This is a genomic window from Vibrio chagasii (assembly GCF_024347355.1).
In the GTDB taxonomy this organism is placed as follows: Bacteria; Pseudomonadota; Gammaproteobacteria; order Enterobacterales; family Vibrionaceae; genus Vibrio; species Vibrio chagasii.
The window spans coordinates 1,614,225-1,671,895 of sequence record NZ_AP025466.1; the positions used below are offsets into that span (position 1 = coordinate 1,614,225).

The following is a 57,671-nucleotide window of genomic DNA, read 5'->3' on the forward strand; positions in this document are numbered from 1 at the left end:
TGTATCCATTGTTGCTGATTTTCTTGATTGGAAAGCAACACCAATGAAAAAGTTGGCGAAGGGGAAGGTTTACAAATTCAAAACTCGCCTGCCTAAAGATGGCGAGTTTCAATTCCGCTACCTTGTTGACGACCAGCAATGGGTAAACGATGCTAATGCCGATCGTTACATCCCAAATGAGTTTGGTGAAGACAACTGTTTAGTGTCGACGGTGAGTGCTTAATCGCTCATTTTTGATATTAGTATTTTTACCAAACGTTGGTTGGTAGAGTCGCCGAAGTGCACTAGGCTATTCGCTGGAACCATCAACGAATTCGCTCCGGTTATTAATTAATCGAAACGGAATAACGTAAATCAATATAAAGCAGAAGCTAGCCGTTTCTGCTTTTTTATTTTCAAATTTAGCGGTTAATTTTATTTTAAGATAAGCACGGTTTCAGTCACGGCAACTCAATGACTTAGCGATACTGAGCAAGATTCGCGTCATATTATGACAATGCATTGATGATTTATGCGTTTGAAAAGCATATCCTATGCCTTTATGTCGTAGAAAGACCTGTTTACCGTGTATTCAAAAATATTTTCCTCTCCGTTTGCTGAGCTTTCACCTGTAAAAAAAGTTGCGATTTTAGGACTGCCACTTATTGCAGCAATTGGTGTTGCTTTGCAATCGTCACAATCGAATCTGACCAAAACGGTCGATTTAAATTTACCTGATTCAACTGTGATTGAGTCTATCTTGTCATCTTCTCCTGTTGTGGTTATTGAACCACCAACGTTTGAGTATCAAATTCAAACTGGTGACAACTTAAGTAGCATTTTCACTCAGCTTGGTTTCTCTTACAAATCGATGATGAGTGTGATGGAAACCGACTTAAACTTCCTTGCACTCGACACGCTTCGCCCTGGTAATACGTTACGTTTTTGGCGTGATGAAGCGACTGGCGATCTTTCCAAAATGGAACTTCAATTCAGCGTTGCCGACAAGGTGGTTTATCGTCTGCTTGAAGATGGCTCTTATGAATTTGAAGACATCTCGATTCCTGGTGAGTGGAAGCAAAAACCTTTAGTGGGTGACATTCAAGGCAGCTTCTCTGTTTCGGCAAACAAACTTGGCTTGAATAGCCTTGAGATCGACCACATTGTTACGCTGCTAAAAGATAAACTGAACTTTAGTCGTGATCTGCGTGCTGGCGACCAGTTTGAAGTGCTGCAAAAAGCGCAGTTTGTTGATGGTGTTGCCACAGGTAAGCGCGAGATTGAAGCGATTAAGATCATCAACAAGAACCGTGTTGTGTCTGCGTATCTGCATACCGATGGTCAATACTACGATGCCAATGGCGATAGCTTGCAACGAGCTTTCCAACGTTATCCTGTAAGTAGCAGCTGGCGCCAAAGTTCTCAGTTTAATCCTAAACGTTTACACCCTGTGACTGGCCGAATTTCACCACATAATGGTACTGACTTTGCCACACCGATTGGTACGCCCGTTCAGGCAACGGGTGATGGCAAAGTGATCATGACACGTAAACACCCTTATGCGGGTAACTACGTAGTGATCCAACATGGAAGCACTTATAAAACGCGTTACCTGCACTTGAGCAAGATTCTGGTTCGTAAAGGTCAAACAGTATCTCGTGGCCAACGTATTGGTTTATCAGGTAAAACAGGGCGTGTGACGGGCGCACATCTGCATTACGAATTGATTGAGCGCGGTCGTCCAGTCGATGCGATGAAGGCGAACATTCCAATGGCAGATTCTGTGCCTAAAAAGGAAAAATCAACGTTTGTCGCTGCTCGTGATGAAGCGGATGCCTTGTTACAAAAAGCGTTAGAAGCGCAATCAAGCAAGAGCTAATGAATGACGTTTAGTCGTTATCAATAAGCTTTGAAGAACAAGTTATTGAAGCAGCCGCGATACTTAGCTCAATATTTAATTATTGAGTTCAATATCGCGGCTTTTTTGCGCTCAAGAGTTTGCCCTTCTCTGGAGGTGGAACACCTTTAAGCGAGGGTTTCGGAGTGGGTCACGTAACTAACAATCGCTTCCGGTCTCATTGGTGGCGAATAGAAATACCCTTGAATTTTGTCGCACCCCATTGCGTGCAGCTTTTCTAACTGCTCATGTTTCTCTACTCCTTCAGCTACCAACGATACATCAAGCCGTTGGGCTAATTGGATTATCAACCAAACGACGCTCTCTGAAGTCGAATTCGTGAGTAAGTTTCGAATGAAGGTCGCATCAATTTTAATGCAATCGATAGGGTAGCTGTGTATGTAATTCAGACTGGAATAGCCAGTACCGAAATCGTCTAATGCAATAGTGAAACCTTGCTCTCTAAGATAGTTGAGGGCAGCTTTAGTCTCTTGAGTGTGCGACAGCAGCACGGTTTCGGTTAATTCGATAACAAACTCATCGGCGCGAAAATGATGCTGCTCAATGGTACGAGTAAGGTAAGATATGTAACGCTTGGTATCGGTTAGCTCATGAGCCGAACAGTTTATACCAAGTTTGATTTTGTAGCCTAAGCCTTGTTCTAACGTCTCCTTAGCACGACACACTAGTTCGATGATGCGCTCACCCAGTTCAACAATTAGCCCTGACTCTTCTGCCACTTGGATGAACTCCACAGGTGATATGTCACCATGTTGAGCGGTTTTCCAGCGAGTTAGCATCTCAAAGTATTCCCATCGCGTTTCTTTTTGACCAACAATCGGCTGGGCAACCACGTACATCCCATTTCCGTTGGGTACTAGATTATTTGAAATAGGGTTTTCAAGCTCATTTCGTAGAGCTGCGATCAGTTCTGTTTTTCTTTGGTAACGGAATCTAAGGTGTGTGTCATAGCACTGGATATGCGTATCAGGGCTCTGCTTACATTCTTTTAACGCCAAGCTGGTGTTGAAGATTATCTGTTCGACATCTTTGGTATCTCCTGCAGAGCGAGCCATTCCAATACTGACTTCGAAATCGATTTTGATATCAATGTTCGAGTAGCCTTGTTTTATCTTCGCCAATATCTGCTCACAGACCGCGATAGGGTCGGAATGGTAGGTGATGAAAGCAAATTCGTTGCCTGCGGTGCGGAACGTAAGGTTATTTTCCGGTAAGGTTCTGCGTAAGGTCTCTGCCACATATTGCAGCACTTTGTCACCAACATAGTTGCCGTACACGTCATTAATCGCCTTGAAGCTATTAATGTCGAGCAGAGCAACGGAGAAGGGCGTCACGCTCTGTTGAGTGATGGACTCTAAGGTGTCTGACAAGCAGCTCCGGTTGAGTAAGCCAGTTAAGCTGTCGTGTGATACTTCATAACTGAGTTGATTGACCAGTTGTTCAGAACGGTCGTTAAACCACATCTCTCTAAGTGTATGAATAATGATGTCGGCGAACAGTTGATGATGTTTGATCACTTCTTTTTGCTGAGCCGGGCTAAGTGGTGAGGTAAACGTAGAAAACAGTACCCCCATCACTTCACCGCTTTGAGTTCGTGTCGGGATTGCGATGGAGTTCTGTGAGGTGATCTCTTGTCGAAACGCTGATGTTGGCAGAGACTGAATAACGTATTGAGCAAACGAGCAGTCAGGGTGCCTCTGGTTTACGGCTTGTTGGTAAATCTGACCGTGACGAGCGTTTATCTTGTCGTGCAATACATGGTCTGAATGCGCAATCACGAGAGGAACGATTTGGTCAGGGAAGTATTTCTTCTCAATGATACTGGTGTATTGAGTATCAAACGTTTGGTGTAAGGTGAGCACAGCAGACTCAAGAAGGTCCACACCTTCAAGCTTTAACAAGCGGCCAATGCGCTCTGTATCTATTATGCTGTTCTGTGTATGTTGAGTCATAGTCACCATCCATAGTTAACCAGAATCACCGCGTACAATTGTGATATGCGTCTTGTTTATTATTGACCTCGCTGCATATTTTTTCAAATTTATTTGTGACTAATTTCACAAAATCTGAGAGCTACGCTCCTTATTGAGCCTATCTTTGAGGTGGTCTAAAAACAGTTTGGTTCGCGTATGCGAGTAATCAAGCTTAGGGTAGTAAGCGTAAACCATCACCTCATCTGCTGTGATATTTGGCAATACTGGAACTAATGTCCCTTGTTTCAGATCTTCTTTAATCATCGCTTTGATGGTCAACAACACTCCCATGCCTCTCTTTGCTGCATGGAATAGAGCTTCAGGGTTGGTTGTCGCAAAGTTTCCATTCAATGTGATTCGTTGTCCTTTCGTTAGCGTAACCTCACGAGTAGGACGCTCCCCCCAAATTAGCGAATTGTGTTGTTCCAAATCTTGTTCACAGCTTGGGTAGCCGTGTTTCGCCAAGTAACGCGGAGCGGCATAGAAACCGGCTTTGTGCTCGAACAAAGGTGTCTTTTTAAAGCTTAACGAGTTGAGTTGTTCAAGTTCGCGACTTATCACCAGATCTAAGCCAAGTTCAGGCAATTGTCCCGAGGTTGTGGTGATGAGCTGCACTTTAATATCCGGGTACTTTTCTAGGAAGTCGTCCATATGCTGGACCAAAAATTTAGAGCCAACTGCGATAGTCGCCCCAATTTTTAATAGGCCAGCAGGGGTTTGGTTAACCGAGCGAGTCTCATCAATGATCGACTGCCAGTTATCGAGCTGATCTTTGGCTCGTTGGTAAAAGAGTGCGCCTGCTTCGGTTTGGCTAATCGAGCGAGTCGTCCGTTTTAGCAGCTGAGTCCCGATACGCTCTTCAAGCCAGTTTACTCTTTTACTGATTGCTGAGCTGGTGGTATTGAGCTTGCGGGCAGCACCGTTAAAACTGCCTTCTTCCACCACTTTGACATAACTTTTTACGTTAAGTATCCAATCCATATTCTTTCCCGTTGGGACTTAATCAAATTCCAATTTGGTTAATTATCAATTGTTGGCTCTGAATGTAAACTCATCTTTGAACAAATAACAAACGAAAAGGAAATTTTTTGAGCCAATCGACCTTTAAAAAAACACCATTACTGTTGGCAATGATGATCATTGCTACTGGGCAAGTGGGTGTCAGTATTTACCTGCCATCACTGCCGCTGATTGCTGCTGACTTAAGTGTCACTCAAGTTGATGTACAGCTGCTCGTCACACTATTTTTAGTGGGCTTTGGTTTATCTCAACTATTTTACGGACCGATGTCTGATGCAGTTGGACGAAGACCTATCTTCTTGTTAGGTCAGGGTGTTTATTTGATTGGTACTGTTGTTTGTGTGGTCTTTTCTGACAACATGACAGCACTAGAAGTAGGCCGTTTGTTACAAGGCCTAGGGGCAGGTAGTGCCTCGGTGCTCGGGCGTAGCGTCCTCCGCGATAGTTATGATGGCGCTCAGCTTACTAAAGCGTTGTCTTATATTTCGATTACCGCTTCAATCATGCCGATCATAGCGCCTGTGTTCGGTGGCTGGATATCATTTCACCTTGGCTGGGAAGCGGTGTTCCTGTTTGTTTTGCTCTATCTACTCGCGATATTCACTCTGGGCTACTTTGTTCTTCACGAGACGCTCCCATATAGCAAGAGTCGTTTCCAGGTAAGCCAAGTCGTCAAGAACTACGGAAGTTTGATAACGAATCGACAAGTGTTGAGTAGTGCCAGTTACAACTGGATGAGCTATATGGCAAGTTTGGTGTCGTTATCTTTGTTCCCATTCTTAATGCAGGAGCAATTGGGGCTGACAGCTGCGGAATACGGCTCATTAATGATTGTGCCTTCGGCGGGCTTGCTGATTGGCAGTGTGGCATTGAATATTCTGAATCGTCGCTTTAGTACGCCTCAATTAATGAGCTTTGCAATCTTGATCATTTTGGCGTCTGGGGCTTGGTTGCTGACACATGAATTAAACATCTTTAACTTAGTATGGGCGTTTACTTGGCTGACCATTGCACAGGGCATCTCATTCCCCCTTTCTATTAGTATGTTGTTGGAACCACATAAGAAACAAGCGGGTGCGGTATCTGCATTATCTGGGTCTATTCAAATGTGCTTAGCGGGTTTGTTAGGCGGGTACTTGGTTGAGAGTTGGGTAACGAATCATCTACAACTTGGTGTGTTTTACCTGGTGATCGGCGCGGGTATGGGCTCGGTGTTATGGTCTTCAATACGAATGAAAAAGAAGCTTAGCGATACCGAAGTCGAATACAGTTAGTTTCCTGTGTTGATGTTTGTGTATACGACCTTTAAGACGTTGTATTTGGATAGATGGTTTTCTACAATACCGGCGTCCATTTAATAGGTAATAAAAAATGCAGCAAAATGAATTTGAAGTACTGGTAAAAGCTATCTGCGCACTAGATGGCCTGCCACAGGCACTTGAGCTATTGAAATCCAATGAGGATACTGAAGTCGCTGAGGCTGCCGCATCACTGACTGGCCAATTTGCGCTAGCTGAAGTGGAAGGCGAAAAGCGCATTTACCACGTGACGCTTCAAGAAAATGAACAAGGCGAAGAGCAAGAGTACATCGAGCATGTGATGAACGAAGGCGATGACTTGATCAAATTTGCCGCTTGGTTCTTTGAAACAATGTTCGAACTAAAGCAAAAAGAGACTTATCAAATTGCTGGTAAAACTTACCGACAGCCGAAGCGTAGCTAACAAGTGTAAGTAATGGTTGTAGCTTGAAAAGCCGATGCTATTAAGCGAAACATGTTAAAAAGCAGCCCAAGTGGCTGCTTTTTTGTGAATTTTCCAAGCCACTTCTTGAACCAAAAAAGGTGTTCTGAAATAAAGTTCTCAACTTGCAATAAAGTGTGATTTAGATCTTGTTTTTGGGCATTTTCAGTGTAGAATCCGCGCACAAGAAAGTTGATTATGTGCGGAGATAAGCATGAACTACGAACTAGGCCACGCATACCTTGGTCAAATGGCAGCAAAAAACATGATGCACGAAGCAATGTACGGTAAGTCAAAGCCGAAAAAAGCATCATTCATCAAGCGAATGATGAAGAAAATGGCTAAGTAACCATTTTCCAAAACGGAATTTTTAAAAGGCCTTAAACTCGTTGAAGTTTAAGGCCTTTTTCGTATGCGCGATAGGTGATTTTATCGCTTTGTTCTATTGTGGATGGACACAAAAAACATTAATGGGGGGACTGAAGCTCTTTAAGGAAGATTAGCCTGTTGATTGGTTAGATAAGTCGACGACGTTATTTGGAATGCTGTCTAAACCGTTTTCCTTCATCCAAACTTCCAAGTTATCAGCTCCGCCGATGTACTTACCATCAAGCCAGATCTGAGGTACGGTCACTGGCGTTTTTTCACCAATATGTGCCTTTACCTCTGGAATCATTCGATACAGAGCTGCACTGTCTTTAACCACATCATGGTAGGTATACTCGACACCCGCTTCATCCAACATTTTCTTTGCTTTTACGCAGTATGGGCAGGTCGCTTTGCCGTAAACAATATTGCCTTTTAGGCTGTCTCGTTTCGTCCACTCTTGGATTACCGATTGTACGAGTACGCCACGGTTAAGCGCTTCACCTTGGCTGACTACCTTACCTTCCACAACTAAGATAGGAGCGTGCCAAGCCCCAAGTTTTAGAGGCTCCCACCAGTGAGACAACCAATCTTTCACTTCTAGTTCGACATCGACATCTGCCAGTTCATTCTCAAAGGTGTCCTTCAGAATGTCTTTGGTAAGGGTACATTCTCCACATGGGATGTTTACTTTAAATGGACCCCAGCTGCCTGCCCAACGGTACAGTGTAATCTTGATTGGTTTCTTCATGGTTACGACCTCGCTTCAAATTCTCTAATCAATATAGAACGGACAGCAGAACTATTTATTTCAAACCTTCTAAATTTTCTTCTCTTTAGCTGGTTTTTTTGTTTCCCAGTGAGTGATGAAGGCGACAGAGGCAATAATGATTGCCGCACCTAACCATAGACGACCAGGCGGCACCCAACTGAATACCAGCCATCCAGCCAGTACATTTAGAGGTAATTTTGCATGATCAAAGGGTTGGACAAAGGATGCATCAGCCACTGAGTAGGCTTTTACAATGGCCCATTGTGCGAGGGCGGTTAACACGCCAATTACAGCCAGAATACCCCAAATGGTAGTGCCACTTGGTGTTTGCCAGTCAGGCACGGCTAACATGATGTTGAACGGTGTAATCAACAGCAGTAGATAAACCACCATGGTTGATGGGCTATCTTGTGATGACAGTTTCTTCACCATCAGCGAGTAGCACGCCCAGAAAAATGCAGCGCCAACAGGTAATAAGGTTGCCCAACTAAAGTCTTCAGCCCATGGCTCTAGAATGATCATTGCACCAATGAAGCCCGCTAATGTTGCTCCCCAGCGTGCAGCACCAACTTTTTCTTTTAAGAACAGTCCCGAGCCTATCGTCGCAAACAACGGAGAGGTCATCAGCAGAGCGATACCTTGCCAAATCGGCACAGGGTAAGCGAGCGCCCATATCCAAAGCTGGATACCAATAACTGACAAAAAGACACGAAACACGTGCAGTTTGAGGTTGTCGGTTTGGAGTGCACGGCGAATGCCTAGTGTTTTCAAGTAAGGAAGAATGGCTAATAAAGCGATGGCGTATTGAATAACGGCAACGGTAGTAGAAGTCAGTCCGAAATGAATGCTAGCAATTTGAGTCAGGCTGTTAATTACGGCAAAGGCTAAGCCTGCGGTAAGCATCCAGCTAGCGCCTTGGATCGGATGGTGTTGTGACATGATGTTTCTAATTATTTGATGTGGTTTGCCTATGATACGGATTTAGCACCACTTAACCAGAAAAAGCATTGATGAAGTTGGTCAGAATATTCGAATATGAAAAAAGGTTGAGCAATTGCCCAACCTTTTTAGTGTCTACCTAAAGTAAATTTAGATTAGAAGTCGTAGCGAACACCTAGGCGAAGCGTATCTTCACCTTCAGTTGTTAGTCCTGTAGTTACGTCTTTCACTTCATCTAAGCCATTGATGTAGTAAGAAAGGTATGTACGGAAGTTGCTGTTTAGTTTGTAGTAACCAACAAGCTCGATACCATCCACAGAGTCGGCTGTAGAACCGTTTGCCGCTTCATTTTCTTGGTATGTGTATACTGCTGCAGCAGAAAACTGCTTAGTGATTTTATATTGTGCTGCGAATTCCATTGCAGTGAAGGACTCAGCGATAGGGCCAACGGCTTTATCGTTTAAGTCACCCGTTGAGTAAGTTGCTGCTAGGTAAAGGTTATCTAGTGAATATGCTAGGCCAGCAAGGATTTGGTTTGCGCTTCCTTTACCCGCACCTAGATCCTGACCAGAGTATGCAAGACCAAGGTCTAGACCGATTGGCAATGAATAAACACCAGAGATGCCGTAACCATCAGTGTCTTTTTCACTATTTGCTTGGTAAGTTGCTTCTAACTGAAGGGCATCAAAGCCACCGCGGTATGCAAATACGCTATCTTCTTTATCTGAAGCTGCATCGATTACTTGCTGAACACCTGAGAACTCGGTGATATCTGTAAAGTCAGATACAATGACTGAAGCCATGTCTTGGCGGCCTACTGAAACTGCTTGTCCATCGAAATCCACACCAGCGTACATGTAACGGTTATCAAACTTGCTATCGCCAGTGCTTTGCTCTGCTTCGTAGAAACCGAATGCAGTAACCGTATCGGTAAGTTCTGTTTTACCGCCAAGGTTTAAACGGAAACGAGTTTTATCTTCCATTGTACCTTCAACTTCAGCACCACCTGAACCAATGAAGTCACCACGGAATTCCGCACGACCACCAATCTTAAGCTCAGTACCGTCAGAGCTGTAAACGGTAGCTGCTAGAGATGAACCTGAAACTAGTGCTGCTACCACTGCAGAAGCTAGAACTGCCTTTTTCATAATCACTTACCTTGTATTTTAAAGTCCGTGAGCGAAGTGCTCTCCGTTTCGATATGAAGCTAATTTAGAGCAGCTAAATTAAGCTTTCATTTCTATAAAATTACATTTCAGTGAATAGGGAACTTTTTTAAGTGTTGATTTTATTGCACTTTTGTTTTAACTGGTTGAGTGATTAGTGAATAGTTATCCAAATAGAGTAATTGGAGAGTGGTAACTGGGGCGGTCTCAATCTGAAAGATAAATTGAGGAAGTGGGAAGGGAGAGCAAACGAGTAGCGTCTCTTTGGCTGATTAACTGCTTGTACTGGTTACGATATCCTCTATGATGCAAAAACTGGCAACAGAATAGATTTTGTTCAAAAGCATGGAGAAGTTGGATGAGAACAGAGTACTTAGGCGATGTTTTACAAGGTAGGCAGGTTGTTGGCTCTTTGAATGTTGAGGACTTGCCGATTGGAGAGCATCAGTTTTGGTTTCAAGTCACTAGCGATGGATTAGGACAACCAAAAAATATGCCGGTCTCTGTTTTTAAAGGTAGCCAAGATGGACCTAAGTTGATGATCACCGCTGGTATCCATGGTGATGAACTCAATGGTGTGCTGGCTGCACAGCAAATTATCCGAGACTTAGTGGGGAAAGAGCTAAAAGGAACCGTGACTGTTGTACCAACGGTGAATCTGTCAGGTTTACTAAATCATAGCCGAGACTTTATCTCTTCGGACCCGGGTTCTTGCCCTGCGAACCTTAATCGACTTTTTCCCGGAGACCCACATGGCTTAGCAGCCGAGCGCTTTGTTGCTTCTTTATGGGAGCGCTTACTCAAGCACAATGCTACTTTTGCCGTCGACTTACATACCCAGACTCGTGGTGCGGTATACCCGCTATATGTATTTTCGGATTACAGAATTGATCAATGTTTAGAAATGGCAAGACTGATGCGACCGGACTGCGTGCTCAATGATCCTGGCGATCCCGGCATTCTTGAAACGGTTTGGAATCGAAGTGGAATCCCAAGTATTACGGTCGAAGTAGGGATGGGTAAATTCACTCAGCCCGATATGATTCAAAGAGCTGTAAACGGCGTTTTTAATATGCTCTCTTACTATGACATGTTTGAATCTGATCTAGCATCTGACCTCGTAAACAAGCAACTACCCAGAATGGATTGGGTAGAAGGCAACAACGTGGTGTCGATTCGTGCTGATATTGGTGGATTTGTCCTTCCTCAAGTTGAACTTCTACAAAGTGTAGAAAAGGAAGACTTGTTGGCTGTTCAATATGATGCGTTTGGTAATGAGTGTCGCCGCTATCATGCGCCATCAGCAGGGCGCGTTCTCAGTTACAACGTGGATGCGTTGAGGGAGCCTGGTGCGCTTGTCTGTCGTTTATTGAGTTAAGTTCTATCGAGTTTCACCTTTAAGCACTTGCTCTATCACCGTTGAAACACCTAAAAAAAGACCGAGCCAAGCTCGGTCAAAGGACAGTTGTCGCGAGTTAACACGTCTTCGCACTCTTCGACAGAACTGCTTTTAGGCTAACGAGAATAGATTAAGAATCCATTGCGAGACGGTGACACTTAGAGTGTTTTTCTATTTCAAAATGATGACCTTACAGTCATGACCTCTAACCGCTACGATCAAATGCTTATAAACAAAAAAGCCTACTGTGAGTTAAACAAGTAGGCTTTTGGGGCTTTTAATGAGTGGCTTTATCTTTACTTATTAGCGTGATTAAAAAGCCTCATCCACAATTTCTTTTAAGCGATCGTAAGGAACATACCCTGGTAAGATTTGCCCATTCATCATCAATGTTGGTGTGCCTGTTAAACCAAGTGCACTAAACGTTTGGTGGTTGGTTAGCAGTGTTTGGCTTTGATCAGGTGTAGTTTCTAATTGTGCTTCAGTTCCCGTTTTTTCCGCGACAGCTTGCAGTGATGACTTGGTGTGGATACCACTTTTCGCCATCAATAGTCGATCAACTTCCGGGAAAGCTTCTGGCTTATCCTTCCAAACTTTCATCGCATATAACGCCGCATTGGTATTAAGACCGCTCACTTGTTGCTGCTTGAACGACAGGTAAACATTGATGACCTTGATATCACTGTCTTCTGAAGCTAATTGAACTAAGCCTTTTTCTAAACGCTTACAGAATGGGCAGTTGTAGTCGGTGAAGTTAATGATCACCGACTTACCATCCGGGTTTCCAGTAATTGGATGGGCATCGTTGTTATACAGCCAATCATGGCTTTCTGCTTGGGCTTTCTTTGCCTGTGCTTGCCCTGCAACATACTGCTCTAAACTGGTGTGTAGGCCCGAAATTGTAGAAGGGTTCTCTTTGAGGAATTGGTTAATCTCTTCAAGTTGCTGTGTTTGTTCTTTGCTTAGTTCTGCGAAAGCGCTTGTGCTCATTAGTGAGCCTAAAATCAGTGTGCTAATCAGAAGTTTTTTCATGTTAATAATCTCAAATTCTTGTAATGGCGAGCGCGTATTGGGTTGCGCTCGCGCTCATGTTCTTTCGTTGGTTTAAATTGACCCAATGGCCTGTTTTACAGATAAGTTATGCAAAGTAAGTTCTTAGCCAAAGTCCGATTGGAGAAGTCACACCTGTTGCGATACTGCTTATCTTTCCATCTTTGATGATGACAATACTTGGTGTGACATTGATGCCCCAACTTCTGCTGATCGAACCAGAAAGATCATTAATCACAGGGAAATCATACTTTTTCGCATCAATGAAACGTTGTACTCGTTCATCAGGTCCGGAGGACAAAGCAACAGAGACGACTTGATGTGAATCGCTGAAGCTATTCACGGTCGGGCTCACCAGTTTGCAAGCACCACACCAGGTAGCCCAAAAGTAGACAATCACTGGTTTGCCATTTTTACTGAGCTCAATGACGTCAATATCCTCACCTTGGATCGATTGACCCACGATTGGAATTGCATCTCCTTGAGGCATGTTTCTGCTGTGATAAAGATCCATGGCAAAAGAGACAACGCCTACGATCAAGATCATTGAGACGAGCTCTTTTCCCCACTTCTTAAGACGGCTCTGCTTTTTCACTTCGTGCTTTGCATCGCCACTTTCCGTTGTGCCAGCTGTATCTTTAGCGTTGGGAGTTTTCATTGATTACCTCGCTGCGTCGATAGCTTGAACAACCGTGTCGCTGTCTAAAATCACGGGTAGAGGGATGCCTTTTTTGTAGCTAGGGCCGTAAACGATGTTAAATGGAACACCGAATCGCCCATTGCTTTGCAGGTATTGGGTGACACTTTCGCTTGGTGTTGTCCAATCGCCCTTCATTAAAACAATGTCTTCTTGCTGTAGGTGGCTGTACACAGGGTCTTGGAGAATCACACCGATCTTGTTTGCTTTACAGGTGATACACCACTCTGCTGTCACATCGACAAAGACCGTTTTACCTTCCTCAACTAACTGAGGAATTTGTTTAGCATCTAATTTCTGCCAAGGTAGGTCATCGACAATCGGGGTCGCCCAGTTATCAGCTGTCACGCTACCAATGATGAGCGCAGCACCAAACGTTAGAGTCGTGGTCGCCATGATAGGAATCAGTACCTTTCTGCCTAGTTTCACGCCAATCCAAATCAATACTGAAACAACAATAAACAGAGACAGCAGGATGGTCGGGAACTTACCGATGAATGGGGTCAGTAAGCTTGTTAACCATAAACTGGTGATGAACATCATTAAGCCAAATACCAACTTAACTTTGAACATCCACGCGCCCGGTTTCGGCAGCAATTTGGTTAGGCTTGGAAACAGCGCGAAGATTAGCCAAGGCGCACTCATACCAATGCCAAGTGCAATGAAGATAGCCCATAGTTCTTGGTAGCTTGCCCCAAGTGCATAAGCTACGGCGGTACCAAGGAATGGCGCGCTGCACGGTGTTGCTAAGAGTGTGGCAAACATACCTTGAACGAAGTGACCCGAATGTGAATCGTCGCCTTTGGTCGCCATCCAGGTGTTTAAATCTGAAGGTAGTCGGAACTCAAATAAACCCAATAGGTTAATTGAGAACAGCAAGGTGATGATCAGCATGAACCCAATAAACCAAACGTTCTGGAATTGGATTCCCCAGCCAATCGCATTGCCCCCCACTTTTAGAAGTGTCATACCAAGCGCTAGCAGTGCGAATGAAGTAATCACACCAGCAGCAGAAGCCAGGAACGAAAGTCGGATATGACGATTTGATGCACCTTGGTTTTGAATGATGCTGTTTAGTTTCATCCCCAATACAGGTAAAACACACGGCATAATATTCAAGATCAAGCCACCAATTAAGGCAAAACCGATCATCGCGATAAAGCCGTTACTGCTCTCTTGATAAGCTATCGGATCTGAGCATACTTGCGCAGTCATCTCCTCGGCAAAGTTCGTGTCCGAGACTGTAACACTTACCGTGCGATCGGTTAGATCGACTTCGCCAATCCAGTTACTCACGTCAAATACCGCAGTCATTGTATTGTCGGTAATATGAACGGTAGGCTGAGAGAAGAAGTCATCGATTACCTCTTCGCCGTCAATCAGTACCATAGGTTTATCCCAGCCATCTTTACTCGTCAGCTGAGTTACCAATTGTTGTTTGCTTTTGTCCCAGTACAGGCCATTCACAGAAGCTCGATTAGCTTCGCGTGGAGACTGACTCATGCCTTGGTTGAACAAGAACATGGCTTGCTCATCAAGTTGTAAAGAGTGAGGATCGATCGGCAGTTCAATGTCGTAGTCGGTTAAGACACAGATATTGGTACAAGACGGAAACGTGAGTGACGCCCTGAATACTGCTTGTTGCGTGTTGTCTTTCAATGTCAGCGTGATCGGAAAACTCACATGATGCTTGTAGCCTAGCGTCATAACATCGAGTTGTTCGTAATACTTAGGAATCGGCCAATGCCACTCCACTGATTCGATGTTGGTGGAGCCAGACCAGTCCCAGCTTGGCGGGATGCCTCCTTCACCAGGGCTACGCCAATAGGTTTTCCAGTCTCCATCGAGCACGACATCGAGTACGGTCTGAATTTGAGAACCGTCATCGGATTGTTCTCCTGTCGACATCATTCGCATCTTTACAGGCGGGTGCTCAGGCACACTCAGCCAGCCGGTCGTTTGTGCCAGAGCTGTGAATGACGTCATTACCAGTAGGGCAGTGACTATAGTTTTCGCGCATGTACGCATGCAGAATGCCAAACAATCGGCAAACTTAGTTAGAAGTGTGTTGTACACAAATGTATCTCCAAAAAATAAATAAAAGGGTGTAATGGCCCGGTTATTTATTCTCTAAATATACAGTGCTTTAAGTGTAAGCGGTGCTTTGTTGGTCGAGCAGAGGGATGATTGTCTCTGGATAATCTCGATATGTGAGGTGGAAGGCTGAATGCTACAGCGATCAGAAGAATAAAAGGGATCAGCCAGCCAGTTTTAGGTGTCGCGAAGGTGAGCATTTTAGAGCTCAGGTCACAGGCACTCGAAGTTGGCGCAGACAGTGATTTAGATGCTTTTGATCCGAATACGCTGGAATAAAGCTCAGACATTTTTTCAGACGAAGCCATAGAGGCTTGCGGATCACTGCTTTCAGTACCAAGACGCGTTGATTGACTAATAGAATAGTTGGGAAACGTAACTTTATTTGCAGACAGCGTACTCGCCAGACAAGTTATGATAACCAGTCCGGTAAGGAAAAGCGCCCAAAGCGATTGCTTTTGTTGGCGGTTTTGGTGAGATAAAAAGAATCTAGGTGTGCTTAGCAAATCAATCAGTAATAGAGTCAGTTAGTATTGGATCTTGGTCTTTAAATTGACGAACTATTTTTAATCACAGAGTTATCAAACAGCTCATTTCACGGCGGCTAGCTCAGATAACTTTGCTTTGTGCTACAAGTCATAAAACTGTCAAAGCCCAAAGGTGTATCATCACCAAACCTAGACGTTAAGGCACCGCGATTTGAGTTAAGTTCATAAGAATCTGATCTTTTTTAATATTTCTTTTTACGGTGCCGCTAATAAACGTTTGCGATGATTTCGGGTACAAAAAAGCCCAATCATTCACCTGGAATCTGATTGGGCTTGTTCAATTCTTATCTGTGGCTGCAGAAGCTTAGTATTCTAACTTCCTGCTTAGCCGTTTTAGTGACAGCGGCGTGGGCCGTTACGCACTAGGTCTTTGCCGTTTTCAAAGACTTCGTCAGTAATCCAACGAGCAAGTAGAACCTGGTGGCTGCTATTGAATACAGCAACAAAGTGACGACCGTCAGAGTTATTGGTCGCCATACCAACGCCTTCAACACCTTCTAGGCCTAAACCGCCAGATTCTACTGAAATTAGGAATTGTTCTAGTTCTTCAAGCGTTTTAATTACATCAAGTTCGTTGTTCATTTTTTCATTCTCTTGCTGTAACCAATACCGGGTAATAAGGCGTGTTAAAGCATGCGCCTAAAGCCGATCTCAGTCGTTATTCTTTGTTGGATGCGTACTCTACAGATCATGGAGAGCGATTGGAACTCTCAAATATTAGATACGGGCTGATATTTTGCGAAGTTTTAACACAACATACGTTTAAATGCTTGTTATCCATCTTCTTTTTACTACTATTTATAGGGTCAATTTAGACAGTAATAGGAATTAATATGATGAAGGTTTGGCGTTGTCTATTGTTAATGTTGACGTTTGTCGCATTCGGAAGTTTCGCGCAAAGTGTCGATAAGATAGCACAAGTACAAGATCAGCTTATGCTCGATCTGGCAACATTAGAAACGGCGCATGATGCTGAGAAACCCTTTCTTGAAGATATTTTGAGACGCAAGAACCAAGGGCTACGTGAGGAGATATTTACACAACTCTCTTCAGACAAGAAAGAAGGGCTAGATGCCGTTCTGGCTCAGCAGGTAGAACTTTTACAGAAATTACTGACATTGAACGAAGATAAAATCGTTTCAATGAGTAAAGAAAATCGTTCGGCTGAAGGCGATGTTAAGAAGCGTCTTGAATTACGTATTCAGAAACGAATCGGGATGATGGACACCTACTACCAGCAGCTTGCGAAAACATTAGCATGGTCAAAAGAGCGTGGTGTCGATGTTACTGCATCGGAAGATACGCTGAAAAAGGCGTTAGTGTCTCGTTCTAAATACCTAACGAATGCGATTCTCTACACAGATACGCAGCGACAAGATTTAGAAGCACGCTTGTCGTTTGTTAATGAAGAAGAGAAAGCGACTATCAAGAAGGAGCTTGAGCGCTTCAGTGAGCGTACGAGCGTGATGGTTGCTAGCTTAGAAGAGACAATTTCTCTGATGGAGCCGTTTGGTGTCGACGTAACCTCATACAAGCGAGTGTTGTTGGCGACAACGGGAGACATTAACGCTGATGTGCTAGACGTTGATGTTGCATTGGAGCTTTTAGATGGCTGGCTTCGTTCATTTAGTGCGTGGGCGTTTGAGAATACGCCATCATTCATTGTTAAGCTGGCTTTGTTTTTAGGTATTTTGTATGTAACTCGTCTACTGTCGAACGTTGCGCGCAAAACCGTTCGTAAGAGTGTGTCGCATTCTAAAATGGACTTCAGTGTATTGATGCAGGATTTCTTTGTGTCAATTGCATCGAAAGCCGTCGTGTTTATCGGTTTGCTTATCGCGCTGTCGCAAATCGGGATAGAGCTAGCACCATTGCTAACCGGTTTCGGTGTCGCTGGTGTAATCATTGGTTTCGCATTGCAAGATACGCTATCTAACTTTGCTTCTGGTTTGATGATCTTGATCTACCGCCCATACGATGTGGGCGACATGGTGAAAGTGGCGGGTGTTCAAGGTACAGTAAAAGACATGAGCCTTGTATCAACCACAGTACAGACTATCGATAACCAGCGCTTGGTGATTCCAAATAATAAAATTTGGGGGGATGTGATCAACAACATTACAGCAGAGCGTGTTCGACGTGTCGATATGGTATTTGGCATTGGTTATTCTGATGATATTGATAAGGCGAAAGCCGTATTAAATGAAATCATTGTTGCGCATCCTCTCGTGCTAAAAAAACCAGAGCACATGATCAAACTGCACACCTTGAACACATCTTCTGTAGATTTCGTAGTAAGGCCGTGGGTTAAGACCGACGATTACTGGGATGTATATTGGGATGTGACGGAAACCGTGAAGAAACGCTTCGACGAAGAAGGCATCACTATTCCGTTCCCTCAACGTGATGTGCATATATACAACCACGAAGAGAGCTAATCGCTCATTGATTAACGTGGTAATTAAATGGACGCTGAATAGGCGTCCATTTTTTGTTGGTGTATCTTATTTTCATTCTTTTATCTCGCTTCACCCAACTGAGAATTACGTTATCATGGGGCTGGCTCAGTCTGGATAGTTGAAATCGAATGGATGATTCACAGCAAAACCCTAACACAAAAAAAACAACAGTAAGAAAAGCGCGACGAATCGAAAGCGTCATGAACTCTGCGATGTGGCATTTAACTCAGAGGGATATGACTGAAAGCGAGTTGACTGCGAAACTGAAAGTGAAAACGGACAATCAAGATTGGATCGACGAAACCTTGAGGAACCTGAAAGGTTATGGTTATCTAAAGTCTGATCAGGATTTTGCAGAGCAATTTGTCGAGCAAGCTTTCTTTGGCGAATTTGGATCGCGATACATCATTGAAAAGTTGAAGAAGAAAGGGCTAACCGACTCGGTCATTTCGGATGCGATTCATAAGGTATCTGCTGATAAAAACATCGATGAACAAATGATATTGATCGATCGAATCAATCATTACTATTCAGGCTTTACCATGAGCCGTGAAAAGCTTGTAGCGACACTGCAAAAACGTGGCTTCAGCTATCAACAAGTCAAAATCGCGATCGATCATCATCCGCAAGCTCATGAGCTTAAGAGTAATATTCAGATCAAGGCCGAGAAAGCTGATTTGGAGAAAGAAGTGTTGAAATACGCACGAAAAGGGAAGGGTTTGACTGCCATTCAGCAAGAGCTGAAACAACGACAAATCGATACCAGCGAGCTATCTGCGTTAATCGATCGATTAATCAACGAAGAGCAGCTGGACTTCTACTCATCTTGTTTAGAACAGCTGCAGAAAAAGTCTTACGATCTTAACGACCACAAAGAGCGCTCTAAGGCTTATGCCATGCTAAGTCGTAAAGGTTTTTCATCTGATGAGATAAAGTTCGCGTTAAGTGAAGGCAACGAGTAACTGATGAGTAGCGGAACCAAGATAAACAAATCTATCGAGTCGCGTCTCTATTTTCAGTAATACCTAAGCCGTTACGCAAAGCAAATTGAACCAGTTCATTGTGATTATTCAGGTTCATTAATCCAAGAATTCGGTACTTATGTGATTCGATGGTACGTGGGCTTAAGTGCAATTTATCGGCACACTCCTTGGCAGTGTACCCTTGAGCGATAAGTGATAGCACCTTGGTTTGCTTCTTCGATAACAACAACAGCTTATCACTATCGTCTTCCCACAAGTTCTCACTTTGATTCAACGTTCTAGCTAATGTTGAATGCTGCCAATAACAAAGCCACATCTCACACACAAGCTTCAGACGCTTAATGTCTTCTAAGCCCAATGTGGTTTTATTGTCGTGGAAGTTAGTGAAAGAGAGTGCGCCCCAACGTTGGTTAAACAGTTGCAAAGGGATAATACAGTGCCACTTGCCACCTTGTTTATATATTCGGCGTAGCACATCGTTTTGAATTTTAGCGAGCTGTTCTTCTGAAAACTCTAAGTAAGTTTCTTGCGTTTTGAGGAGCTTCAAATACTCGAGATGGTTGCAGCCTAAAAAGTCTTGTTTATCGATAGGTGGAATATGTGACTTAGATACCGAGATTGTTTTCCCATCTTCGAGCAGAACCATAGAGTTTGGGTACAGGGTTAATCTGTCAATATCAAACCAGTCTAGAACGTCAAAGCTTGCAGTGGACCAAGTTGCAGTAAAATCTTTTGGATCACTATTGATCAAAGTTTCAGACTGATTCATCAACAATTGCTCAAAGCTCGGCTAGAGACGTTCACATTTTATCCTTATCAAAAGTTAGGTTATTCATTCACGCGGTGAAGATATTCGTTAAAACGCTCGAGAGCAAGTGAACATTAAAAGATCGTTAAGGTGTTCTTAGCTCGATTTTTTTAGAACACATTATTCTATGTATTTTAGCGAAAAGCAGTAAATTTGCTGCATTAATTGAACGCTGTTTTTAAGAGAATCGGACGTTTTAAACCATTGAGAAAGTTGTGACAGCGTTAAGAACATTTCTGACCGTATCCCTATCAATATTGCCTTTTCACAGTGCTGTAGCATCTCCAATGTTCGTCTATGCACAATCTCCCATTCACTCGAATGTGCTCTCTACACAGCTTCGTTCTGCTGAACCAAATAGGACTGGTACGATAGAGTTTAAGTCCTCTTATACGCAGGCCAGTATATGGGCACATACACAAGCTTATTCCTTAGATTATTATCAAAATCAGTCGAATATTGCTGTTCAATGGCAAGCGTCTCCGATTTGGAAAACTGAACTCGATTATCGTGTTGTCACAGCAAAAGATAACGGTTTAGATAGTTTTGTTATGGGATTTCATGATCTGTTTGGTGTTGGACAGAATGGCCGTGATGAGGTTGCAGAAGACCAGTTCACTATCGATTTTCATAATGCCGGTGTTCATGTGTCAGATTTCGAAGGTGACGACCTAACCAATGCAGTTACTTTCTACAATGAGTTACTACTGTATTCTCGAGGGCCGATGTCACTGTCGGCTGGTGGTTCACTGTTTTACAACAATGTTAGAAGTGGGCAGTTTGCGAGAACCAGTTTCGAGCAGGGTGTCCAACTCAACTACAGCTATATCACTCCAAGGCACAGTTTCTTTTCTACCATTGGCCTTGTGCATCGAAACAGCGATGGTCACTTAGTTAGTGATGAGAGGCTAGCACTTGAAAACGTGAGTGCTAGCTGGGCTGTTGGGTATGAATATCGATGGAATCAGCGCCATAGCTTGGTCCTTGAATCGCTCAACTACCAAGGCTGGTCGACCAATGATCCAGATTTCCCGGAGCCATCAAATGAGGTGGTTGTGGGGTATCGCTATCGTTTGTACCGCCTTGCTTTAGAAGCCTTGATGATTGAGAACATTCGTAACATGGATAACAGTACTGATATCGGTTTCACGCTTGGCTTACGTTTCTCAATATAAAAGCGATATCAACATATCATTATTTAATTAAATTCATCTTGGCTATAAAATTTCAGTAATTTCACGGTATATCAATAACTGTAATTTTTGAACAATAGCGCCACTCCAAAAGGCCGGACTAACAAGGCCGAATCAATATATAGGTAGTGGTAATCATGAAAAAAACATTAGTAGCACTTGCGATTGCAAGCATTTCAACTTCAGCGTTTGCTGTAAGCACAAGCAGCCAAAATAGCCAGAATGAAGAGATGTTTGCTTTTGATTCTATGCACAAAGATCAATTCTCAGTAGCAGGTTCTTTCGGTGTTGGTGGTTACTACGACACAGGCTCAAAAGCATTTTACGATGACTGGGCGACTGGTCTAACACTGGCGGTAAGCTACCGTAACAACCGTTTTGTTGGTTACTTCGAAACTGACATGATGCTGAACTACACAACTGACAATAACGTTGCAGCGAACGACGCAGCAACATCTGGTTGGGTGAATGGCATTGATACAGGCCCAGCGACAGACGTTGATAAAGCGTGGTTAGGTTTCGACACTGGTTACGGTATCGCTTCATTCGGTTGGGAAAACGATACGGCACTAGATAAAGTTGACGGAGCTGGTGATAACACTTACGAGTTTGGTGCTTCTGCTGGCGACGCTTCTGATGCATTCAACGTCGTTAAGTTCCAAGGCGCAACTAACGGTATTGCTTACGCAATCTCTTACTTTGAGACTGGTGATGACCATAACGACGCAGATAAAGGCGTTAACGGTTACATCGGTATCGAGCAAGAAGTATTTAGCGTATACGCGGGTTACGAAGCTCGTGACGATGAGAAAGATTACGAAGTATACACAGTAACTGGCAGCATGAAGTTAGGTTCAATGAAGCTAGGTCTTAACTCTTGGATCGATCAAAACGATGAGATGAAGAATACAGGTTTCTACTTCTCTGGCGGTTACACATTGTCTGATGACCTAACGATTGCAGCCGGTTACGCTTTCAATACCAACGAAGAAGATAACCTATCAGATGTAGATTCTTCGTACATCAACGTTGCAGCTATGTACCGTATTGCTGATAACGCAGACATGGGTATTGATATTAAACAAGATATCGAAGGTGCACGCTCAATTGGTAACACGCAATACGACGAAGAAACACACGTATTCGCAGCTGCTTACTACTACTTCTAAGAGTAGTGTCGAGGCTTAGGCGCGCTTGAGAGCCTAAGACTTTAAAACTCGAATATTGAGACTGAACGTCATGGTGTAATTACTGCCCGGTCTTTGCACCATATTCTCTTCTTTGCGCAGCTTAAGCATCCACTGTTCGACATGTGGTATGCCACTCAAGCGTTACGAGTGGATTATTATCTGGAGAAACAAAATGGTTAAGAGCATATCTGGCAAGGGTGTCATTTATGGCAATGAGACTCTGTTTACGTGCAAACCTAATCGAAATGGATTGTTCGAATTGGCACGTAAACATGGAAGAGCTGCTGGTACTCGTCCACAAGACTCACAAAACAAAGTCTACGCAGAATCTTTAGATGAAGCATGGGACTTACTGAAAACTGAAAAGTTTTATATTGTTTTGACTGGACAAGTATATGGCATTCATAGAAAGTCTTTGAGAAGCGTTGAATCGGTTGATATTGAATTTGATACCGAAACACGCTCGGCGTGCGCTACGGCGTAATGCCAATATTGAAAAGAAAAAGGACGATTAATATCGTCCTTTTTTACTTTTATCGTTTAATCCACGAGTGATAGTGAACGTTGGTTATCGTCCGTATTTTTCAATAATAAAACGCTCAAAATCATCACACATTTGTTCATTCGACTCTTCATTATTCGCTAATTCAGTTGCGCCGTCGACGATCGATATTTTCGCATTTAAATCTGCGACTTGTGCACGTTCACGAGAAGCCAGTTGTTTGATCTTTTTCTCTTCAATTGCCCATGCTTGATCAGGTGTTAAGTTGCACTCGTCAGCAAGGTATTTGGCATTGAAGCCCTCACCAGTCAGACTCTCTATTGTTCCATTGTGATTTACGCTATTGCCTTTATACCAATAGTGCTTAGCCAATAAAGGGCCGATCTCAGGGTTGTCTGTTAAGTAACCGAACTTGTCAGTGAAGTAAGCTCGCGTTTGATACACCGCCATGTGAGCCAGCAGGTAACCTTGGTATGCGCAAGAGGCTTCGTCTGATAACAGGTGCGGGATCGCCATTAATGGACGTGGGCTGCAATCCAAACCGAGTATGCTTTTTTCGCTACGACGAGCGAGTTCTGTGATCTTCTCAGGCGTAAGATCTTCATCAGCCATCTCATACAGCGCTCGTTCAAAGTAAGGCACCACAAGAATACTGCGCTCTTGGTAGGCTCTGAATGGCTGCTTGCTATTAATCATTGCTTTGATGAGCTCATCAGGCACTGGTTGGCCATCTGCATCGACCGCATACTGTTTTAGCCAATCGGCGTCATTCAACAAGCTGTCACAGAACATGGATTGCGTTTCCGCGTAAGCCATTGAGGTCGGTGCAAACTCTTGAGAGAAGCACGGCGCGTTCATTTTCACGTTAGCAAAGTGGGCTGCATGCCCACCTTCGTGAAACAGTGTGTTGATCCCATCATAGCCACTGCCGACTTGATCGGGCTTAGCATTACTCGTGAAGTTGACTTGAGCTGGCACCCAAGTGTCTTGGTCATAGAAAGAAGGAATAGGCCCGTGACAGAAACCATTAGGGTATTTACCTTTGCGATCTAGCAAATCTAACTTCAAGGTGGCTTGAGAGTATTCGATATTCAGGCGGCCAAAAGACTCAATCCAGCGTCTCAATGACTTTGAGAAAGGGACGTAAGGGTCGAGGTCATTCATCACGTCACCGGCAAAAGAGTAGGTGAAGTTATGGCCTTCGAGGGCGCTTTGACCCTTTTGTGCAGCTAAGTTGGTGAGACTTTTTTGGTGACTATCTCGGGTACGTGCCTCAAAGTCGTCCAAAATCGTAAACAGTTGCTCTGTGGTCATCTGCTCAGTTTTTACGACGGAATAATCGAAAAATGTTTTGAACCCCAGAGACTGGGCAAACTTATTACGTTTTTTGATAAGTTCAATAAAGCCGTTCACGAGGAGCCATTGTTCTAAACCTAGCAAGGCTTGGTGTGCTGAATGTCTAACTTGCTCACTACTGTTACTTCTCACAGCTGAACCTAGGACAGGAAGCGAGCCTTCTGTTTCTTGTCCCACTTCATTTACGTAAGTCATCACGTGGTTTTGCTTTTTCTCAAACAGTTCAGCTTCAAACTTGATGAGGTCTGCTTTTAGCGCTTGAGAATTCTGCGATTCAATAGCATGCGATTTGAACGTGGCTAACCAACCATTGAGCCCGGTTAAGGTGCTCTCTTTTTCTTGAAGGTCTTGAATTTGGTCAATGGTACTTAGTTGGGCTTCGATAGCCTTTATCTGCTCAGCAGAGCTTAGAAATTCGGTCCACTGAGTTTGAGCGAGGGTTGAGCCATCATGATCGTCACTGATGCCCATGTAAGTATCCCAAAAGAAGTCTTCTTTCGTTTTGTGAGTAGTAAGATACTTGTGATTCAGTTGGTTGAGATAGTTCGTTGCCGTCATGACATTCCTTGAAAATTAATCATTAATTTCAGTAATATAACACATCTATTAAGTGGTATTTGTGATGTCTGATTGAAGGTTTGCCGATTAGTGTTTGTTCAGCCTAGTCTTGCTTTTTAGCTTAAATCATAGTCTCAACAGGTTGTAGGTTGATTGGTTACGTATAATGAGTCACGTCTAGTGATTTGAATAAGCAACATTAATGAAAAGTCTTTCTGCCCTCACCATACTATTAGCTCTCAATATATTGTCTTTCTCTGTATACGCGAGTGAAAGCTGGTGGCTGCGAACCGTGTTTAATACGAGTCCCTCTCAGCCTAGTTCCCAGCACTATATTAACGACATAGATTTAATGGATTGTGGCGAAATCGAAGGCACTCATTTGTGCAGTGACCTAACGCAGTATTACGATCTTGATGTGTATGTAGAGTTAGACTTAAGAGAATCAAGTGTTGAAGCCGTTCGTTTCACCCTGCCATATTCCAAATTAAGTTATACCAAACTTCAAGCTTACCTACGCCAAGATGGTTTTGCGCTCAGTTCAATTCGTATTGGGGAAGATGAGTTCGATGTTGTGAGCCAACTTGAGCAGGCAGAAAGGGAAGGAGTAAGTGCTGACATCGTGGACAAGCGGTTGATCGAGTTTATGAATGGTTCGCACAACTCTTTGGAGCAAATAAGCCGGTGGAATGTCCCTAATGTTGAATCACCTTGGGTTGAGCTCATCAATGACGGTGCGAGTCTGACCGTGGAACTTAATCGCTTTTAATCACTCAAATTTATAGAAAGTGTTATTTTTCATTCGAGTAAACCACCTTTTTCGTAGAACGCCTGAGAGCCAGACAGCAAGCTATTATTGATTTGAGTGTTGGTTTTTCTGTTGCTCTCACAGTTTTAGCAAGCGTTTACCTTTGCCATTTGTTAAACGTTGAGCCCTCGGTAAAACGAGCATAGGATACGCTCAGTATTGATAAAGGAGACAACCCATGGTTGCAAAAGTAACGATAGCGCCACAAGGCCCAGAAGTATCTGAGCTGGTGCAAGGATACTGGCGTACAGCAGAGTGGGGCATGACCCCGAAACAACGTCTAGCTTTCCTTAAGCAACACATAGATCTTGGTATCACAACGGTGGATCATGCAGACATCTATGGTAACTACCAATGTGAAAAGTTGTTTGGTGAGGCACTCGCACTAGAGCCAGGCCTTCGTGACGAGATTCAAATTGTCACCAAGTGCGATATCAACCTGTGTGGTGACCACACTCCTGAGCGTAAGATCAATCACTACGACACCAGCGCACAGCATATCTACCAATCAGTAAATAACTCATTAGAGCGTCTAGGCGTTCACGATATCGATGTGCTGCTGATTCACCGTCCTGATGTATTGATGGATGCTGATGAAGTGGCGGAAGCGTTCGCTGAGCTGCACAAAGTCGGTAAAGTTAAACACTTTGGTGTTTCTAATTTTTCGCCACGACAGTTCGAGCTACTGCAATCTCGACTGGGCAAACCTTTGGTGACTAACCAAGTTGAAATCAACCCATTTAATTTCGACGTTGCCCATGATGGCACGCTTGATCAGCTGCAAATGAACCGCACTCGTCCAATGGCGTGGTCTTGCCTAGGTGGCGGTAGCATCTTCAGTGGTGATTCTGCACAAGCGGTTCGCGTTCGTGAAGAGCTTGAGGCGATTCGTTTAGAAGTGGGTGCTGATAGCATTGATCAAGTCATCTACGCGTGGGTACGTCGTTTACCGTCTAATCCTATTGCGATTATTGGCTCTGGTAAGATTGAACGCGTTAAGACAGCTGTTGATACACTGAAAATTGAACTGACTCGCGAGCAATGGTATCGCGTGTGGGTGGCTTCTAAAGGTCACGGTGTGCCATAGAAAGTAATTCATATAGAAGCGAAAGCCAGCTAAGAAAGCTGGCTTTTTTGTGTTCGCATAACCTATTTCTTCAAAACTGTGATTAAGGTGGAATAATTTTCAAAAACACTCATAATGCACTCTGTTTTTCACCAGTTGGATAATTCCATTGAGCACTTCAAAATTCTCTTCAATCGCCCTTAAACCTGAGCTTCTGCATACGTTGGATTCTCTTGGTTATACTGAAATGACGCCGATCCAAGCGTTAAGTCTTCCTACTATCCTAAATGGCAAGGACGTTATCGGTCAGGGTAAAACGGGTTCAGGTAAAACAGCTGCTTTTGGTTTAGGCGTGCTACAAAACCTGCGCGTTAAGCGTTTCCGTGTTCAGTCTTTAGTGTTATGTCCGACTCGTGAACTGGCAGACCAAGTAGCAAAAGAGATTCGCACTCTTGCTCGTGGCATTCACAATATTAAAGTGCTGACACTGTGTGGTGGTATGCCAATGGGGCCACAAATTGGCTCACTAGAGCATGGCGCACACATTTTAGTCGGTACTCCTGGTCGTATTCTTGATCACTTGGAGAAAGGCCGCATTGACCTATCTGAGCTGAACACGCTGGTATTAGATGAAGCGGATCGCATGCTAGAGATGGGCTTTCAAGACGCGTTGGATGCAGTTATCGATGCAGCACCAAAAGATCGTCAGACTCTTCTGTTTAGTGCAACCTTCCCTAAACAAATTAAATCAGTTGCTGACCGCATCATGCGTAACCCAGAAATGGTGAAAGTTGAATCGACGCACGATCACTCGAGCATTCAGCAGCACTTCTACAAGCTTGAAGGTTCTGAGGCTCGTGACGATGCTCTAGAGTTGTTGTTACTTCATCATCAACCAGAATCAGCGGTTGTGTTCTGTAACACGAAGAAAGAAGTACAGAACGTGACTGACGAACTAAGCCACCGCGGCTTTAGCGTTATCGAGCTGCATGGTGATATGGAGCAGCGTGAACGTGACCAAGCTTTGGTCCAGTTCTCAAACAAAACCATCTCGATTCTAGTGGCGACAGATGTTGCGGCTCGTGGTCTAGATGTTGATAACCTAGATGCAGTATTCAACTTCGAGTTATCTCGCGACCCTGAAGTTCACGTACACCGAATTGGTCGTACAGGTCGTGCTGGTAGCAAAGGCGTCGCTATTAGTTTCTTTAGCGAAAAAGAGATGTACCGTGTTGCTCAAATTGATGAGTACATGGACATGCCGATTGAGCCATCTGAGTTACCGGCAAAACCAATTGCTAAGCCTTACTACTCAAACATGGTAACCATCCAGATTGATGGTGGTAAGAAAGCTAAACTTCGTGCGGGTGATATTCTTGGTGCATTGACTGGTCAAGGTGGTATCGATGGTAAATCAGTAGGTAAGATCAACTTGTTTGCAATGCGTGCTTACGTTGCTGTAGAACGCTCTGTCGCTAAAAAAGCACTGAACAAGATCGAATCAGGTAAAATGAAGGGTCGTCAATTCCGCGCCCGAATTCTGAAGTAATTCGAGATTCTAGCCCTTTACTGTCACGTTAAGCGCGGTGCAGTAAAGGGTCTTTCAAAATGGGTTGGTCTATTGACCCATTATATAAAACGATTAACTAGCTCTCTATTCATCAGGTCTTATCGAATAAAGGTCATTAAGATGTTTCCCTTCGTTAAGATACCAAGTCATCGCTTCTTGTCGGTTGCTTGCTAATATTGTGATGGTGGTTACTTTCCCATCGTCAAAATAGCAAAGCTCGTATTCTAACGCGCTGGTATTTTCAGGAATTGCGGCCATAAGCTTCCCTCACAAATACTGTTCATTCGATACTCATTTAAAGTGTGCAGCTATTTCCAACTTGCATTTCAAATAAGCAAAAAAGCCGAATAATATCACTGCTAACAATAGGTTTTATTTTAATCATTTGTCGAAATGGCTTATTTGGCAAGGCTAAGTCTCAATTTATCTGAAAGTTTTACGAGAACTTGCTTTTATAGCTAATGTTATAAGATCAAGAGTAAATCTATCTTGTCGTTTGGGTTTACTGATTAGTAATAGGCTGTGAGAGGGTGTAATGAGAAAATGCCGTTGGTTACTTCTATTGGTCTGTTTCCTATTTGTTGGGTGTGGAACTAAATTCGCTTATAACAACATCAGTTGGTTTGCGGTGAGTTACATAGAAGACTTTGTTTCTCTATCCAATAGCCAAGAGTCTGAGTTAGAGGCTCGTTTAGACTCTCTTCAAGCATGGCACAAAGAAACTCAGCTGCCGCTTTACATTGAACAGCTACAAATGCTGCAAAATATGCGTCGTTCAGAGTTGAACTCCGCTTTTATTGTTGAGCAAAGTGAACAAATAAAGAGTCACATTCGAACCATCGTTAATAAATTCTCTCCTGACATTTACGCGTTAAGTATGCAGCTTAACCCTAAGCAGGATAGAGAGTTCTTAAGCAACTTTAGAAAAAAGCAGCAAGAGTTTTACGAAGAGAGATTGTCTTTGAATGATGATGATTCTAGAGAGCGATATCGCGAGCGAATAGAGGAAAGACTTGAGCGATGGTTAGGATCGGTATCAAAAGAACAACAACAGATCATTGTGGCTTGGTCTCAAGAGTGGATAAATACCAATAATAGCTGGCGAGAGTATCAAAATAATACTTATCAAGATCTCACTCTACTGATGGAAAAGAAGAGTGACTTGCACATCTCTCAGCCGATTATTATGAAGTTGCTTTTGAACAATGAGTCTTATTACCCAGACGGTTTGGAATCTCAACTTAACAAGAATATGCAGATATCCGCCAAGTTTTTAGTGGATATCGCAGCGGTAAGTAGTGATAAGCAATGGTCTTATTTCATGCATGAATTAGAGAGCCTTGCGTCAACATTGATTACCTTGCAAGAGTAGGGCGCAAGTAAGCCTTGCCAATAAAAGAAAAGGCTACTCTAGAAATATAGAGCAGCCTTTACTTATTCTAATTATTGCGAATGCACTTAACCTCGGTTGCTCATCAGGAGCTTTGGAATTGCACCTTTGGCTGTCTTCGATATTTTCTGCATCAACTGGAAGCTAGGTTGATATATACCGTGGTCACTCTGCAGCTCATCAATCATTAATAACCATAGTCTTGCTGTCATTTCTGAATCGGCTAACGCTCTGTGGAAAGTACCATCGTTGTCGATACTCTTGAAACGCACAAGGTCACCTAACTTATGAGTTGGTGCGTCTTGGATAAGGCGGCGAGCGATCAGCATTGAGCATGCAAATTGTCCATTGTAATCACGACCAATATTATCTAACTCTGCATCAAGAAAGCGCTTATCAAATGAGGCATTATGAGCGACTAGTTGGCTGTCTTGAATGAAGTCTGCAAATTCATCCATGACTTCTCCGCAGCTTGCAGCACTGCTTAACATACGATTAGTGATTCCGGTATAGCCTTCAATGAACCCGCTCACGCGAAATCCCGGGTTCATCAGTTGTTGAAAGGTGTCGACCACTTCGCCGTTAACGAGTTTTACGGCACCAATTTCTATCGCTCGATCGCCCATATTTGGGGACAAGCCAGTGGTTTCGAAATCGAGAACGATAACGGAGTCTGCGGAGTGTGGAGCCATGGTGTTTCCTAATAACTGTTTATCTGTATCGCTTTATATAAGCGTTGGTATTGCCTTCGGTGTAGCCAGCTTATTGTGGGTTATCACTGATAGTGAGCTCAGTGTAACCTGTCGAATCATCATACTCTCTGCTGAAGGTCAAGGTATCGTAGCGATGAAGAATCAATTCAGCGGTGGTTGCGATGATGGTTCCTTCAAGTAAATGACCACCAATCACATCGCCATTCTCATCAGCTAGCGAAATGTGAACGTGCTGGTGGTTCGGCGTTAGTGTTGCCATGACAGACACAATTTCGAACGGTGCTTGAATTAACTTTGTGTGGTTTGCGTTTGCCAAGCGAATATTGAGTTGGGAAACGCAGCCCACACAAGATGCAATAGAGCCCGCTGCGACGTTATGTTTGGTCACTAGCTTTTGTAGCTCAAGCTTTAAGTCTTGGCCTCGGGTTAATCGTGTTGCAATTGGGGTGATCATTGCCTTCCCTCTAACTCTCACTGGTTTACAGAACAAAACGAAGCCTTAGTTGGCTTCGTTTTGTCATAATTTGGCAATACGCTGTGGCTTGAAATCAAGCTCGGTTAATTACTTGCCTTCTTTTTCTTGCTGTTCTCTTTTCTTCTTAGGAACAAAGTTCAGCACCGAAATAGGCACTTCTTTACGTGGTTCGAAACCTTCAACCACGCGGCGTTCAATCAAGTGACCAAGGCGCTTTTCAATAATGCATAGGTTCTTGAAGTTGTCTTTTGATAAGAAAGAGATCGCTTCACCTGTTGCATCAGCACGGCCTGTACGACCAATACGGTGAACGTAGTCGTCTGCTGGGAAAGGCATATCGTAGTTAACAACACGTGGTAGGTTATCGATATCAATACCACGTGCAGCAACGCCCGTTGCCACTAGGAACTTAAGGTGACCTTTCTTAAAGTCCGCTAAGATCTTTTCACGAATCGCTTGGCTACGTCCACTGTGGAACGCTTCAGCTTGAATGCCACGTTTCTCAAGTTGAGCAACCAATTTTGCTGCACCATGCTTGGTTTCGATGAAGATAAGCGCTTGATCCCAGTTACCTTCAGTAATCATGTGGCTCAGTAGTGCCGATTTACGGTCTTTATCTACTGTTACTAGCCATTGCTCAATGTTCGCTTTCGAAGCGTCTGTCTTGGCAATTGAAATCTCTTCAGCATCACTGATAGCACTCTTCGCTAGTGCACGAACCGGTGTAGAAAGCGTTGCTGAGAACAGCAGGTTTTGCACATCTTGCGGTAAGCGAGCGATGATCTTGTTGATGTCTTCGATGAAGCCCATGTCTAGCATACGGTCTGCTTCATCCAGTACTAACACTTCAACCTCATCAAAGTGAACCGCGCGCTGTCCGTACATATCGATCAAACGTCCCGGTGTTGCCACAAGAATATCAACACCTTCAATCAGACGATCTTTTTGATGTTGGTAAGAGACGCCACCGTACATCGCTAGTGACGTTAAGTTTAAGAACTTTGCGTACTTCTTGATGTTTTGCTCAACCTGAACCGCCAATTCACGCGTAGGTGTAAGGATCACCGCACGGATGCGTTTCTTACGTTGCGTTTCACCTTTGCTTAGCATTTCTAAGATAGGGAGAACAAAGCTCGCAGTTTTACCTGTACCCGTTTGTGCTGCCGCAATAAGGTTCTTACCAGAAAGTACAATCGGAATTGCTTTTTCTTGAATAGAGGTTGGCTTTTCGTAGCCTTGTTTTACAACGGCTTTAACAATAGGTGAGCTTAATCCAAGCTTGGAAAATGGCATAAGTTTCTCGGTATGATTTGGCTAAATAGCGATGGAAAGGTTCAACAATCTTATACAAGGATAAGATTAATGGCGGCATTCTACCATGTTGCTTGTTTATCGCTAGTATCAAACGCTTTTAGCTCTATCAGTGTTAAGTAAATGGTAACTAATCAGCAGTGGAATTCTCTCGGTCACTTTACATTACCTTAACTGAGCATATGTGCTAAACCAAAGCCTATTGTTAGTTCACAAGTAAAAGTTATGTTATTCATTTGTCTAGAAATAGCCTTGCTCAAAGTGATTCATACCTTATAATCCGGGCATATTACAGTCATAAGAAACTATTATTTTAGCTAGGATACTTTTATGGATATCAGTCATTTAGATACTCCTTCATTGATCGCGGATCTTAACGCAATGAGTATTAATATTCAGTTGATGCAGGAACGCATTAACGATTTAGGATTAGTTCTTCGTCCTCATACCAAAGCACACAAAATTCCTGCTGTTGCACAAATGCAAATAGACGCGGGAGCGCAGGGTATTTGTGTGGCCAAATTAGGCGAAGCGGAAGTGATGGCACAAGGTGGTATAAAGGATATTCTCATAACCACGCCTATTGCGGGGCAAAAGAAGATTCAGCGTTTAATCACTCTACATCAAGGTCATCCTGACGCCCGTTTTATTCAGGTGATTGACGATCATTATCATGTTGTAGAAATCGCCAAAGCCGCATCAGCGGCAAATATTTGTATTGAGCTGATGATAGAGGTTGAATGCGGTCAGCAGCGATGTGGTGTTCAGGTTGGTGACGATTTAGTGGAGCTTATCCAAGCGATTCAAATTACGGATGGCGTTAGCTATGCCGGAGTCCAAGCTTATAGCGGACACTTACAACATGTTAAGGGGTACTGTTCGCGAAATGAGCAGGCGAGATCTGTTGTGGTGCCTTTGTTTGATTTCATTAGATCTACTTTAGAGCCTAAAGGTATGGCTCCTCAGATAATTAGCGGAGGAGGAACTGGGACATACACTGCCTATCAAGGATTGGGGTACAGTGAAATCCAAGCCGGTTCGTATCTTTTTATGGATGCGGCTTATCTTGCAATTGGAGACGAAACCAATACAACCAAAAATCAGCAATTTTCTCCAGCCCTCAAAGTGCTAAGCACCGTGATTAGTCAGCCAACGCCTTCGCGTACCGTGATTGATGCAGGGATGAAATGTCTTTCTATTGATCTTGGCATGCCTATTGTTGAAGGTCGTGAAGGAGTAAGGTATCAAACTGGCGGGGATGAACACGGTATCCTTCATCATGAAGAAGGTTGCGAGATTTTTGAACTTGGACAGCAAGTTATTCTGTTGCCAAGCCACTGTGATACGACATTGAATAATTTCGATACTTTGTATGCCGTACAAGATGGAAAAGTGGTCTCCCAGTGGACAATAAAAGGGCGTGGCCGCTCAGATTAACATGTCTTAATAATCGTTTGGAACGTCTGAACAGCAACCTAAAAAGCAGTTTGTATAATGAAAACTCTATTATTTTACTTAGTACTTACTGCTATTTTTATGAAATGGTTTAATTTGATTTTCAGAAAGAGTTATAAATAAGTATTAATATGAAACGAAACTTTTGCTACTTACCTACAACATAATTACACCTTAAACTGATACTACTATCACCTTCTTTTTTTATGGAGTAATAGTTGGTGACATAATTTTATTTAACTGTTAGTGTTTTATTTTTCGTGCTTTTGAGCATGTTGGCAACCCTCCTTTATCTACATAATCCTCCTATATTTATTATCTTATCTTGCCAATCTTATACGTTGTAGTGATTTAGCATGAAGTGTTTAAAATTTATGGGAAATTAGCCTTGTGTTATAGCCCTCTTTTTTATCTGGTTTCTATGGTCAGGCTTTTTGGGTAGTTATAATTTTTGATGCACATTAATAACAAGTATTAATAAGTGTTGGAAAGTGAATAAAGAGTTTTAAATGTTTTTATAGCTTTATGGAGAATTATGAAATTACTAATAGCAATTACCACACTTTTCTTATCAACCTTCGCTCATTCATCAGTTTATTTTGGTCCCCCCGATGGGGAAAACATTATTGATATAGAGAGTAAAGACGGTTATTTATTTAAGGTAGAAAGTGGAATATATGTACAAGCACATTCGGAGGAGTTCGTTCTCGGAATTGCTACTTTATTTGAAAACTTGAAGCAGACTCGCACGGGGAGAGCCATTATCAACCAAACCTCTCACTATGCCCCGATTGCGCTGCCAAGCAAAGAACGTGCTTTAGCGTTCCATACCGAAGGTCTAGTTGATGGTACAATAGAAAAGATTCACGTTGTAATAAGGCCCCCTAGGGGCGGAAAGCAGTTTGTCACAGAACCTCTAATCGCCTCCCCTGAATTTGTGAATTATCAATCAAATGGGCTTGGTGTTCCTGCAGTAATCTATTTTGACATCGATAATGCAGTTTTAATCCCAGGTGACTCAACTATTATTGAACCTTCTATAGCACTCGGGCATGAACTTATACATGCTCGTGATTATTTAACTGGCGGCTTACCAACGGGTACGCAACGAATTCGTCATCGTGCACCTGTCGCTGGTACAACTCATAATGGAGAAGAGTTTACAGAGGGAGAGGTGGTTGAATTTAGCTTAATGAAACGTGAGATAGAGGCGACAGGACTCTCCTACCAAAAAGGGAGTACAAAGTTAAAAACACTCACTACTTCACGTCAATCGTCTATCGAAAGAAGAGAAAGCGTGATGAATGTTTGGGAAGAAGCATTAAAGAATAAATCGGTATATAAGGCTGATTACGCTCGCGTTAAAACTAATATTCAACGTTTGAAATCTGAAGTGCCAGTATCCGAATACCATTTATCTAAAGAGTTTGGAAATGAAGCTCGTGACATGTATTGGCCGGGCTCTATGATTGATTACTCATCAACTCCGACCGATATAACGTTAAAAAGCGTAAAACAAACTGCCTCTGGAGTATTGGGCTCAACATCACTCAGTACGACAAAAGTAAGTGAGGCACTCCATAGTAACCCTCAATCTCTTTTACTAATAAGCACAAGCTTAATTGAACGAAAAAATGGCTTCCCAAAACTCGATAAAGTGTTGCGTACCGCCCTTGAATTAGCCATCAAGGCGGATCGTAAAGTTATTCTTCTCGAAGGTGATAATTTTTCATCGTTAACAGAGGTTGAAAAGCGCCTAACAGTAGCAACGATTGAAAAGGCCGCGGATAGTATTAAAAAAGGCAATACCCCATCTTCTGTCATTCAAATAAACGCAGATGAAATTAGTAATGAGGGCAGAGATTTGTTAACTCAATCGGAACAAGTGGTCCTGATTTCGACCAGTGACGATATTTCCGCGTTGACGATGTCCGAAAATATTGCTGGTAGCTCTCAAAAACTATTAGTCAATCGGATCGTGAGATCTGACCAACCCAATCCAAGTGTGATATACGCGAATCGTTTGCGCTGGTCTAAGCTCGCAGAAAAAGACAATGTAACGCTAGTGGCAAACTCTAGATTACCTAAGTCAAAGAAGTGTTGGAGCCTATAATGAAGATCAAAAATTTAATATTGTTCATTGGTCTTTGCGTAAGCTTGAATACCAATGCATTGGAAACTTGTAATCTTGGAGCTGAAACACTTGAAGAAGAGCACGAGTGGCTGGCTCGGTTGGACTATGAATTTGAGAGTGAACTGACTGATGTTAAAGAAATTGCAGCATTGGATAAAATTCCAAGTCTAGTGCTTCCTATAAGCGATGAAGGTATGTTTGCTGAACATTGGGCTGGAGTTACAGCTGTAATAGATAGTAAAAATAGTAAGCCTAACAGTGCAAAAAGAATTGCCCAACTGGAGCGTGTGTCTGAGCGCCAAGCTCTTTGGCAGCTCGCTAAAAATGGTGGTAGGGCTTTTTCAAGCGTGTTAGATATTGTTTTTTTCGCACCTTGGGTTGAAGATTTAACGAGAACAATGTGGGATGACTCTGCAAGCGAATTACACCGACTGAGTGTTACTGCTGAGCCTCTCCCTTTTGTCGGTTTTGCTATTGGCTATTATGATTACCTTTCCACATTGGATAGCCCGGAGAAACGACTCAATCAATGGCTGCAAAATGGGCATTACAGTTACGGGCAAGAGACTGTACTTGAGCGGCTAAATACGACATCTGCAGAGGCTATTGAGCAGCAGCACGAGCAGTTAAAGCTGCATATCGTTGAATTGAGCAAAAGGCTTTCTTCTATTCAGTTGCTTCATTTCGACGCAACCTTCAGTGCAAAAGTATTGGAGCTGCAGGAAATCATCAATAAAATGTTTTCTGCGATTGACCTCGAATACGCCAATACAATGCTAGATCTCTATAATCGTCCCCCTCACGTGATTCAAAAATTTGGAGAGCAAGCTTGCGTGAATCAAAAGCAAGAGGTCGTAGAAGAGCTTGCTCGTTTAGGTACTGCTTCTAATGGGACTCTGGAAGATTTAAGAGCATGTAGCTATCGAATGCTAGTGGCAAATCTCGGAAAACTTTATGGTATTGGAAAGTACTCGTATATCGAGAAAACGCGTCAGGAGGTTTTCGAGCATAAACAAAATATCGTTGAAAATGCACAGAGACATATTCTTGACTGGCGAAGAAAAATACTTGAAATTCAGAGCAGTAGTATTGAAAAGCTTGTTCTAGAAACAATCAATAATGACAATGTTCGTCTTTATCGACAGTATTTATATCAGCACGCCCGCCGCATCGCGATAGACAACTTTTCTTTGTCGATTTTACAGCGACGTGCTACCGAAGAGGAGCAGCGAACAGGGCGATTTCTTGTTGGGGCAGGAGAGCTGATCTGCGGACTATACTCTTGCCAGGTTTATGAAGGCAGAGAAGTCTTTTTTGATGAAGACTCTGATCCACTTTTACAAAAGCTGTCTGAGCCCTTGGACAACATCGATTTGAGCAGTTACATCAACGAGCGTGTTAGGCGTGGATGGACAAACGTTGAGCTTGATGAGCCTTATATAAATCTTTGGCAACAGTGGCAAAATAGAGAAGATGTAAGTCTGTCAGCTTTGCCTTATAAAGGTAACCCTTCATTGGGAGTGATTAAAAAAGACATGCCAGAGTTGTTTGAGATTTTAGAGAAGATCCCAAGTCACTTATCAGCGGAACAGGCTAAACCTTTTTTGTTTCAATTGATAAGAAATAGGATGTTTAAAGAAGATATCCAAACCGCTTGGACGAAACTTGGCGATTTTATATTTCGATTTCAATATGAACAGCGTCAACATCAATCGCTCAACTTCCTACCTTTGCAGTGGCAGCAAGCCATTTGGCCTTCTCAGCCTCAAGGTGTGTTGTTTAGTGCATTTTTAGACAAAACATACATGTACTACTCTCGTCAGCCTTGGGCTCAATCCTTACCGTATTCGGATGAGAAAAATGCTACCTCTAACTGGACGCTATATCAGGGAGAGGCACATCGCTACTATTTGACCCAGTCGGTGCCCGAGGATATCTATCTCGGAGACCAATATTGGATAGAGGTAAATGAACAACTCAGTCACGTTTTATCATTGCCCGAAATTCGCTGGCGGCCGTTTGAGCAGATGATTCTTATGGATATATGGTCTCAGGTTACAGAGATTGAATCTTTGGTAGAGGTGTCGAACCGCCTGTAGCGTTTACCCAGTGCTGACAACGCAGAAATACCGACCGTGAGAGGTCGGTATTGTTATTGAAAACTTAATTCCTTTTGCTCTTGTACCTTTAGTGATGCTTTATAACGGTATTAGGGACCAAGTCTAGATTATGACGTGGGTATTTAGAATGTAGCTATTCGTTACCTAATCTAAATCGCCTCATAGCTGCTTATCGAAAGCATAATGGCTGCGACGACTATTAGTGAGATTTGCTTTATTTGGTGCGTCAGCATCCAATCATCCCCCCTCCTTAGGTACACTAATGCCACTTGTCGGTTTTTTCACAATCTCAGAGTGGAAATTCTAGAGTGCAATGATGACGAAGCCTTATGCCTTATCAGCACTAAAAGAAGGCAGGGTAGGTTTTGCTATTGTATTAGACAGTGAGGATTTAGGTTTTATATTAATTAAAGGGGGAAGTGAACCACTGATAAAAGAGTGGTTTGGCTGTTTATACTCTAAATTAACAATTCAACACACTGCAGTGCAGTTGACAGCAATACTTTTCCTAATTGGGCAAGTTTAAGCATTCCCCTCATAGCAGAGCTGGCTTTTCTGACAAACATTCGTATGAAAACGAAATCTGGAGTGCAGTTCCCTCAAGTAAGGGGGGCTTGTAGAGATACATAAAACCGCGTATACCATTGACAATGGTATGCGCGGTTTGACACTCCAAATAAGCTCTGTAAGCTAACAATGTATAACGTGTTTGGGCATAAGCCTTACAGTTAGGCTTTCATCTGGAGAGTTATTTAATAAGCTCTATCTTCTCTGCTTGATTCTGCTCTACCATAGACAGTGCAAGTGCTTCTGCAACCTTAATACCGTCGATACCAGCAGACAGGATACCACCTGCGTAACCTGCACCTTCACCAGCAGGGTAGAAGCCCTTCAGGTTGATGCTTTGGAAGTCTTTTCCACGCTTGATACATACCGGAGAAGACGTACGAGTCTCAACACCTGTTAGTAGGCCATCTGGAGTAGAGAAGCCTTTGATCTTCTTCTCGAACGCAGGGATTGCTTCACGAATCGCTTCGATTGCAAAGTCAGGCAGCGCTTTTGAAATATCTGTTAGGTGGATACCCGGTGTGAATGATGGTTGTACATCACCCAGAGCACTTGGATCACGACCTTTCAGGAAGTCGCCAATTTTCTGTGCTGGAGCATCGTAGTTCTCACCACCTAGTACAAACGCGCCACTTTCTAGTTCACGTTGTAAACGGATACCCGCTAGCGCGTCACCTGGGTAATCGCGTTCTGGATCGATACCAACAACGATTGCGCTGTTTGCGTTACGTTCTGCACGAGAGTATTGGCTCATGCCGTTTGTTACTACGCGGCCCTCTTCAGACGTTGCAGCAACCACAGTACCACCTGGACACATACAGAAGCTGTATACAGTACGGCCATTCTTACAGTGGTGAACCAGTTTGTAGTCCGCAGCGCCAAGGATTGGGTTGCCTGCATTTGGACCGAAACGAGCTTCATCAATCATTGATTGTTTGTGTTCGATACGGAAACCAACAGAGAAAGGCTTCGCTTCCATGTAAACACCACGATCATGCAGCATTTCAAATGTATCACGAGCACTGTGACCAACAGCTAGTACAACGTGGCGAGATTTGATTTCTTCACCGTTAGAAAGTGTTAGACCTGTGATTTGACCATCTTCCATGTGAAGGTCATCTACACGAGTGCTGAAGCGGATTTCGCCACCTAGTTCGATAATAGAAGCACGCATTTTTTCGATCATGGTAACCAGTTTGAAGGTACCGATGTGCGGCTTACTTACGTATAGGATCTCTTCTGGTGCGCCAGCTGCAACGAACTCTTCGATTACTTTGCGGCCGTAGTGTTTTGGATCTTTTACTTGGCTGTATAGCTTACCGTCAGAGAATGTACCAGCGCCACCTTCACCAAACTGTACGTTTGATTCCGTGTTCAAAGTGCGCTTACGCCAGAAACCAAAAGTATCTTTAGTACGTTCACGAACTTCTTTACCACGCTCAACGATGATTGGGTTGAAGCCCATTTGAGCAAGCACTAGGCCAGCAAATAGACCACAAGGGCCAAAGCCGATAACAACAGGACGCTCAGTCTGGTTTTCTAGCGCTTTAGCCACGAATTTGTACTCCATGTCAGGAGTCACTTTTACGTGTGGGTCGCTGATGAAGGCTTCTAATAGCTCAGCTTCGTTTTCAACGAGAACATCCAGCGTGTAGATAAGCAGGATCTTTGATTTCTTACGAGCATCGTAGCCACGTTTAAAGATATTAAAAGAGATAACCTGATCTGAGTTGATGCCAAGCTTTGCTTCAATCGCTTCTTGAATGGCAGACTCTTCGTGGTCTAGTGGAAGTTTAATTTCGGTTAAACGTATCATTTCGATGTCTCGTTCTTATAGGTGTCTTAGCTAGACCGCTTCTAGTGAATGCAGAGTTTGGTGTAACACTGATGTTGGGAAGAGGCGATAAGCTCACAATGGCGCGCATTTTACGAGAATTTGATTTATCTGTCATACTAATTTGGAAACATGAAGCAAATAGACATGATATTAGAGCCGTATGATGTTGAATTTTGCTTTGGGATGAGTATTATCCCCATTCTTCAATTTTGACTAACTTATAGAGCAGAGCATCATGGCATTTGTCGTAGGCGATAATTGTATTCAATGTAAATACACAGACTGTGTGGCAGTGTGTCCCGCAGATGCGTTCCATGAAGGCCCAAACTTCATGGTAATTAACCCGATCGAATGTATCGATTGTGGTTTATGTGTACCTGAATGTGATGCTCAAGCGATCTTCCAAGAAGACGAACTGCCTGAAGATCAAAAGATTTTCATTGAAGTGAACGCAGAACTTGCTGAGATTTGGCCTGTACAAACAGAAGTAAAACCAGCAATGGATGATGCGGAAAAGTGGAATGGCGTGCCTGATAAGTTGGCAATGCTAGAGAAATAATCCTTAAAAGCTCAAATAAAAAGGCGTACTGATTTAATCAATACGCCTTTTTTAATATCTGCACACTGCTTGTTAGTCAGTGAGTGAATGAGCTCTAACTATGTTGACGACGCATATTGTCAAGAATGATACCTGTCGCCATTGCTACGTTTAGAGATTCAGCGCCACCGAATGCTGGAATGGTGATTTTGTCCGTCACGAACTTAGCCGCATGTTCACGGATACCGTGAGACTCGCTGCCCATCAGCAAAATGCCATTTGCAGTGAAGTCAGTCTTATGAACACTTTCACCTTCTAAAAACGCGCCGTAAACTGGCAGGTTAGCTTGCTCTAAGTAAGCCGGTAAGTCTGTTTGGCTTACGTGTACTCGGCCAAAGCTACCCATGGTCGCACTGATCGTTTTAGGGTTGTATGGGTCAGCGCAATCGCTGCTCGCAACGATATGCTTAATGCCATACCAGTCTGCTACGCGAATGATCGTACCTAGGTTGCCCGGGTCAGATACACCATCAAGCGCAATCATCAAGCCTGTCGCTTGTGGTAATTCAACCTTTGGAATCTCAACCACGGCAATTGCCGCATTGTTACTGACCAAAGTACTCGCTTTGGTTAGATCGTCTAGCGAGGCTTCAACACAATCAAACTCAATCAGTGATGCGTGATTTTCAGATAAGAAACCAGCAGTAGCAAAGACGTTCTTCACGACTAAGTCACTATTGAATAGCTCAAGAACGTTCTTTTCACCTTGAACTAGAAACAGGCCGTGGGCTTTACGTTGTTTCTTTTGGCCCAAAGCACGAAGGAGTTTTAATTGGTTTTTTGAAATCATGTTTTTATCCTAGATATAAGCCCGCGCATTATAGAGCAAAGGTTAGATAACCAAAAGTGCGATAAGCCAATGCGATCCATATAAAAACAAAAGCGCACTAAATAGTGCGCTCTTATAGGATCAACTTAAGCTCAACAGAACCTGATAAGCTTAACCTACTGCTTAATACGGTACAGGATAGCGCTTAAAGACGGTGTTGATATCAGTCAGAATCTCTTCAGAAAGCGGCTTGCTGAACGCTGCTATGTTCTCTTTGAGCTGTTCCATAGTGGTTGCACCAATAATGGTTGAGGTAACGCCATCCACTTGGTTACACCATGCTAAGGCGAGCTGACTCGGCGTGAATCCATGAGCGTTTGCCACTTCTACGTAGCCTTTAACTGCTTCATTAGCCAATTCAGTATCACGGAAAATGCCTTTGCGCTGCATGTAAGTCCAACGGCTGCCTTCCGGCCTTGCGCCATCAATGTATTTGCCACTAAGCATACCGGCCGCCAAAGGTGACCACGGTAAGTAAGCGACGTCTTCATGCACGCAGTTTTCAATCAAATATGGCCAGTCTTTCGTGTGTAGCAGGCTGAATTCATTTTGGATAGAGACCATACGCGGCAAGTCATGCTTCTCGGCTAACTTGAGGTAAGTGTTAATGCCCCAAGTGCTGTCATCGGATAGACCAACGTGGCGGATTTTGCCTGCTTTAATACAGCTTGCTAGAGCTTGTAAGATCTCCAACATTTCAGCTTCATGCTGTTGTCGGGCGATGTCGCTAAAACGAATCTGACTCGGGAAATGTTTACCGAAGTGAGGTGTTGTGCGATTTGGCCAGTGAAGTTGGTACAGATCGATGTAGTCTGTTTGCAAACGCTTTAGTGATGCATCAACTGCGGCGATCACCGCTTCACCTGTGATAGGGCCACCGTTACGGACCCAAGGTAAGCCAGGGCCGGCAATCTTACTGGCAATGATCAACTCTTGGCGACGCTTTGGATTGCGTGATAACCAGTCACCGATAATCGCTTCGGTTTTGCCATAGGTATCAGGAGAAGGCGGCACTGCGTACATTTCTGCCGTATCAATAAAGTTAATACCTTGGCTTAATGCGTATTCGATTTGTTGGTCAGCTTGTTGTTGAGTATTTTGCAGCCCCCAAGTCATACTACCAAGACAGATTCGGGAAACGGGAATTTGACTACTTCCTAACTTTGAATATTCCATTGAATTCAGGATTCCTGTTGTTGGGTTCTCTGATACTCGCATTATAGTTTTGAAAAGAGGGCGAGTGAGGAATGAAAACGAATATGAATTATTAGCACAAAATGGTAAGACAAGGTATGGCTTGAGGTACTTTAATGAGTCATTTCTCAGCGCTGTGAGCAGCAAGCATTAGTTGTGAAAATGGTATGTAAGAAGGGGTTAGTAGAAAAGGTAATGTAACGACAGTTTTAGCGCATTCGAACGCCGAGTAATGAGTACTGCATTAGAAATAAAAAAGCTCTACCGGATAGTGAGTAGAGCGTTTTTATAGGGGTCTTAATGGTACTAGAGATCCATTCAGTTACTAAGCTGCGTTTGTATCGAACCCACCTTGGGTCTGCGCCTGCTTTAGAGCTTCCTGCCTTTGAACTTCTTTCTCAGTTAATACTGGCTGAAGTGTTTCCTCAGAGGCTTGAGGATAGAAAATGAAATATTTATTAATCGTCATAACTATATCTCCGTGTAACGTATGACAGATTCTGCATCAAGGATAAACTGTGATCATCATCCACTTTGTACTTTTTTTAGGCTGAGAGCGAAGGGCGTAGAATGCGTACAAAGCGACCGCTTATCATCCGTATGCAATATTGGAACTGACGAAACCCTCTGTTTTCAAGTATAGGAAGCCTCTCTAATTTCACACAATAATGATTTAGAGCAAATACATAGATGGTCAGGGGCGTAAGATGAAAAACCTCGCTACTGACTCTGCGTACGTATTTTTCTAATAACAAATTACTTATCAATGCGCCTAACTATTAAGTCAGTAAATCAATTACTTAATCCATGGTGAGATGAATTATGGAAAAGCTTGTAGAACGTTTTCTGAATTACGTTACTTTCGATACGAAATCCGACCCTTCTAACCCACAGTGCCCAAGTTCAGCGGGTCAAATCACCTTTGCAGAAGTCTTAAAATCAGAATTGATCGCATTAGAGCTAGTTGATGTCTCTTTAGATAAAAATGGCTATTTGATGGCGAAACTGCCGTCGAACGTCGATTATCCAGTACCTGCGATTGGGTTTGTCGCGCACATGGATACCGCTCCTGACGCATCAGGTGCGAACGTGAAACCACAGGTGATTAGAGATTACCAAGGCGGAACGATAGAATTAGGTACAAGTGGTGAGAGCTTAAACCCAAGCCAATACCCAGATCTTGATGCTCTTCATGGTCATGACCTTATTACAACCGATGGTACTACTTTGCTTGGTGCTGACAACAAAGCGGGTATCGCTGAAATCATCAGTGCTATCTCTTACCTCAAAGCAAATCCTGAAATCAAACACGGTGACATTTGCATTGGTTTCACGCCAGACGAAGAGATTGGTCGTGGTGCGGATTTATTTAATGTAGAAAAGTTTGGTGCCGAATGGGCGTACACCATTGATGGCGGCTCCGTTGGTGAGCTGGAGTTTGAGAACTTTAATGCCACGAGTGCTGATGTTATTTGTCACGGCGTGAACGTTCACCCAGGTACCGCAAAAGGTAAGATGGTGAACTCGATGAACATTGCTGCGCAGTTCCAATTGATGATGCCATCACAAGAAACGCCAGAATGCACTGAAGGCTATGAAGGTTTCTACCACTTGAAGTCAGCTGAAATGGGTGTCGCTCGCTCTGAGCTTGGCTACATCATTCGCGACTTTGAGCGCGAAGGCGTAGAAGCGCGTAAGGCATTCATGCAACAAAAAGTGGATGAGCTAAATGAGCGTCTTGAGAAAGGCCGTGTTGAGCTGGTGCTAACCGATAGCTATTTCAACATGAAAGAGATGGTTGAACCTCATCAGCACATTATTGAGTTGGCTAAACAAGCGATGATCGAATGCGATGTGGAGCCGATGATCAAACCGATCCGAGGTGGTACAGATGGTGCTCGCTTGTCATTCATGAGCTTACCATGCCCGAATATCTTTACTGGCGGTTACAACTTCCACGGTATTCACGAGTTCATTACCATTCAAGGCATGGAACAGGCGGTGAAAGTGATTGTTGAACTGTCACAACGCACAGCCGTTCACTACCAAAAATAGCGGCCTTCAGTGCGATATCTCTTTGTATTTTTGAGAGTATTCAATAATACTCCCTTTAAGCATAAGGGAGTACGCGATGAAAAAGTTAGTTTTACTTTGCACCCACTTAGCCGTGGGTGCTGTTGGTTTTGGGCTTGGTGTTTATGCATTACCCATCTTAATTGAGCCTGATTCTCCTTCTTCGAGCTCAGTTCAAGCGATCAGCCAGCAGGCTATTTATACTGGTGAGTTTACTAAAGACCGCCAAGATAGCGATTTCTTGCACTGGGGCGAGGGGATCGTGTCGGTCTCAGAAAGCGCGATTGCGTTTGAAGGCGAACTTGCTCCTGGGCCGGACTACAAGGTCTATCTATCTCCTAAGTTCATTGAAACCGAGCAAGCCTTTAATGACAGTAAGAGCGAGTTACTCAGAGTCGGAGATGTCAAAACATTTGACCGGTTTATGGTTGAACTACCGGAAGGTACTGATCTTAATCGGTTTAATACCGTTGTGATTTGGTGTGAAACTTTTGGCCAATTTATTACTTCTGCCAAGATAAAATGATAGCCTTCTAGGGCGTGTTGCTCTTTCGAGTTGATTTTCGCAGCGAGTTGCTGGGTATTTATACAAGGCAGAGGCGTCGATGTGTAGCTAGCCTACATGAGAAGCCGATAACGTAGTAGAAATGACCAGCAAACGCTGCCCGAAGGGTTCGAGCTGGGCGACCCGCAAAAAGCGTTTTACTCTTTGTGAGGGATATTTGCTTAGAATGATTATGCTACATCTCCCTCGCCGCGATTAAAACGCTTTTGACTAGGCGTCCCCATCCGAACGAAATTTAACCGCGAAAGGTCAACACGCCCTAATAGTTAATATCAGAATGAACACGAGCGCTCTGGAGTTGAGCGCTTTTTCATAGCACTGATATTAGGGGCTTTCTTGTAAAGCTAACCGTTGTAAAGCTAAATGTTGTAATGCTAAGGATTAAGTAATGGAAAAAGTGTGGCAAGTAATAGATTTCCTACTCGCTCATAAGTTTATTTTTAGTGCGCTGATTATCAGTCTTATTTTAATCATCCGCCGAATCACCTTATCTCAAATTAGGGGTGATGTTGCTTTCCTTAGCGAAGACCAACGTAATTGGATGTCCCGTACTAAAAACGGCACCTTTGCGATTATTGTTATAACGCTTTTTCTTCTCTGGAAATCTGAAATCAGTGAGTTTGCTCTCTCAGTAACAGCAATTGCCGTTGCGATAGTAGTGGCGTCAAAAGAGATCATCTTGTGTTTCACCGGCTCTATTCAACGTGCTAGCTCACGCTCATTTAGAATTGGTGATTGGATTGAATTGGGTAAAATCAGTGGTGAGGTGATTGAACACAACTTGATGGCGACTGTGATTCAAGAAATCGACTTGTATCATGGGCAATACCACTTCACTGGCAAGACCGCTACGCTGCCTAACAGCATGTTCTTTACTTATCCTGTAAAGAACCTCAACTTTATGAAGCGTTACGTTTACCATAGCTTTACGGTGACGGTGAAAGACTTCGTGAATCTGTACCCAATGGTGCCGGGTCTTATTGTCAAAATTGAAGAGCATTGTGAAGAGTTTATCGATGTTGCTCGTCGTTATAACGGCGTGATCGAAAAACACGCTGGTGTCGACCTTCCTGGCTCTGAGCCGCATATCCACATCACAAGCAGTTCAACCGGTGAGCAAGAAGTCCATTTTATGATTTTCTGTCCAACCGAGAAGGCGGTTCATCTAGAGCAAGAGATTCGTAAAGATTTCATGGAAGCATACGCTGAAGCATTTCCTGTCAGTGCTTAATCCTGCAGTCCGCTGAGCCCCAAACAAAAGAAAGCCGAGAGCGATAATATCGACTCTCGGCTTTTTTGTTCTAACTATCTGTTCGCTTAGTCTAGGTCTGCCAGTGGCAACCAATCGACTTGCACGCCTGCTTGTTCAAACATATCTTGGCTCACTTTGATTTTGTCTCCCCAGCGAGAAAGAAAGTCTTCACTTTGCTCTGGGCAGTGAACCGCAGAAATACCGGTTTGGATGATTTTCGCTGCGCAGTTTGGGCAAGGGAAGTGAGTTACCCAGATTTCACAGCTGTCTAAATCACGCTTAGCAAACAAGATTGCGTTCTCTTCTGCGTGAAGCGTTTTTAGGTATTTCATCTCACGATCATCAGTATCAGCACTGTCCGATACACCATGAGGGTAGCCATTAAAGCCAACCGAAACAATGCGGTTGTGTTTGGTGATAACAGCACCAACCTGAGTGGACGGATCCTTACTCCAGGAACCGACTAATTCCGCCATTTGATAGAAACGTTTTGCCCATTTTGAAATCATTCGAATTACCTTAACAAGGAAGTATGAGTTTTTATTATTGAAACCATATTATGTTAGACAATATATACAGAGAGGGGAAGTAGGAAAGATATATTTGATCATGAATTGTTGATGCTTTGTAAAGGGTTGATATATATCCAATTTCAATTTACAAGTTGAAACACTTTTGCGAGTTATAATTGATATTCCTCGGACATTTGAAGCAATTGTGTTACGTAACTTTTATGCTGTTCAATTTCTCATAAGTGACGGTATAACCATGCGTAAAAAGTTAATCCTTACGGCTCTTGCAAGCTCTCTTATTCTTGCTGGATGTGGGCAAGATGCTCAAAATGCCAAGCAAGCGCCATTACCTCTCGTAGCTGTACAGGATGTTAGCGTGATTTCTCATCAGCAAAGTAAGTCGTACATCGGCCGTATTGAAGCGGTTGAAGACACGGCAATTACCGCGCAGGTTTCTGGCTATCTTCAAAGCCGTCATTTCAAAGAAGGCCAAATGGTCGAAAAAGGGCAGCTGCTTTACTCGATAGAGCCTTCATCATTTGAAGCTGAAGTCGCAAGCGCTAAAGCGGCTGTTGCTCAAGCTAACGCCAATCTTAAAAAGGCTGAACTAGATTTCAACCGTGGTAAGAACCTACTTCCTAAAGGCAGTATTTCTCAATCGGAATTCGATGCATTGACGGCAAACCTATTAGGTTCTCAAGCACAGCTTGAAGCTGGTCAAGCTCAGCTAAATGCCGCTAACGTTCAGCTTTCTCATACTAAGATTGTTGCGCCTTTCTCTGGACGTATTAGCGATACCAAAGTGAGCACGGGTGATCTGGTTTCTCCATCTTCTGGCGTATTAACGACTTTAGTTAGCTTAGACCCAATCCATGCATCGTTCAGCATCAGTGAGCGAGAGCGTATCGAGTTAGGTATGGACCGTATTGAAGGTGATGGCAGCAGCGATTCTGATCGTGTTGAGGTGCAAATCATGCTTGAAAATGGCGAAGCATTCGAACACCTAGGTCAGCTCGATTTCTTGGGCAACCGTATCAACCTAAACACTGGTACGATCGCGATGCGTGCGATTGCCGATAACTCAGATCAGCAACTTCTTCCTGGTCAGCACGTTCGTGTTGAGCTGCGTGAGAAGCAATCTATTGATGTTGTAACCATTCCTCGCCGCGCGGTTCAAACCGACCTTGAAGGCGACTTTGTTATGGTGCTAGTTGAAGGTGAAGCAGCTCCTGTTGCAGAGCGTAGAAACATTGAGATGGGCCGACAGGTTGAAGGGGGGGTGATTGTCCACTCTGGTCTAGAGAAAGACGATGCCGTTATTACTCAAGGCCTTCAGCGTGTTCGTAACGGTATGTCTGTTCGCATTCAACCTTCTGCGGCTGAGCAAGCAGAGTAAGGGGCGTAGATATGTTAAGTCGTTTCTTTATTCAAAGGCCTAAGTTTGCCCTTGTTATATCCATAATATTGACGCTGGCAGGTGCGAGCTCTCTCGCTATCTTGCCTGTGGCGGAATACCCAAAAATTAGCCCACCTTCGATAAGTGTGTCTGCTTTTTACACAGGTGCAAGTGCAGAAGTAGTGGAACAGGCGATAGCCGACCCCATAGAAACGTCGGTGAACGGCGTTGAAGATATGATCTACATGTCTTCAAAGAGTGCTAACGATGGTTCATACAACCTTAACGTGACTTTTGATGTTTGTACTGACCCAGATATGGCTCAGGTCAACGTTCAGAACCGAGTTGCTCAAATCGAATCGAAGCTTCCACAAGAAGTTCGAATGGTGGGTGTCACCGTTAAAAAGCGTTCGCCAGACCTTTTGATGGTATTGAACTTCTATTCTCCAAATGGTGAGTACGATGACCAATTCCTGATCAACTACGTCAACCTAAACATTAAAGACCAACTGGCTCGTGTGAAGGGCATCAGTGAAGTTAACGTGCTAGGTGGTGGTGAATACGCGATGCGTGTCTGGTTAGATCCTGAGAAAATGGCTAACCTCAATATCACCACTTCTGACGTGAACCGCGCGTTGGCGGAACAGAACGTTCAAGTTGCTGCTGGTCGTATTGGTGCTGCACCTTATAACAACGCACAAGAAGTACAATTCAACTTGGTAACAAAAGGCCGACTAGAAACTGCGGATGAGTTTGAAAATGTTGTTCTTCGTGCCACTCAAGATGGTTCAACGGTTTACTTAAAAGACATTGCTCGTGTTGAGCTTGGTAAAAAGTTCTACGACGGTAATGGTAAATACCGTGGTCAAGATGCGTCGATCGTAACGCTGTCACTTCAGTCAGACGCTAACGCGTTGGAAAGTGGTAAAGCCGTAATGGCGATGCTCGACAACCTCAGCAAAAACTTCCCTGAAGGCGTTGCGTATGAAGCGAGTTACGACACGACAGTCTTCGTTGCTGAGTCGATCAAAGGGGTAGTAAAAACGCTGATCGAAGCTATTTTGCTCGTTATCGCAGTTACGTACCTGTTCTTGGGTAGTGCTCGTGCAACCTTGATTCCTGTTGTTGCGATTCCTGTATCTTTGATTGGTACATTTGCCATCATGCAGATGACGGGCTTTACCATCAACACGGTAACTCTGTTTGGTTTGATCTTGGCAATTGGTATCGTAGTAGATGATGCGATCTTGGTTATCGAAAACGTCGACACCACCATGGCGAAAGACCCAACGATTTCACCGCGTAAAGCTACGCTGATCGCGATGAAAGAAGTGACGGGCCCAATTATTACTTCAACCTTGGTACTACTCGCGGTATTCATCCCAGTTGCAATGCTTCCGGGTATTACTGGCATCATGTACCGTCAGTTCGCGCTGACTATCTGTATCGCGGTTGTTATCTCTTCGATCAACGCATTAACGCTGTCACCAGCATTGTGTTCATTGGTTCTTAAACAAGGTGGTGGTAACACGGCTCGTTGGTACCAAGCCTTTAACCGTGGTCTAGAATCTGTTACTAACAAATACGGTCAAGTAGCAGGCTTCTTAGTTAAGAAAGGCGTTCTGCTGTTCACTTTCTTCTTCGTAGCTTTGGCGGCTGTGACTTACTTTGCGAAGACAACGTCTACGGCGTTCGTACCTCAAGAAGATAAAGGTATTCTGCTGGTTAACGTTCAACTTCCAGATGCGGCATCCCTGTCTCGTACTGAAGATGTGACCAAGCAATTACTAGAGATGGTTGAGCAAGAGCCGGGTGTCGATGGTGTGACACTGGTTAACGGCTACGCATTCATGACAGGCGCTTCTGCGTCGAATGGTGCGTCGATGTTCATCAAGCTTCACGATTGGAACATGCGTAACGCACTGGATGGTCAACATTCAGCACAGGCTATCTCACAGCGTATTAATGGACGGGCTGCGACTGAACTTCCTCAGGCGATTGTATTTGCAATGGGACCGCCAGCGGTACCAGGTATGGGTGCAGCGTCTGGTTTTGAATTTGTCCTTGAAGACACTTTAGGCCGTAGCCGTACTGACCTAGCGATGGTGATGAATGACGTGATTACTGAGGCGACCAAGCAGCCTGAGATTTCACATACATTCAGTACTTTCCGCGCCAACGTACCTCACTACTATGTCGATATTGACCGTGAGAAAGCGCAGCAGCTAGGTATTCCGTTGTCGGAAATCTTCCAAACACTGCAAGGTAATCTTGGCTCGTTGTACGTGAACGACTTCACCATGTTTGGTAAGAACTTCCGTGTAACCATGCAAGCAGACAGTGACCACCGTAGCAGCATGGATGACCTACAACGATTCCACGTACGCTCTTCTGCTGGTGAGATGATCCCGCTAAGTACGCTTGTGACTTACGATCAGATCTTTGAACCCGATGTAGCATGGCGTTACAACATGTACCGCAGTGCAGTAATCCAAGGCCAGCCAGCACCGGGTTACTCAAGTGGTGATGCGATTGCGGCGATGGAACGTGTAGCGGCAGAAGTTCTGCCACAAGGTTACCAGTACGAATGGACTGGTATGGCTTACCAAGAAGTATTAGCAGGCAACCAAGCGATCTTCGCGTTTGCATTGGCGCTGATCTTCATCTACTTGTTCATGGTGGCTCAATACGAGAGCTGGACAATACCTATTGCGATTATCTTAGTTGTACCTGTGGCAACCTTAGGTTCTTTCTTGGCGTTGAACCTAACAGGCACACCGTTGAACCTTTACGCACAGATTGGTTTGGTTCTTTTGATAGCCTTGGCCGCGAAGAACGCAATTTTGATTGTGGAATTCGCGAAGGTCGAGCGTGAGGAGAAAGACGCACTGATCGTCGATGCGGCAGTGAAGGGCGGTACTCTACGTTTCCGTGCTGTGAACATGACGTCTTGGTCGTTTATCTTAGGTATCTTCCCGCTTATCTTTGCGGCGGGTGCTGGTCACGTGAGCCAGAACTCTCTTGGTATTTCACTGATTGGTGGTCTGTTATGTGTGTTGTTGGCGGGTACTTTCCTAATCCCAGGCTTCTATGCATTTGTGCAGCGTAAACGTGAAAAAGCACACGGTGGTAATACTAAATTAGTGCCACTTGATGATGAGTAGAAGAAGTCACTTCTCATAAAGCGGATTCTTTGTAAAGACTAAATCCTCGTAAAAACTGAGGCTTAGCAGTGTGCTAAGCCTTTTTTTTATGCGTCAGAGTAATAAAAATGCTTTTTATATAATCAAATCTTTATTATGTGATGGAGCTAATACTCTATTTTGAGTTTTCTAATAAAATGATGTTTTATTGGTAAGTTTCTGTTTAATAATGAAATATAGGTGTTCAGCTAACGCTTGTATGCTCGAAACTATTTGCACAATAGTGTGAACTGTTTCAAAATTACGAAGTTATATTGAAATTTTTTGTGCATTGAGGTTCTTATGAAGGTCATTGATTTATTTAAACACCGAGGCGACAGCTTGTCATCGCAACACTCAGAGTTTATGCAATGGATGTCTCCAGCTCTTAGAGATTACTGGGGCGACTTTCTGAACCGCACACAAAACAGCCACTTCTTTGCGTGGGTTCGTGATCACCACAAACCTGCGGTAAACGAAGATGTGCCAGTAGAGCAACCAATCGTACTAAAACCAGAAGCACAACTTGTGTTTGATGAGCTGAACGAGAAGATTGGTGAAGTTATTCATACTGGCGATTGGATCAATGTAAGCCAAGATCGCATCAACCAATTTGGTCTTGTGACTGAAGACATGCAGTGGATCCACACTGAGCCAGAGAAAGCCGAAACTGATTCTCCGTTCAAAACCACCATCGCACACGGTTTCTTAACTTTGTCTTTGCTTCCGCGTCTAACCGATAGCGTTGATCCTGACAAATCTCAATTCCCAACAGCGAAGATGGTTGTGAACATTGGTCTTAACCAGGTTCGCTTTCCATACCCTGTTAAATCGGGCAGCAACGTTCGTGCAAAAAGTACATTAACGAAAGTAACACCAATTAAGAAAGGTCTAGAGATCGAACGCGAGATTCGCGTAGAAATCGAAGGTGTTCGTCGCCCTGGCGCTGTTATCGTTTCAGTGATTCAACTTCACTTCTAAGTGGTTTGAAAGTAAGCGATTTATAAAGATTCAAAAAAAGAGAGAGCGTGATGCTCTCTCTTTTTGTTTTCATAAGATAAAACTTACTCACTTATTTGATGCGAGTGTAGCCGTATTCTTCAATCAGGTCTTGGCCTTGTTTAGATTTCACGAACTTGATGAAGTCTTTGCTCTCTTCAGAAACTGAATCCGTCTTGTGCAGCAATAAGAATGGGCGAGCCAGTTCATAGCTGTGGTTTGCGATGTTTTTAGATGTCGGCTCTACGCCTTCAAAAGTGATGGCCTTGATAGAGCGGTCGATTGAACCAACAGAGATAAAGCCGATAGCGTGTGGGTTGTGATTTACGATCGTTTTCACCATGCTGTTGCTGTTAACAACTAAGTTATTTGGGTTGATGTCAGACACTAAACGGTCGTTAATGATCTTTGTTAAACCAAGTAAGCTTTCGAAGCTGTAGCGTGAACCTGAAGACGCTTCACGAGTCACAACCGCGATAGGTTGATCGGCACCACCCACTTCTTTCCAATTGGTGATTTTACCTTTGTAGATATCAAATAGTTGCTCGCGAGAAACGTTACTCACGCTGTTTGAACGGTTAGTTACAACAGCTAGACCATCAAAGGCAATAGGGAATACCTTGAGTTTGTCACTCTGTTCTTGGTCAGTTAAGTAGCGTGAGCTCATGCCGATATCAGCCACACCTTTATTAACCATGGTAATACCCGCTGTCGAGCCGATGCCCTGAACGGCAATGTAGTTATCAGGGTGAGTCTTGTTGTACTCCTCAGCTAATACGTCCATCACTCGAGAAACAGAAGTGGAGCCCGAAATATTGGTTTCTTGTGCAAAAGCAGCTTGAGAAGACAGGGCTAAGGATAAAAGAGAGGCAAGCGCGACTCGTAACATAAACAACTCCTAGTTAATAACATTTGTCGCATATGATAGGTCGGTTATATGACACTTTTGTGAAATTCCATACGCTCTTTGTATGGTGGTTGAATGAGTCAATGAACGCGTAATTCAGCAATAACAATGGTAAGTTTATTCACACAAAATCCGTTAATGGGAGCGTGATTGTGATTTTGTATGAGGACGTTCGCTAAAATGTTGGTTGAGTTCTAAGCTAATTAAAGGGATTCCTACTTAGAGAATGCCTATGAAGTTACAAGGAGTGTTATGTCCGTCATTCATATCGAACTTAATCGCCTTCTCGTTGGGGCTGAAAAGCTCTGCACTTCCCGTAATAGCAGTTTACCTGTCGAACTCGGTAAATCGTTATATGAAGAGTGTAAAGGCGGCGTGATGTTCTCACAGGCTCATTATCTGCTCGACTCATCTCATAGTGATTACACAAACGACATTGCCTGCGTGACGTTTGATGAGCATTCTGCTTGCTGGTTGGTTACTGTGCCATTAGAGAGTGATGAAACAACCGATATCATCGCTTGGGGGCCTTATCCGTACCTTCCTCAATCCAAAGACCTTGATGCTGTGTTGTCTGAAATAGAAAAAGACCCTAAATCGTATTTTTGGTCATAAAGGTCTGTTTTAACTCGCTGGTGGCGTGGCACTAGAGCTACGCCTTCTGTTCATTCTCAATCAAGCAAATAGTTTGCTCTAGGTGTCAGGCCGCGTCTTACACTTGTGGTTTCATGCTTTGTAATTGAGATTGTGCGATGAGAGAACGGAAATCTTTCGGTGTCTTCCCATGATACGTTTTAAAGGCTGTGCTGAAGTGCGCAGCGCTCTTAAAGCCAGACTCATACGCGATTTGAGTAATGGATTTAGTCGACGTTCTAAGTTGCGTTGCGGCATGGGCAATACGTTTAATCTTTAATAAGTTTGAAAATGAAAGATCTTCAGCCGATAAACGGCGTTTCAGTGTGGCTGGCGACATTCCGATGTAGCTGGCTAGTGTGTCTAAAGAGATATTATTTTCAATATTCTGTTCAATGTAGTGAATGACTTTTTGCGTCACCGTTAACCTTGAAGCTCGTGCGATGATAACCAGCAGAGCAGGGTATTGTTCGACCATCAGTGAAAGCAAACCTAACCCTAATTGAGTGAGTGCGTAGTCATTTTTAGCTGAAGAATGAGCTAAAGACATTATGAGATCTTTCAGCTCGCAGATCTCTGTATCAGTTTGGTTGAATTTGATGTACTGGTTGGGGACTCGAGTGGATTCTAGGTCGCTGAATTGGTTGATGAACTTCTGGAAAATATCTAAATCAAAATCTAAGCAGGTTGCGCTGAATTCGCCGTTTTCTGTATCTACTGTGATGTCTTTGATTTGGCCTGAGTTATAAAGTGTGAAATCGCCTGCCTGCAATGAGGCTTCGGTGCCATCGGGGAGCACGAAAGAGATACTGCCTTTTGAAACGATGAAAATACCATTTTTAGAGGCGGGGTACCGTTCTCGTTTCCTGGGGATGAAGTTTCTGAATTGAGTAACTGTTATTGATGACATAATGTGCTTCTTTGACATTGTAAACGAGTTGCTTATTAGTTTTAGTATTGTTTAAGCATGAGACATTTACAAAAAAGGCGCTAATAATTAGCGCCTTTAGAAGTGAACCTTTGAAGCTTGTGACCTTGAAAGCTTTGACCTTGAAAGGCCTATCCTTTACAGCTATTAAGCTTCGGTTTCGTTTGTTGTTTCAGGCTCGCTAGGCAAGTCCGCAAATACTTGAGTAGGTTTTGCTACTAAGTTACGGTTTTCCTGATTAACTTCAGAGAGAACTACTTCTAAAACGTCTCCCAGTTTGTATACCATTTCTTTATCGATAGATACAGTACCCATATCACTGTTGCACTCGATTCTTTCTTTATTATCAAGAATGAGAGAACCAGGGATAAATGCAGCGGCACCATTCTCTAGCAAGCGAACACGCATACCAGCACGGTTGATGTCAAAGATTTCTGCTTGGAAGCGTGTTTCTTCAACTGGCGCGTTAGCTAACGTGCGAGCATACAACCAATCACCTACATTACGCTCAGCCATACCGTGATGGCGGCGGTGTAGTGCAAGTTCATCACCAATAGTCTCGTCTGGTGTTTGAATTGGCGCTTTACCAAGGATATGTGCCTTAAGCATACGATGGTTAATCATGTCACCGTACTTACGAATTGGAGAAGTCCAAGTCGCGTAAATGTCTAGACCCATTGCGTAGTGTGGTGCAGGTTCGTTGCTGATTTCACTGTACGCTTGGAACTTGCGGATACGGTTATCGTAGTAGTTATTATCTAAAGAGCCTAACCAGCGGCGCAGTGCAGCAAAACCTTCAAGAGAAACGATCTGGTCTTCTGTAAATGGTGTTTCTGCTTGTGGGTTAACCAGTTCAAGAACGTCTGCGACTTTCTCTGCTTTGAAACCAGAGTGGCAGTTAAACACACCTTGGTTGAAGCTCTCTTTCAGTACTCGACCCGCACAGATGTTTGCGCTGATCATTGATTCTTCAACCAACTTGTTCGCACTACGACGCATGTCTGCGTGAATGGCAACAACATCGTTATCTTCGCTCAGTTCAAAGCGGTAGTCAGGACGGTCAGGGAACACAACAGCATTTGCTGAGCGCCATGCTGAACGTGCTTGTGCAAATTCGTGTAGGTCAGAAACAATCGCTGCGATTTCTTCAGATGGTTGCCACTTCTCTGATGTGCCTGTTTCTAGCCAGTCTGATACGTTGTCGTACGCTAGACGAGCGTGAGATTTAATGTTCGCCGCGAAGAAGTTGATGTCATCGCCAATAACGCCATCTTTAGACACGGTGACTGTGCAGCAGAGGGCAGGGCGAATTTCATTCTCGATAAGCGAACATAGGTTATCTGCAAGGTCACGAGGTAACATTGGGATGTTACGACCAGGCAAGTAAATCGTGAAGCCGCGTTCGCGTGCCACTTTGTCCATTGCGTCATCAGGAGAGATGTAAGCGGTAGGATCAGCAATCGCGATGGTCAGTTCAAAATCACCGTTCTCTTTCTTCTTCGCGTAAAGTGCATCGTCCATATCTTTTGTGCTTTCGCCATCGATAGTCACAAAAGGAACATGGGTCATGTCTATACGTTCAAGATCGGCATCGTCATTGATTTGCCAATTATCGATACCTTCAGGTTCACTATTTGGTAGGTCATTTTGTGCAAGTGTTACCCACCAAGGTGCGATCTTGTCGTCAGCGTCAGTGATCTTTTCTGAGATTTGAGCTAAGAAGCCGTTGTCACCTTTCAATGGGTGCTGAATGATATGAGCAACAACCCAGTCGCCTTCTTTAAGCGTTTCTGGGTTTAGGCCTTTCTTTGCTTTCGCTTTTAGTTGCAGCTTTTTAAGCTGAGGGTGGTCAGGTACAACGTTTAAGCGGCCTTTGAAAAGCTTAACTCGTGCAATAAAGCGAGTAAGACCTTGTTCAACCAATTCTTCTGGCTCTGCAACTTCACGCTCTTTCTCGGTGCGAATGATGGCAATTACTTTGTCACCGTGCACACATTTCTTCATGTATGGAGGCGGGATGAAGTAGCTTGTTTTGCTGTCGACTTCTAGAAAACCAAACCCTTTTTCAGTGGCTTTGATTGTGCCTTCCTTTTTTGGGAGGGTTTCTTGGATTTGTTGCTTAAGCTGAGCGAGTAGAGGGTTATCTTGAAACATCTTACTTTTATCTTACGAGAACAATTGAGCACACTATAATCATTGCGGGGCCTGATTACTACTTAAAGCCGAAGGGAGAGCAAATAAATTACCTTCTTATTTACTATGTTCAATTCAATTGATGTAAACGGCTATGACGAGATATTCATCAAGTTTTGACGATATGATAGCCAGCATTGAAAGAAAACCGAAAAATATGTGATGTAATTCAATTTTTTCTGGCTTTTTTTATGCATTTAAGGAATAATCCGCCTCCCTTAGACGTCCCTAATGGCTTGAAGTGTTTTATTACT

Annotated in this window: 50 protein-coding genes (1 of these 50 only partly in view); 27 read left to right on the forward strand and 23 right to left on the reverse strand. The window is 43.5% G+C overall.

The genetic code is table 11. From position 1 onward, the window contains the following. Both OCV52_RS22930 and OCV52_RS22935 read left to right on the forward strand, forming a co-directional pair. A protein-coding gene (locus OCV52_RS22930) for an isoamylase early set domain-containing protein (RefSeq protein ID WP_004737771.1) crosses the window boundary here: on the forward strand, nucleotides 1–223 show its 3' portion. It extends 77 nt beyond the left edge of the window; 223 of the gene's 300 nt are visible here — the last part of the coding sequence; its start codon lies beyond the left edge, outside the window; its stop codon occupies nucleotides 221–223. A 342-nt stretch (nucleotides 224–565) separates the two neighbouring features. After that, nucleotides 566–1,858: a peptidoglycan DD-metalloendopeptidase family protein gene (locus OCV52_RS22935; RefSeq protein WP_137406705.1), complete on the forward strand. Its 1,293-nt coding sequence runs from the start codon at nucleotides 566–568 to the stop codon at nucleotides 1,856–1,858. 146 nt (nucleotides 1,859–2,004) lie between these two features. Here the strand turns inward: OCV52_RS22935 and OCV52_RS22940 are convergent, their stop codons facing one another. Both OCV52_RS22940 and OCV52_RS22945 read right to left on the reverse strand, forming a co-directional pair. Beyond that, complete coding sequence (locus OCV52_RS22940) at nucleotides 2,005–3,849, reverse strand: putative bifunctional diguanylate cyclase/phosphodiesterase (RefSeq protein WP_137406706.1); 1,845 nt, start codon at nucleotides 3,847–3,849, stop codon at nucleotides 2,005–2,007. Between the two features lie 105 nt (nucleotides 3,850–3,954). Then, the gene (locus tag OCV52_RS22945) at nucleotides 3,955–4,851 is read right to left on the reverse strand and encodes a LysR family transcriptional regulator (RefSeq protein WP_137406707.1); all 897 of its coding nucleotides are present in this window, start codon (nucleotides 4,849–4,851) and stop codon (nucleotides 3,955–3,957) included. A gap of 107 nt (nucleotides 4,852–4,958) precedes the next feature. Between OCV52_RS22945 and OCV52_RS22950 the strand changes: the two genes are divergently transcribed. From OCV52_RS22950 to OCV52_RS22960, 3 genes are all read left to right on the forward strand, one after another. Beyond that, a complete protein-coding gene (locus tag OCV52_RS22950) occupies nucleotides 4,959–6,164 on the forward strand; it encodes a multidrug effflux MFS transporter (RefSeq protein ID WP_137406708.1) in 1,206 nt (401 codons plus the stop codon). 97 nt (nucleotides 6,165–6,261) lie between these two features. Then, nucleotides 6,262–6,612: a hypothetical protein gene (locus OCV52_RS22955; RefSeq protein WP_004737776.1), complete on the forward strand. Its 351-nt coding sequence runs from the start codon at nucleotides 6,262–6,264 to the stop codon at nucleotides 6,610–6,612. A gap of 232 nt (nucleotides 6,613–6,844) precedes the next feature. Continuing rightward, nucleotides 6,845–6,979 (forward strand): hypothetical protein, encoded by a 135-nt coding sequence (locus OCV52_RS22960; RefSeq protein WP_004737777.1) that lies wholly within the window; start codon nucleotides 6,845–6,847, stop codon nucleotides 6,977–6,979. A 150-nt stretch (nucleotides 6,980–7,129) separates the two neighbouring features. Here OCV52_RS22960 and OCV52_RS22965 read toward each other — a convergent pair whose 3' ends face one another. The 3 genes from OCV52_RS22965 to OCV52_RS22975 all read right to left on the reverse strand — a co-directional run bounded on the left by OCV52_RS22965 (nucleotide 7,130) and on the right by OCV52_RS22975 (nucleotide 9,855). After that, a complete protein-coding gene (locus tag OCV52_RS22965; protein ID WP_137406709.1) occupies nucleotides 7,130–7,747 on the reverse strand; it encodes a glutaredoxin domain-containing protein in 618 nt (205 codons plus the stop codon). Between the two features lie 69 nt (nucleotides 7,748–7,816). Continuing rightward, nucleotides 7,817–8,707 carry a DMT family transporter gene (locus OCV52_RS22970; protein ID WP_102426392.1) on the reverse strand — a complete coding sequence of 297 codons (891 nt, stop codon included), beginning with the start codon at nucleotides 8,705–8,707 and terminating at the stop codon, nucleotides 7,817–7,819. Nucleotides 8,708–8,862: 155 nt separating this feature from the next. Then, nucleotides 8,863–9,855 carry a porin gene (locus OCV52_RS22975; RefSeq protein WP_137406710.1) on the reverse strand — a complete coding sequence of 331 codons (993 nt, stop codon included), beginning with the start codon at nucleotides 9,853–9,855 and terminating at the stop codon, nucleotides 8,863–8,865. Between the two features lie 376 nt (nucleotides 9,856–10,231). Here OCV52_RS22975 and OCV52_RS22980 point away from each other — a divergent pair, with 376 nt between their 5' ends. Next, nucleotides 10,232–11,251 (forward strand): succinylglutamate desuccinylase/aspartoacylase family protein, encoded by a 1,020-nt coding sequence (locus tag OCV52_RS22980; protein ID WP_137406711.1) that lies wholly within the window; start codon nucleotides 10,232–10,234, stop codon nucleotides 11,249–11,251. A gap of 333 nt (nucleotides 11,252–11,584) precedes the next feature. Here OCV52_RS22980 and OCV52_RS22985 read toward each other — a convergent pair whose 3' ends face one another. The 4 genes from OCV52_RS22985 to OCV52_RS23000 all read right to left on the reverse strand — a co-directional run bounded on the left by OCV52_RS22985 (nucleotide 11,585) and on the right by OCV52_RS23000 (nucleotide 16,243). Continuing rightward, entirely contained in the window at nucleotides 11,585–12,304 is a 720-nt protein-coding gene (locus OCV52_RS22985; RefSeq protein WP_137406712.1) for a DsbA family protein, read from the reverse strand. Nucleotides 12,305–12,410: 106 nt separating this feature from the next. Then, complete coding sequence (locus tag OCV52_RS22990) at nucleotides 12,411–12,980, reverse strand: protein disulfide oxidoreductase (RefSeq protein ID WP_137406713.1); 570 nt, start codon at nucleotides 12,978–12,980, stop codon at nucleotides 12,411–12,413. A gap of 3 nt (nucleotides 12,981–12,983) precedes the next feature. Next, entirely contained in the window at nucleotides 12,984–15,047 is a 2,064-nt protein-coding gene (locus tag OCV52_RS22995) for a protein-disulfide reductase DsbD family protein (RefSeq protein WP_137406796.1), read from the reverse strand. A 947-nt stretch (nucleotides 15,048–15,994) separates the two neighbouring features. Beyond that, nucleotides 15,995–16,243, reverse strand: coding sequence for a hypothetical protein (locus tag OCV52_RS23000; RefSeq protein WP_137406714.1), 249 nt, complete (start codon nucleotides 16,241–16,243; stop codon nucleotides 15,995–15,997). Nucleotides 16,244–16,494: 251 nt separating this feature from the next. On the opposite strand from OCV52_RS23000, the gene OCV52_RS23005 reads away from it, so the two are divergent. Both OCV52_RS23005 and OCV52_RS23010 read left to right on the forward strand, forming a co-directional pair. After that, on the forward strand, nucleotides 16,495–18,099 hold the full coding sequence (locus OCV52_RS23005; RefSeq protein ID WP_137406715.1) for a mechanosensitive ion channel family protein: 1,605 nt from the start codon (nucleotides 16,495–16,497) through the stop codon (nucleotides 18,097–18,099). 149 nt (nucleotides 18,100–18,248) lie between these two features. Beyond that, the gene (locus OCV52_RS23010) at nucleotides 18,249–19,082 is read left to right on the forward strand and encodes a RecX family transcriptional regulator (protein ID WP_137406716.1); all 834 of its coding nucleotides are present in this window, start codon (nucleotides 18,249–18,251) and stop codon (nucleotides 19,080–19,082) included. A 31-nt stretch (nucleotides 19,083–19,113) separates the two neighbouring features. Here the strand turns inward: OCV52_RS23010 and OCV52_RS23015 are convergent, their stop codons facing one another. Then, nucleotides 19,114–19,872 carry a response regulator transcription factor gene (locus tag OCV52_RS23015; protein ID WP_137406717.1) on the reverse strand — a complete coding sequence of 253 codons (759 nt, stop codon included), beginning with the start codon at nucleotides 19,870–19,872 and terminating at the stop codon, nucleotides 19,114–19,116. 293 nt (nucleotides 19,873–20,165) lie between these two features. Here OCV52_RS23015 and OCV52_RS23020 point away from each other — a divergent pair, with 293 nt between their 5' ends. The 3 genes from OCV52_RS23020 to OCV52_RS23030 all read left to right on the forward strand — a co-directional run bounded on the left by OCV52_RS23020 (nucleotide 20,166) and on the right by OCV52_RS23030 (nucleotide 22,778). Next, nucleotides 20,166–21,086: a DUF3187 family protein gene (locus OCV52_RS23020; protein WP_137406797.1), complete on the forward strand. Its 921-nt coding sequence runs from the start codon at nucleotides 20,166–20,168 to the stop codon at nucleotides 21,084–21,086. A gap of 155 nt (nucleotides 21,087–21,241) precedes the next feature. Beyond that, nucleotides 21,242–22,273 carry a porin gene (locus tag OCV52_RS23025; protein ID WP_137406718.1) on the forward strand — a complete coding sequence of 344 codons (1,032 nt, stop codon included), beginning with the start codon at nucleotides 21,242–21,244 and terminating at the stop codon, nucleotides 22,271–22,273. Between the two features lie 193 nt (nucleotides 22,274–22,466). Further along, nucleotides 22,467–22,778: a hypothetical protein gene (locus OCV52_RS23030; RefSeq protein ID WP_137406719.1), complete on the forward strand. Its 312-nt coding sequence runs from the start codon at nucleotides 22,467–22,469 to the stop codon at nucleotides 22,776–22,778. Nucleotides 22,779–22,862: 84 nt separating this feature from the next. Here OCV52_RS23030 and OCV52_RS23035 read toward each other — a convergent pair whose 3' ends face one another. After that, entirely contained in the window at nucleotides 22,863–24,710 is a 1,848-nt protein-coding gene (locus tag OCV52_RS23035) for a M3 family metallopeptidase (protein ID WP_137406720.1), read from the reverse strand. 202 nt (nucleotides 24,711–24,912) lie between these two features. Here OCV52_RS23035 and OCV52_RS23040 point away from each other — a divergent pair, with 202 nt between their 5' ends. The 3 genes from OCV52_RS23040 (at nucleotide 24,913) to dbpA (ending at nucleotide 28,133) form a co-directional block, all read left to right on the forward strand. After that, nucleotides 24,913–25,479, forward strand: a complete 567-nt coding sequence (locus OCV52_RS23040; protein WP_137406721.1) for a hypothetical protein — start codon at nucleotides 24,913–24,915, stop codon at nucleotides 25,477–25,479. A gap of 217 nt (nucleotides 25,480–25,696) precedes the next feature. Continuing rightward, nucleotides 25,697–26,605 carry an aldo/keto reductase gene (locus OCV52_RS23045; RefSeq protein WP_137406722.1) on the forward strand — a complete coding sequence of 303 codons (909 nt, stop codon included), beginning with the start codon at nucleotides 25,697–25,699 and terminating at the stop codon, nucleotides 26,603–26,605. Between the two features lie 148 nt (nucleotides 26,606–26,753). Next, entirely contained in the window at nucleotides 26,754–28,133 is a 1,380-nt protein-coding gene (gene dbpA / locus OCV52_RS23050) for an ATP-dependent RNA helicase DbpA (RefSeq protein ID WP_137406723.1), read from the forward strand. Nucleotides 28,134–28,238: 105 nt separating this feature from the next. Here dbpA and OCV52_RS23055 read toward each other — a convergent pair whose 3' ends face one another. Next, nucleotides 28,239–28,412, reverse strand: a complete 174-nt coding sequence (locus tag OCV52_RS23055; protein WP_137406724.1) for an RNA helicase — start codon at nucleotides 28,410–28,412, stop codon at nucleotides 28,239–28,241. A gap of 277 nt (nucleotides 28,413–28,689) precedes the next feature. Between OCV52_RS23055 and OCV52_RS23060 the strand changes: the two genes are divergently transcribed. Continuing rightward, nucleotides 28,690–29,526 (forward strand): DUF6279 family lipoprotein, encoded by an 837-nt coding sequence (locus OCV52_RS23060; RefSeq protein WP_137406725.1) that lies wholly within the window; start codon nucleotides 28,690–28,692, stop codon nucleotides 29,524–29,526. A gap of 86 nt (nucleotides 29,527–29,612) precedes the next feature. Here the strand turns inward: OCV52_RS23060 and OCV52_RS23065 are convergent, their stop codons facing one another. From OCV52_RS23065 to OCV52_RS23075, 3 genes are all read right to left on the reverse strand, one after another. Next, nucleotides 29,613–30,236: a 3'-5' exonuclease gene (locus OCV52_RS23065; protein ID WP_137406726.1), complete on the reverse strand. Its 624-nt coding sequence runs from the start codon at nucleotides 30,234–30,236 to the stop codon at nucleotides 29,613–29,615. A 70-nt stretch (nucleotides 30,237–30,306) separates the two neighbouring features. After that, the gene (locus OCV52_RS23070) at nucleotides 30,307–30,711 is read right to left on the reverse strand and encodes a PPC domain-containing DNA-binding protein (RefSeq protein ID WP_137406727.1); all 405 of its coding nucleotides are present in this window, start codon (nucleotides 30,709–30,711) and stop codon (nucleotides 30,307–30,309) included. Nucleotides 30,712–30,819: 108 nt separating this feature from the next. Next, nucleotides 30,820–32,025, reverse strand: coding sequence for a DEAD/DEAH box helicase (locus tag OCV52_RS23075; RefSeq protein ID WP_137406728.1), 1,206 nt, complete (start codon nucleotides 32,023–32,025; stop codon nucleotides 30,820–30,822). A gap of 348 nt (nucleotides 32,026–32,373) precedes the next feature. On the opposite strand from OCV52_RS23075, the gene OCV52_RS23080 reads away from it, so the two are divergent. The 4 genes from OCV52_RS23080 to OCV52_RS23095 all read left to right on the forward strand — a co-directional run bounded on the left by OCV52_RS23080 (nucleotide 32,374) and on the right by OCV52_RS23095 (nucleotide 38,278). Then, nucleotides 32,374–33,480 (forward strand): DSD1 family PLP-dependent enzyme, encoded by a 1,107-nt coding sequence (locus tag OCV52_RS23080; protein ID WP_137406729.1) that lies wholly within the window; start codon nucleotides 32,374–32,376, stop codon nucleotides 33,478–33,480. Between the two features lie 553 nt (nucleotides 33,481–34,033). Then, complete coding sequence (locus OCV52_RS23085) at nucleotides 34,034–35,611, forward strand: hypothetical protein (RefSeq protein WP_137406730.1); 1,578 nt, start codon at nucleotides 34,034–34,036, stop codon at nucleotides 35,609–35,611. Further along, nucleotides 35,611–37,731: a hypothetical protein gene (locus OCV52_RS23090; RefSeq protein ID WP_137406731.1), complete on the forward strand. Its 2,121-nt coding sequence runs from the start codon at nucleotides 35,611–35,613 to the stop codon at nucleotides 37,729–37,731. Before OCV52_RS23085 ends, OCV52_RS23090 begins: the two co-directional genes overlap by 1 nt. A 334-nt stretch (nucleotides 37,732–38,065) precedes the next feature. Beyond that, nucleotides 38,066–38,278, forward strand: a complete 213-nt coding sequence (locus tag OCV52_RS23095) for a hypothetical protein (protein ID WP_137406732.1) — start codon at nucleotides 38,066–38,068, stop codon at nucleotides 38,276–38,278. A gap of 222 nt (nucleotides 38,279–38,500) precedes the next feature. Here OCV52_RS23095 and OCV52_RS23100 read toward each other — a convergent pair whose 3' ends face one another. Further along, the gene (locus OCV52_RS23100; protein WP_137406733.1) at nucleotides 38,501–40,135 is read right to left on the reverse strand and encodes an NAD(P)/FAD-dependent oxidoreductase; all 1,635 of its coding nucleotides are present in this window, start codon (nucleotides 40,133–40,135) and stop codon (nucleotides 38,501–38,503) included. Nucleotides 40,136–40,391: 256 nt separating this feature from the next. On the opposite strand from OCV52_RS23100, the gene fdxA reads away from it, so the two are divergent. Next, a complete protein-coding gene (gene fdxA / locus OCV52_RS23105; protein WP_004737806.1) occupies nucleotides 40,392–40,715 on the forward strand; it encodes a ferredoxin FdxA in 324 nt (107 codons plus the stop codon). A gap of 94 nt (nucleotides 40,716–40,809) precedes the next feature. Here fdxA and OCV52_RS23110 read toward each other — a convergent pair whose 3' ends face one another. From OCV52_RS23110 to OCV52_RS23120, 3 genes are all read right to left on the reverse strand, one after another. Further along, nucleotides 40,810–41,544 (reverse strand): RNA methyltransferase, encoded by a 735-nt coding sequence (locus OCV52_RS23110; RefSeq protein ID WP_137406734.1) that lies wholly within the window; start codon nucleotides 41,542–41,544, stop codon nucleotides 40,810–40,812. Nucleotides 41,545–41,706: 162 nt separating this feature from the next. After that, on the reverse strand, nucleotides 41,707–42,699 hold the full coding sequence (locus tag OCV52_RS23115; protein WP_390903408.1) for an aldo/keto reductase: 993 nt from the start codon (nucleotides 42,697–42,699) through the stop codon (nucleotides 41,707–41,709). 403 nt (nucleotides 42,700–43,102) lie between these two features. Beyond that, on the reverse strand, nucleotides 43,103–43,246 hold the full coding sequence (locus tag OCV52_RS23120; RefSeq protein ID WP_162884312.1) for a hypothetical protein: 144 nt from the start codon (nucleotides 43,244–43,246) through the stop codon (nucleotides 43,103–43,105). A gap of 353 nt (nucleotides 43,247–43,599) precedes the next feature. On the opposite strand from OCV52_RS23120, the gene pepT reads away from it, so the two are divergent. The 3 genes from pepT to OCV52_RS23135 all read left to right on the forward strand — a co-directional run bounded on the left by pepT (nucleotide 43,600) and on the right by OCV52_RS23135 (nucleotide 46,646). Beyond that, a complete protein-coding gene (gene pepT / locus OCV52_RS23125) occupies nucleotides 43,600–44,832 on the forward strand; it encodes a peptidase T (protein ID WP_137406736.1) in 1,233 nt (410 codons plus the stop codon). A gap of 76 nt (nucleotides 44,833–44,908) precedes the next feature. Next, nucleotides 44,909–45,376 carry a DM13 domain-containing protein gene (locus OCV52_RS23130; protein ID WP_008215588.1) on the forward strand — a complete coding sequence of 156 codons (468 nt, stop codon included), beginning with the start codon at nucleotides 44,909–44,911 and terminating at the stop codon, nucleotides 45,374–45,376. A 427-nt stretch (nucleotides 45,377–45,803) separates the two neighbouring features. Beyond that, entirely contained in the window at nucleotides 45,804–46,646 is an 843-nt protein-coding gene (locus tag OCV52_RS23135) for a mechanosensitive ion channel family protein (RefSeq protein ID WP_137406737.1), read from the forward strand. 86 nt (nucleotides 46,647–46,732) lie between these two features. On the opposite strand, the gene OCV52_RS23140 is transcribed toward OCV52_RS23135, so the two are convergent. Beyond that, complete coding sequence (locus OCV52_RS23140) at nucleotides 46,733–47,176, reverse strand: dCMP deaminase family protein (RefSeq protein ID WP_004737813.1); 444 nt, start codon at nucleotides 47,174–47,176, stop codon at nucleotides 46,733–46,735. A 259-nt stretch (nucleotides 47,177–47,435) separates the two neighbouring features. On the opposite strand from OCV52_RS23140, the gene OCV52_RS23145 reads away from it, so the two are divergent. The 3 genes from OCV52_RS23145 to OCV52_RS23155 all read left to right on the forward strand — a co-directional run bounded on the left by OCV52_RS23145 (nucleotide 47,436) and on the right by OCV52_RS23155 (nucleotide 52,738). After that, on the forward strand, nucleotides 47,436–48,575 hold the full coding sequence (locus OCV52_RS23145) for an efflux RND transporter periplasmic adaptor subunit (RefSeq protein WP_137406738.1): 1,140 nt from the start codon (nucleotides 47,436–47,438) through the stop codon (nucleotides 48,573–48,575). An 11-nt stretch (nucleotides 48,576–48,586) separates the two neighbouring features. Beyond that, entirely contained in the window at nucleotides 48,587–51,739 is a 3,153-nt protein-coding gene (locus OCV52_RS23150) for an efflux RND transporter permease subunit (RefSeq protein ID WP_137406739.1), read from the forward strand. A 321-nt stretch (nucleotides 51,740–52,060) separates the two neighbouring features. Then, nucleotides 52,061–52,738, forward strand: a complete 678-nt coding sequence (locus tag OCV52_RS23155; RefSeq protein WP_137406740.1) for a MaoC family dehydratase — start codon at nucleotides 52,061–52,063, stop codon at nucleotides 52,736–52,738. 91 nt (nucleotides 52,739–52,829) lie between these two features. On the opposite strand, the gene OCV52_RS23160 is transcribed toward OCV52_RS23155, so the two are convergent. Continuing rightward, nucleotides 52,830–53,645 (reverse strand): phosphate ABC transporter substrate-binding protein, encoded by an 816-nt coding sequence (locus OCV52_RS23160; RefSeq protein ID WP_116871339.1) that lies wholly within the window; start codon nucleotides 53,643–53,645, stop codon nucleotides 52,830–52,832. 270 nt (nucleotides 53,646–53,915) lie between these two features. On the opposite strand from OCV52_RS23160, the gene OCV52_RS23165 reads away from it, so the two are divergent. Next, entirely contained in the window at nucleotides 53,916–54,278 is a 363-nt protein-coding gene (locus tag OCV52_RS23165) for a DUF3024 domain-containing protein (RefSeq protein WP_061032260.1), read from the forward strand. A gap of 97 nt (nucleotides 54,279–54,375) precedes the next feature. On the opposite strand, the gene OCV52_RS23170 is transcribed toward OCV52_RS23165, so the two are convergent. Both OCV52_RS23170 and rnb read right to left on the reverse strand, forming a co-directional pair. After that, nucleotides 54,376–55,206 carry a helix-turn-helix domain-containing protein gene (locus OCV52_RS23170; RefSeq protein WP_137406741.1) on the reverse strand — a complete coding sequence of 277 codons (831 nt, stop codon included), beginning with the start codon at nucleotides 55,204–55,206 and terminating at the stop codon, nucleotides 54,376–54,378. Nucleotides 55,207–55,371: 165 nt separating this feature from the next. Then, nucleotides 55,372–57,378 (reverse strand): exoribonuclease II, encoded by a 2,007-nt coding sequence (gene rnb, locus OCV52_RS23175; RefSeq protein ID WP_137406742.1) that lies wholly within the window; start codon nucleotides 57,376–57,378, stop codon nucleotides 55,372–55,374. Between the last annotated feature and the right edge of the window lie 293 nt (nucleotides 57,379–57,671).

Coding starts and splice junctions, on each gene's coding strand:
- OCV52_RS22940 (WP_137406706.1), bottom strand. CDS start 3,849: ATGACTCAACATACACAGAACAGCATAATAGATACAGAGCGCATTGGC.
- OCV52_RS22945 (WP_137406707.1), bottom strand. CDS start 4,851: ATGGATTGGATACTTAACGTAAAAAGTTATGTCAAAGTGGTGGAAGAA.
- OCV52_RS22955 (WP_004737776.1), top strand. CDS start 6,262: ATGCAGCAAAATGAATTTGAAGTACTGGTAAAAGCTATCTGCGCACTA.
- OCV52_RS22960 (WP_004737777.1), top strand. CDS start 6,845: ATGAACTACGAACTAGGCCACGCATACCTTGGTCAAATGGCAGCAAAA.
- OCV52_RS22965 (WP_137406709.1), bottom strand. CDS start 7,747: ATGAAGAAACCAATCAAGATTACACTGTACCGTTGGGCAGGCAGCTGG.
- OCV52_RS22970 (WP_102426392.1), bottom strand. CDS start 8,707: ATGTCACAACACCATCCGATCCAAGGCGCTAGCTGGATGCTTACCGCA.
- OCV52_RS22975 (WP_137406710.1), bottom strand. CDS start 9,855: ATGAAAAAGGCAGTTCTAGCTTCTGCAGTGGTAGCAGCACTAGTTTCA.
- OCV52_RS22980 (WP_137406711.1), top strand. CDS start 10,232: ATGAGAACAGAGTACTTAGGCGATGTTTTACAAGGTAGGCAGGTTGTT.
- OCV52_RS22985 (WP_137406712.1), bottom strand. CDS start 12,304: ATGAAAAAACTTCTGATTAGCACACTGATTTTAGGCTCACTAATGAGC.
- OCV52_RS22990 (WP_137406713.1), bottom strand. CDS start 12,980: ATGAAAACTCCCAACGCTAAAGATACAGCTGGCACAACGGAAAGTGGC.
- OCV52_RS22995 (WP_137406796.1), bottom strand. CDS start 15,047: ATGCGTACATGCGCGAAAACTATAGTCACTGCCCTACTGGTAATGACG.
- OCV52_RS23000 (WP_137406714.1), bottom strand. CDS start 16,243: ATGAACAACGAACTTGATGTAATTAAAACGCTTGAAGAACTAGAACAA.
- OCV52_RS23005 (WP_137406715.1), top strand. CDS start 16,495: ATGATGAAGGTTTGGCGTTGTCTATTGTTAATGTTGACGTTTGTCGCA.
- OCV52_RS23010 (WP_137406716.1), top strand. CDS start 18,249: ATGGATGATTCACAGCAAAACCCTAACACAAAAAAAACAACAGTAAGA.
- OCV52_RS23015 (WP_137406717.1), bottom strand. CDS start 19,872: ATGAATCAGTCTGAAACTTTGATCAATAGTGATCCAAAAGATTTTACT.
- OCV52_RS23025 (WP_137406718.1), top strand. CDS start 21,242: ATGAAAAAAACATTAGTAGCACTTGCGATTGCAAGCATTTCAACTTCA.
- OCV52_RS23030 (WP_137406719.1), top strand. CDS start 22,467: ATGGTTAAGAGCATATCTGGCAAGGGTGTCATTTATGGCAATGAGACT.
- OCV52_RS23035 (WP_137406720.1), bottom strand. CDS start 24,710: ATGACGGCAACGAACTATCTCAACCAACTGAATCACAAGTATCTTACT.
- OCV52_RS23040 (WP_137406721.1), top strand. CDS start 24,913: ATGAAAAGTCTTTCTGCCCTCACCATACTATTAGCTCTCAATATATTG.
- OCV52_RS23045 (WP_137406722.1), top strand. CDS start 25,697: ATGGTTGCAAAAGTAACGATAGCGCCACAAGGCCCAGAAGTATCTGAG.
- OCV52_RS23055 (WP_137406724.1), bottom strand. CDS start 28,412: ATGGCCGCAATTCCTGAAAATACCAGCGCGTTAGAATACGAGCTTTGC.
- OCV52_RS23060 (WP_137406725.1), top strand. CDS start 28,690: ATGAGAAAATGCCGTTGGTTACTTCTATTGGTCTGTTTCCTATTTGTT.
- OCV52_RS23065 (WP_137406726.1), bottom strand. CDS start 30,236: ATGGCTCCACACTCCGCAGACTCCGTTATCGTTCTCGATTTCGAAACC.
- OCV52_RS23070 (WP_137406727.1), bottom strand. CDS start 30,711: ATGATCACCCCAATTGCAACACGATTAACCCGAGGCCAAGACTTAAAG.
- OCV52_RS23075 (WP_137406728.1), bottom strand. CDS start 32,025: ATGCCATTTTCCAAGCTTGGATTAAGCTCACCTATTGTTAAAGCCGTT.
- OCV52_RS23080 (WP_137406729.1), top strand. CDS start 32,374: ATGGATATCAGTCATTTAGATACTCCTTCATTGATCGCGGATCTTAAC.
- OCV52_RS23085 (WP_137406730.1), top strand. CDS start 34,034: ATGAAATTACTAATAGCAATTACCACACTTTTCTTATCAACCTTCGCT.
- OCV52_RS23090 (WP_137406731.1), top strand. CDS start 35,611: ATGAAGATCAAAAATTTAATATTGTTCATTGGTCTTTGCGTAAGCTTG.
- OCV52_RS23095 (WP_137406732.1), top strand. CDS start 38,066: ATGATGACGAAGCCTTATGCCTTATCAGCACTAAAAGAAGGCAGGGTA.
- OCV52_RS23100 (WP_137406733.1), bottom strand. CDS start 40,135: ATGATACGTTTAACCGAAATTAAACTTCCACTAGACCACGAAGAGTCT.
- fdxA (WP_004737806.1), top strand. CDS start 40,392: ATGGCATTTGTCGTAGGCGATAATTGTATTCAATGTAAATACACAGAC.
- OCV52_RS23110 (WP_137406734.1), bottom strand. CDS start 41,544: ATGATTTCAAAAAACCAATTAAAACTCCTTCGTGCTTTGGGCCAAAAG.
- OCV52_RS23115 (WP_390903408.1), bottom strand. CDS start 42,699: ATGACTTGGGGGCTGCAAAATACTCAACAACAAGCTGACCAACAAATC.
- OCV52_RS23120 (WP_162884312.1), bottom strand. CDS start 43,246: ATGACGATTAATAAATATTTCATTTTCTATCCTCAAGCCTCTGAGGAA.
- pepT (WP_137406736.1), top strand. CDS start 43,600: ATGGAAAAGCTTGTAGAACGTTTTCTGAATTACGTTACTTTCGATACG.
- OCV52_RS23130 (WP_008215588.1), top strand. CDS start 44,909: ATGAAAAAGTTAGTTTTACTTTGCACCCACTTAGCCGTGGGTGCTGTT.
- OCV52_RS23135 (WP_137406737.1), top strand. CDS start 45,804: ATGGAAAAAGTGTGGCAAGTAATAGATTTCCTACTCGCTCATAAGTTT.
- OCV52_RS23140 (WP_004737813.1), bottom strand. CDS start 47,176: ATGATTTCAAAATGGGCAAAACGTTTCTATCAAATGGCGGAATTAGTC.
- OCV52_RS23145 (WP_137406738.1), top strand. CDS start 47,436: ATGCGTAAAAAGTTAATCCTTACGGCTCTTGCAAGCTCTCTTATTCTT.
- OCV52_RS23150 (WP_137406739.1), top strand. CDS start 48,587: ATGTTAAGTCGTTTCTTTATTCAAAGGCCTAAGTTTGCCCTTGTTATA.
- OCV52_RS23155 (WP_137406740.1), top strand. CDS start 52,061: ATGAAGGTCATTGATTTATTTAAACACCGAGGCGACAGCTTGTCATCG.
- OCV52_RS23160 (WP_116871339.1), bottom strand. CDS start 53,645: ATGTTACGAGTCGCGCTTGCCTCTCTTTTATCCTTAGCCCTGTCTTCT.
- OCV52_RS23165 (WP_061032260.1), top strand. CDS start 53,916: ATGTCCGTCATTCATATCGAACTTAATCGCCTTCTCGTTGGGGCTGAA.
- OCV52_RS23170 (WP_137406741.1), bottom strand. CDS start 55,206: ATGTCATCAATAACAGTTACTCAATTCAGAAACTTCATCCCCAGGAAA.
- rnb (WP_137406742.1), bottom strand. CDS start 57,378: ATGTTTCAAGATAACCCTCTACTCGCTCAGCTTAAGCAACAAATCCAA.